This is a genomic window from Bacillus sp. N13C7, from assembly GCF_026790065.1.
Taxonomy (GTDB): domain Bacteria; phylum Bacillota; class Bacilli; order Bacillales; family Bacillaceae; genus Bacillus.
This window is the reverse complement of record NZ_JALAMO010000001.1, coordinates 115,344-173,014: the sequence shown is the minus strand read 5'-3', so window position 1 is coordinate 173,014 and position 57,671 is coordinate 115,344. Positions and strand designations below refer to the sequence as shown.

General features: G+C 44.4%; 63 protein-coding genes and 2 other annotated features (2 of these 65 cut by a window edge). Of the genes, 52 read left to right on the top strand and 11 right to left on the bottom strand.

All coding sequences use genetic code 11. The features are described 5' to 3' along the window. From tig to yihA, 5 genes are all read left to right on the top strand, one after another. Positions 1-28 carry the 3' end of a trigger factor gene (gene tig / locus MOB98_RS00910; protein WP_268367074.1) on the top strand. Its footprint begins 1,247 nt before the window's first position, so 28 of the gene's 1,275 nt are visible here — the last part of the coding sequence; its start codon lies off the left edge, out of view; it ends in the stop codon at positions 26-28. Positions 29-299: 271 nt separating this feature from the next. Then, positions 300-1,562: an ATP-dependent protease ATP-binding subunit ClpX gene (gene clpX, locus MOB98_RS00905; protein ID WP_268362585.1), complete on the top strand. Its 1,263-nt coding sequence runs from the start codon at positions 300-302 to the stop codon at positions 1,560-1,562. Between the two features lie 153 nt (positions 1,563-1,715). After that, positions 1,716-3,371 carry an ATP-dependent protease LonB gene (gene lonB, locus MOB98_RS00900; protein WP_268362583.1) on the top strand — a complete coding sequence of 552 codons (1,656 nt, stop codon included), beginning with the start codon at positions 1,716-1,718 and terminating at the stop codon, positions 3,369-3,371. Between the two features lie 179 nt (positions 3,372-3,550). Then, the gene (lon, locus tag MOB98_RS00895; RefSeq protein ID WP_268362582.1) at positions 3,551-5,875 is read left to right on the top strand and encodes an endopeptidase La; all 2,325 of its coding nucleotides are present in this window, start codon (positions 3,551-3,553) and stop codon (positions 5,873-5,875) included. Next, positions 5,872-6,459, top strand: coding sequence for a ribosome biogenesis GTP-binding protein YihA/YsxC (yihA, locus tag MOB98_RS00890; RefSeq protein ID WP_014114673.1), 588 nt, complete (start codon positions 5,872-5,874; stop codon positions 6,457-6,459). Before lon ends, yihA begins: the two co-directional genes overlap by 4 nt. A 23-nt stretch (positions 6,460-6,482) precedes the next feature. Here yihA and MOB98_RS00885 read toward each other — a convergent pair whose 3' ends face one another. Further along, the gene (locus tag MOB98_RS00885; RefSeq protein ID WP_268362580.1) at positions 6,483-6,980 is read right to left on the bottom strand and encodes a hypothetical protein; all 498 of its coding nucleotides are present in this window, start codon (positions 6,978-6,980) and stop codon (positions 6,483-6,485) included. 227 nt (positions 6,981-7,207) lie between these two features. Between MOB98_RS00885 and hemA the strand changes: the two genes are divergently transcribed. The 8 genes from hemA (at position 7,208) to cotN (ending at position 16,654) form a co-directional block, all read left to right on the top strand. Beyond that, a complete protein-coding gene (hemA, locus tag MOB98_RS00880) occupies positions 7,208-8,575 on the top strand; it encodes a glutamyl-tRNA reductase (RefSeq protein ID WP_268362578.1) in 1,368 nt (455 codons plus the stop codon). A gap of 7 nt (positions 8,576-8,582) precedes the next feature. Then, complete coding sequence (locus MOB98_RS00875) at positions 8,583-9,413, top strand: cytochrome c biogenesis protein (RefSeq protein ID WP_268362577.1); 831 nt, start codon at positions 8,583-8,585, stop codon at positions 9,411-9,413. A 33-nt stretch (positions 9,414-9,446) separates the two neighbouring features. Further along, a complete protein-coding gene (gene hemC, locus MOB98_RS00870; RefSeq protein ID WP_268362574.1) occupies positions 9,447-10,391 on the top strand; it encodes a hydroxymethylbilane synthase in 945 nt (314 codons plus the stop codon). Next, complete coding sequence (hemD, locus tag MOB98_RS00865; RefSeq protein ID WP_268362573.1) at positions 10,381-11,169, top strand: uroporphyrinogen-III synthase; 789 nt, start codon at positions 10,381-10,383, stop codon at positions 11,167-11,169. The genes hemC and hemD overlap by 11 nt, the downstream gene beginning before the upstream one ends. After that, positions 11,166-12,140, top strand: a complete 975-nt coding sequence (hemB, locus tag MOB98_RS00860) for a porphobilinogen synthase (RefSeq protein WP_268367075.1) — start codon at positions 11,166-11,168, stop codon at positions 12,138-12,140. The genes hemD and hemB overlap by 4 nt, the downstream gene beginning before the upstream one ends. Before the next feature lie 29 nt (positions 12,141-12,169). Beyond that, complete coding sequence (gene hemL, locus MOB98_RS00855) at positions 12,170-13,462, top strand: glutamate-1-semialdehyde 2,1-aminomutase (RefSeq protein WP_268359773.1); 1,293 nt, start codon at positions 12,170-12,172, stop codon at positions 13,460-13,462. Positions 13,463-13,595: 133 nt separating this feature from the next. Further along, positions 13,596-15,596, top strand: coding sequence for a LysM peptidoglycan-binding domain-containing protein (locus tag MOB98_RS00850; RefSeq protein ID WP_268359772.1), 2,001 nt, complete (start codon positions 13,596-13,598; stop codon positions 15,594-15,596). A 32-nt stretch (positions 15,597-15,628) separates the two neighbouring features. Beyond that, entirely contained in the window at positions 15,629-16,654 is a 1,026-nt protein-coding gene (gene cotN, locus MOB98_RS00845; protein WP_268359771.1) for a spore coat protein CotN, read from the top strand. An 18-nt stretch (positions 16,655-16,672) separates the two neighbouring features. Here the strand turns inward: cotN and MOB98_RS00840 are convergent, their stop codons facing one another. Then, entirely contained in the window at positions 16,673-16,864 is a 192-nt protein-coding gene (locus MOB98_RS00840; protein ID WP_010330262.1) for a hypothetical protein, read from the bottom strand. Positions 16,865-17,029: 165 nt separating this feature from the next. Further along, positions 17,030-17,252: a binding site (T-box leader), on the top strand. A 59-nt stretch (positions 17,253-17,311) separates the two neighbouring features. On the opposite strand from MOB98_RS00840, the gene valS reads away from it, so the two are divergent. The 16 genes from valS (at position 17,312) to rpmA (ending at position 31,739) form a co-directional block, all read left to right on the top strand. Continuing rightward, positions 17,312-19,954 (top strand): valine--tRNA ligase, encoded by a 2,643-nt coding sequence (gene valS / locus MOB98_RS00835; RefSeq protein WP_268359769.1) that lies wholly within the window; start codon positions 17,312-17,314, stop codon positions 19,952-19,954. Between the two features lie 59 nt (positions 19,955-20,013). Continuing rightward, on the top strand, positions 20,014-21,306 hold the full coding sequence (locus MOB98_RS00830; protein ID WP_268359768.1) for a bifunctional folylpolyglutamate synthase/dihydrofolate synthase: 1,293 nt from the start codon (positions 20,014-20,016) through the stop codon (positions 21,304-21,306). Positions 21,307-21,448: 142 nt separating this feature from the next. Continuing rightward, positions 21,449-22,195 carry a prepilin peptidase gene (locus MOB98_RS00825; RefSeq protein WP_268359766.1) on the top strand — a complete coding sequence of 249 codons (747 nt, stop codon included), beginning with the start codon at positions 21,449-21,451 and terminating at the stop codon, positions 22,193-22,195. A gap of 133 nt (positions 22,196-22,328) precedes the next feature. Next, positions 22,329-23,327, top strand: coding sequence for an SPOR domain-containing protein (locus MOB98_RS00820; RefSeq protein ID WP_268359764.1), 999 nt, complete (start codon positions 22,329-22,331; stop codon positions 23,325-23,327). Between the two features lie 152 nt (positions 23,328-23,479). Further along, the gene (locus MOB98_RS00815) at positions 23,480-24,049 is read left to right on the top strand and encodes a Maf family nucleotide pyrophosphatase (RefSeq protein ID WP_268359762.1); all 570 of its coding nucleotides are present in this window, start codon (positions 23,480-23,482) and stop codon (positions 24,047-24,049) included. Positions 24,050-24,085: 36 nt separating this feature from the next. Beyond that, a complete protein-coding gene (gene radC / locus MOB98_RS00810) occupies positions 24,086-24,781 on the top strand; it encodes a RadC family protein (protein WP_071577134.1) in 696 nt (231 codons plus the stop codon). Positions 24,782-24,872: 91 nt separating this feature from the next. Beyond that, positions 24,873-25,886: a cell shape-determining protein MreB gene (gene mreB, locus MOB98_RS00805; RefSeq protein ID WP_003222607.1), complete on the top strand. Its 1,014-nt coding sequence runs from the start codon at positions 24,873-24,875 to the stop codon at positions 25,884-25,886. Between the two features lie 30 nt (positions 25,887-25,916). Next, positions 25,917-26,789, top strand: coding sequence for a rod shape-determining protein MreC (gene mreC / locus MOB98_RS00800; protein WP_268359760.1), 873 nt, complete (start codon positions 25,917-25,919; stop codon positions 26,787-26,789). Further along, positions 26,786-27,304 (top strand): rod shape-determining protein MreD, encoded by a 519-nt coding sequence (gene mreD, locus MOB98_RS00795; RefSeq protein ID WP_077671543.1) that lies wholly within the window; start codon positions 26,786-26,788, stop codon positions 27,302-27,304. Before mreC ends, mreD begins: the two co-directional genes overlap by 4 nt. Before the next feature lie 52 nt (positions 27,305-27,356). Then, entirely contained in the window at positions 27,357-28,037 is a 681-nt protein-coding gene (gene minC / locus MOB98_RS00790; RefSeq protein WP_268359758.1) for a septum site-determining protein MinC, read from the top strand. 1 nt (position 28,038) lies between these two features. Continuing rightward, positions 28,039-28,845, top strand: coding sequence for a septum site-determining protein MinD (gene minD, locus MOB98_RS00785; RefSeq protein WP_268359756.1), 807 nt, complete (start codon positions 28,039-28,041; stop codon positions 28,843-28,845). Positions 28,846-28,992: 147 nt separating this feature from the next. Next, a complete protein-coding gene (spoIVFA, locus tag MOB98_RS00780; protein ID WP_268359754.1) occupies positions 28,993-29,787 on the top strand; it encodes a stage IV sporulation protein SpoIVFA in 795 nt (264 codons plus the stop codon). Continuing rightward, positions 29,780-30,646 carry a stage IV sporulation intramembrane metalloprotease SpoIVFB gene (spoIVFB, locus tag MOB98_RS00775; protein WP_268359752.1) on the top strand — a complete coding sequence of 289 codons (867 nt, stop codon included), beginning with the start codon at positions 29,780-29,782 and terminating at the stop codon, positions 30,644-30,646. Before spoIVFA ends, spoIVFB begins: the two co-directional genes overlap by 8 nt. 57 nt (positions 30,647-30,703) lie before the next feature. Continuing rightward, positions 30,704-30,779 (top strand) — a sequence feature (ribosomal protein L21 leader region). A 13-nt stretch (positions 30,780-30,792) separates the two neighbouring features. Further along, on the top strand, positions 30,793-31,101 hold the full coding sequence (gene rplU, locus MOB98_RS00770) for a 50S ribosomal protein L21 (RefSeq protein ID WP_003229668.1): 309 nt from the start codon (positions 30,793-30,795) through the stop codon (positions 31,099-31,101). A 2-nt stretch (positions 31,102-31,103) separates the two neighbouring features. Further along, the gene (locus MOB98_RS00765) at positions 31,104-31,442 is read left to right on the top strand and encodes a ribosomal-processing cysteine protease Prp (protein ID WP_268359751.1); all 339 of its coding nucleotides are present in this window, start codon (positions 31,104-31,106) and stop codon (positions 31,440-31,442) included. 12 nt (positions 31,443-31,454) lie between these two features. After that, a complete protein-coding gene (gene rpmA, locus MOB98_RS00760) occupies positions 31,455-31,739 on the top strand; it encodes a 50S ribosomal protein L27 (RefSeq protein ID WP_003222623.1) in 285 nt (94 codons plus the stop codon). Between the two features lie 119 nt (positions 31,740-31,858). On the opposite strand, the gene MOB98_RS00755 is transcribed toward rpmA, so the two are convergent. Next, on the bottom strand, positions 31,859-31,981 hold the full coding sequence (locus MOB98_RS00755) for a hypothetical protein (RefSeq protein WP_003229671.1): 123 nt from the start codon (positions 31,979-31,981) through the stop codon (positions 31,859-31,861). Positions 31,982-32,058: 77 nt separating this feature from the next. On the opposite strand from MOB98_RS00755, the gene spo0B reads away from it, so the two are divergent. From spo0B to pheA, 4 genes are read left to right on the top strand one after another with little or no spacing between them, the layout of a single operon-like run. After that, on the top strand, positions 32,059-32,637 hold the full coding sequence (spo0B, locus tag MOB98_RS00750; RefSeq protein ID WP_268359749.1) for a sporulation initiation phosphotransferase Sop0B: 579 nt from the start codon (positions 32,059-32,061) through the stop codon (positions 32,635-32,637). A gap of 33 nt (positions 32,638-32,670) precedes the next feature. Beyond that, a complete protein-coding gene (gene obgE, locus MOB98_RS00745; protein WP_268359748.1) occupies positions 32,671-33,957 on the top strand; it encodes a GTPase ObgE in 1,287 nt (428 codons plus the stop codon). Positions 33,958-34,014: 57 nt separating this feature from the next. Then, on the top strand, positions 34,015-34,458 hold the full coding sequence (thrR, locus tag MOB98_RS00740; RefSeq protein WP_003222630.1) for a transcriptional regulator ThrR: 444 nt from the start codon (positions 34,015-34,017) through the stop codon (positions 34,456-34,458). 16 nt (positions 34,459-34,474) lie between these two features. Next, entirely contained in the window at positions 34,475-35,329 is an 855-nt protein-coding gene (pheA, locus tag MOB98_RS00735; RefSeq protein ID WP_268359746.1) for a prephenate dehydratase, read from the top strand. A gap of 22 nt (positions 35,330-35,351) precedes the next feature. Here pheA and MOB98_RS00730 read toward each other — a convergent pair whose 3' ends face one another. After that, a complete protein-coding gene (locus tag MOB98_RS00730; protein ID WP_268359745.1) occupies positions 35,352-35,894 on the bottom strand; it encodes a transcription repressor NadR in 543 nt (180 codons plus the stop codon). Beyond that, complete coding sequence (locus MOB98_RS00725) at positions 35,854-37,041, bottom strand: IscS subfamily cysteine desulfurase (RefSeq protein ID WP_268359744.1); 1,188 nt, start codon at positions 37,039-37,041, stop codon at positions 35,854-35,856. The genes MOB98_RS00730 and MOB98_RS00725 overlap by 41 nt, the downstream gene beginning before the upstream one ends. A gap of 102 nt (positions 37,042-37,143) precedes the next feature. Here MOB98_RS00725 and nadB point away from each other — a divergent pair, with 102 nt between their 5' ends. The 6 genes from nadB (at position 37,144) to MOB98_RS00695 (ending at position 43,530) form a co-directional block, all read left to right on the top strand. Further along, positions 37,144-38,739: an L-aspartate oxidase gene (gene nadB / locus MOB98_RS00720; protein ID WP_268359742.1), complete on the top strand. Its 1,596-nt coding sequence runs from the start codon at positions 37,144-37,146 to the stop codon at positions 38,737-38,739. Next, on the top strand, positions 38,693-39,562 hold the full coding sequence (gene nadC, locus MOB98_RS00715; protein WP_268359740.1) for a carboxylating nicotinate-nucleotide diphosphorylase: 870 nt from the start codon (positions 38,693-38,695) through the stop codon (positions 39,560-39,562). Before nadB ends, nadC begins: the two co-directional genes overlap by 47 nt. Beyond that, positions 39,549-40,655: a quinolinate synthase NadA gene (gene nadA, locus MOB98_RS00710; protein WP_268359739.1), complete on the top strand. Its 1,107-nt coding sequence runs from the start codon at positions 39,549-39,551 to the stop codon at positions 40,653-40,655. Before nadC ends, nadA begins: the two co-directional genes overlap by 14 nt. 115 nt (positions 40,656-40,770) lie before the next feature. Continuing rightward, positions 40,771-41,952 carry a spore coat assembly protein SafA gene (gene safA, locus MOB98_RS00705; protein ID WP_268359737.1) on the top strand — a complete coding sequence of 394 codons (1,182 nt, stop codon included), beginning with the start codon at positions 40,771-40,773 and terminating at the stop codon, positions 41,950-41,952. A gap of 148 nt (positions 41,953-42,100) precedes the next feature. Continuing rightward, positions 42,101-42,703: a YhcN/YlaJ family sporulation lipoprotein gene (locus MOB98_RS00700; protein WP_268359735.1), complete on the top strand. Its 603-nt coding sequence runs from the start codon at positions 42,101-42,103 to the stop codon at positions 42,701-42,703. A gap of 104 nt (positions 42,704-42,807) precedes the next feature. Further along, positions 42,808-43,530, top strand: coding sequence for a YebC/PmpR family DNA-binding transcriptional regulator (locus MOB98_RS00695; RefSeq protein ID WP_268359734.1), 723 nt, complete (start codon positions 42,808-42,810; stop codon positions 43,528-43,530). Positions 43,531-43,572: 42 nt separating this feature from the next. Here MOB98_RS00695 and MOB98_RS00690 read toward each other — a convergent pair whose 3' ends face one another. The 3 genes from MOB98_RS00690 to MOB98_RS00680 all read right to left on the bottom strand — a co-directional run bounded on the left by MOB98_RS00690 (position 43,573) and on the right by MOB98_RS00680 (position 45,658). Further along, positions 43,573-45,027 carry an alanine/glycine:cation symporter family protein gene (locus MOB98_RS00690; RefSeq protein ID WP_268359733.1) on the bottom strand — a complete coding sequence of 485 codons (1,455 nt, stop codon included), beginning with the start codon at positions 45,025-45,027 and terminating at the stop codon, positions 43,573-43,575. 161 nt (positions 45,028-45,188) lie between these two features. Next, positions 45,189-45,326, bottom strand: a complete 138-nt coding sequence (locus MOB98_RS00685; protein ID WP_268359731.1) for a hypothetical protein — start codon at positions 45,324-45,326, stop codon at positions 45,189-45,191. 5 nt (positions 45,327-45,331) lie between these two features. Next, complete coding sequence (locus MOB98_RS00680) at positions 45,332-45,658, bottom strand: DUF5412 family protein (protein WP_268359778.1); 327 nt, start codon at positions 45,656-45,658, stop codon at positions 45,332-45,334. Between the two features lie 194 nt (positions 45,659-45,852). Here MOB98_RS00680 and MOB98_RS00675 point away from each other — a divergent pair, with 194 nt between their 5' ends. Next, positions 45,853-45,975 (top strand): hypothetical protein, encoded by a 123-nt coding sequence (locus MOB98_RS00675; RefSeq protein WP_268359730.1) that lies wholly within the window; start codon positions 45,853-45,855, stop codon positions 45,973-45,975. Positions 45,976-46,020: 45 nt separating this feature from the next. Here the strand turns inward: MOB98_RS00675 and MOB98_RS00670 are convergent, their stop codons facing one another. Beyond that, positions 46,021-46,668, bottom strand: a complete 648-nt coding sequence (locus MOB98_RS00670; RefSeq protein ID WP_268359729.1) for a phosphotransferase — start codon at positions 46,666-46,668, stop codon at positions 46,021-46,023. Positions 46,669-46,904: 236 nt separating this feature from the next. On the opposite strand from MOB98_RS00670, the gene iolG reads away from it, so the two are divergent. The 9 genes from iolG to yajC all read left to right on the top strand — a co-directional run bounded on the left by iolG (position 46,905) and on the right by yajC (position 54,356). Beyond that, entirely contained in the window at positions 46,905-47,930 is a 1,026-nt protein-coding gene (iolG, locus tag MOB98_RS00665) for an inositol 2-dehydrogenase (RefSeq protein ID WP_268359728.1), read from the top strand. 70 nt (positions 47,931-48,000) lie between these two features. Next, positions 48,001-49,308 (top strand): MFS transporter, encoded by a 1,308-nt coding sequence (locus tag MOB98_RS00660; protein WP_268359727.1) that lies wholly within the window; start codon positions 48,001-48,003, stop codon positions 49,306-49,308. A gap of 47 nt (positions 49,309-49,355) precedes the next feature. After that, positions 49,356-49,868 (top strand): sporulation cell-cell signaling protein BofC, encoded by a 513-nt coding sequence (gene bofC, locus MOB98_RS00655; protein ID WP_079288040.1) that lies wholly within the window; start codon positions 49,356-49,358, stop codon positions 49,866-49,868. A gap of 138 nt (positions 49,869-50,006) precedes the next feature. After that, the gene (ruvA, locus tag MOB98_RS00650) at positions 50,007-50,612 is read left to right on the top strand and encodes a Holliday junction branch migration protein RuvA (RefSeq protein WP_268359724.1); all 606 of its coding nucleotides are present in this window, start codon (positions 50,007-50,009) and stop codon (positions 50,610-50,612) included. 10 nt (positions 50,613-50,622) lie between these two features. Beyond that, complete coding sequence (gene ruvB / locus MOB98_RS00645; protein ID WP_268359721.1) at positions 50,623-51,627, top strand: Holliday junction branch migration DNA helicase RuvB; 1,005 nt, start codon at positions 50,623-50,625, stop codon at positions 51,625-51,627. Next, positions 51,620-51,820, top strand: a complete 201-nt coding sequence (locus tag MOB98_RS00640) for a DUF2905 domain-containing protein (RefSeq protein ID WP_010335134.1) — start codon at positions 51,620-51,622, stop codon at positions 51,818-51,820. The genes ruvB and MOB98_RS00640 overlap by 8 nt, the downstream gene beginning before the upstream one ends. Before the next feature lie 28 nt (positions 51,821-51,848). Continuing rightward, on the top strand, positions 51,849-52,877 hold the full coding sequence (queA, locus tag MOB98_RS00635; protein ID WP_268359719.1) for a tRNA preQ1(34) S-adenosylmethionine ribosyltransferase-isomerase QueA: 1,029 nt from the start codon (positions 51,849-51,851) through the stop codon (positions 52,875-52,877). Positions 52,878-52,904: 27 nt separating this feature from the next. After that, the gene (gene tgt / locus MOB98_RS00630; protein WP_129508044.1) at positions 52,905-54,050 is read left to right on the top strand and encodes a tRNA guanosine(34) transglycosylase Tgt; all 1,146 of its coding nucleotides are present in this window, start codon (positions 52,905-52,907) and stop codon (positions 54,048-54,050) included. Positions 54,051-54,089: 39 nt separating this feature from the next. Beyond that, complete coding sequence (gene yajC, locus MOB98_RS00625) at positions 54,090-54,356, top strand: preprotein translocase subunit YajC (RefSeq protein WP_004398708.1); 267 nt, start codon at positions 54,090-54,092, stop codon at positions 54,354-54,356. A 52-nt stretch (positions 54,357-54,408) separates the two neighbouring features. On the opposite strand, the gene MOB98_RS00620 is transcribed toward yajC, so the two are convergent. Continuing rightward, the gene (locus tag MOB98_RS00620) at positions 54,409-54,798 is read right to left on the bottom strand and encodes a TIGR04086 family membrane protein (protein WP_268359717.1); all 390 of its coding nucleotides are present in this window, start codon (positions 54,796-54,798) and stop codon (positions 54,409-54,411) included. A gap of 197 nt (positions 54,799-54,995) precedes the next feature. On the opposite strand from MOB98_RS00620, the gene MOB98_RS00615 reads away from it, so the two are divergent. Continuing rightward, on the top strand, positions 54,996-55,652 hold the full coding sequence (locus MOB98_RS00615) for a DUF421 domain-containing protein (RefSeq protein ID WP_268359776.1): 657 nt from the start codon (positions 54,996-54,998) through the stop codon (positions 55,650-55,652). Between the two features lie 3 nt (positions 55,653-55,655). Here the strand turns inward: MOB98_RS00615 and spoVB are convergent, their stop codons facing one another. Further along, positions 55,656-57,212 carry a stage V sporulation protein B gene (gene spoVB / locus MOB98_RS00610; RefSeq protein ID WP_268359715.1) on the bottom strand — a complete coding sequence of 519 codons (1,557 nt, stop codon included), beginning with the start codon at positions 57,210-57,212 and terminating at the stop codon, positions 55,656-55,658. A gap of 114 nt (positions 57,213-57,326) precedes the next feature. Between spoVB and comN the strand changes: the two genes are divergently transcribed. Then, positions 57,327-57,623, top strand: coding sequence for a post-transcriptional regulator ComN (comN, locus tag MOB98_RS00605; protein ID WP_268359712.1), 297 nt, complete (start codon positions 57,327-57,329; stop codon positions 57,621-57,623). 38 nt (positions 57,624-57,661) lie between these two features. After that, on the top strand, positions 57,662-57,671 hold the 5' end (the start) of the coding sequence (gene secDF / locus MOB98_RS00600) for a protein translocase subunit SecDF (RefSeq protein WP_268359709.1). Its footprint extends 2,204 nt past the window's final position; only the first 10 of its 2,214 coding nucleotides appear in the window; it begins with the start codon at positions 57,662-57,664; its stop codon lies beyond the right edge, outside the window.

Below are 57,671 nucleotides of genomic sequence, written 5' to 3'. Positions count from 1 at the left end.
AATTGATTTTCTTGTAGAAAACCGTTAATATGGTGCATAATAATAGTAATAATAAAACAGGGCGCGAATCATTCGTGCCTTGTTTTGTACAATTATGATATATCTCTTTTTCTTGGGGCAAGATAGTTAATGCAGGGCTGCTTTTTGTCATACATATAGAATGTGCTAGTCAGAAACACATTGTTACCGTCTTTTTGGAAAGTATGGTAAAATGCAATACATACTCGTTCGTTTCAAGAATCATTTTCTTTTGCTCTGCCGGTAAAAGAAAAAGTGAGACAAGATTAAGGGGTGAAAGAATGTTTAAATTTAACGAGGAAAAAGGACAATTAAAATGCTCGTTCTGCGGAAAAACACAAGATCAGGTTCGTAAGCTTGTAGCAGGACCTGGTGTATATATATGTGACGAATGTATCGAACTCTGCACTGAAATTGTGGAGGAAGAACTCGGAACTGAAGAAGAAGTTGAATTTAAAGACGTACCAAAGCCTCAGGAAATCCGCGAAATTCTGAATGAATATGTCATCGGCCAGGATCAAGCGAAAAAATCACTTGCTGTTGCTGTGTATAACCACTATAAGCGCATTAACTCCAACAGCAAAGTTGATGATGTTGAGCTTTCGAAAAGTAATATCTCATTAATCGGCCCTACAGGAAGCGGTAAAACCCTTCTGGCGCAAACATTGGCTCGCATTTTAAATGTGCCGTTTGCGATTGCAGACGCTACGTCTTTAACTGAAGCTGGATACGTGGGTGAAGATGTAGAGAATATTCTCTTGAAGCTCATCCAAGCTGCCGATTATGATGTGGAAAAAGCCGAAAAAGGCATTATCTATATTGATGAAATCGATAAAGTGGCAAGAAAATCAGAAAACCCGTCTATTACACGTGATGTGTCAGGTGAAGGTGTACAGCAGGCGCTGCTTAAAATTCTTGAGGGTACAGTGGCAAGCGTGCCGCCTCAAGGAGGACGTAAGCATCCTCATCAAGAATTCATTCAAATCGACACAACAAATATTTTGTTCATTTGCGGCGGTGCTTTCGATGGTATCGAACAAATCATCAAACGCCGTTTAGGCCAAAAAGTGATTGGATTCGGTGCGGACAATAAAGCTGCTGATCTTGAGAAAGAAGACCTTCTTTCAAAAGTGCTTCCTGAAGATTTGCTTCGCTTCGGGTTAATTCCTGAATTCATCGGACGTCTTCCGGTTATCGCAAGCCTTGAAAAACTTGACGAGGAAGCTTTAGTTGCGATCTTAACAAAACCGAAAAACGCTCTTGTTAAGCAATTCAAAAAAATGCTTGAGCTTGACAACGTTGAGCTTGAGTTTGAAGAAGAAGCGCTTTCTGAAATTGCTAAAAAAGCAATTGAACGCAAGACTGGCGCGCGCGGACTCCGTTCTATCATTGAAGGCATCATGCTTGATGTGATGTTTGAGCTGCCTTCTCGTGATGACATTGAAAAATGTGTAATTACCGGCGCAACGGTGACACATGGAGAGCCGCCTCGCCTCTTATTAAAAGACGGCACTGAGGCAAGCCAAGATAAAACATCTGCATAATGTTAAGCACGAACCTCCTGAATGGTGACATTCAGGAGGTTTTTTTGTCATGTAAACTCTTCCGGAAAAACGTTTATTCCCGTCTTCTGTGGGAGATACTAGCAATCAGAGGAATGAATTGGATACATAAATTGTTTTTCAGGAGGGACCATCATGAGTTGGACAGGGATCGCGTTATTTATTCAGCTGTTTTTTGGGATCATCATTGGGTTGTATTTTTGGAATTTGCTTAAAAATCAAAGGACACAAAAGGTCACGATAGATAAGGAATCAAAGAAGGAAATGGAGCAGCTTCGGAAAATGCGCGCTATTAGCTTGTCCGAACCATTATCTGAAAAAGTCCGCCCCAAAAGCTTTCAAGATATCGTCGGACAGGAAGACGGCATTAAAGCATTAAAGGCAGCTTTGTGCGGGCCGAATCCACAGCATGTCATTGTCTATGGACCTCCGGGCGTCGGAAAAACAGCTGCTGCACGGCTTGTATTAGAAGAAGCAAAAAAACATAAACAATCGCCGTTTAAGGAGCAGGCCGTTTTTGTGGAACTCGATGCAACAACTGCACGTTTTGATGAAAGAGGGATTGCCGACCCGCTCATCGGCTCTGTCCATGACCCTATATACCAAGGGGCCGGAGCAATGGGGCAGGCGGGGATCCCGCAGCCGAAGCAGGGCGCTGTCACCCATGCCCATGGCGGTGTGCTGTTTATTGATGAAATAGGAGAGCTGCATCCTATTCAAATGAATAAAATGCTGAAGGTGCTTGAAGACAGAAAAGTCTTTTTAGACAGTGCGTATTACAGTGAAGAAAACACACAAATTCCGAATCATATTCACGATATTTTTCAAAATGGGCTGCCGGCTGATTTTCGCCTGATTGGCGCGACGACAAGAATGCCGAACGAAATTCCGCCAGCCATCCGTTCCCGCTGTTTAGAGGTATTTTTCCGTGAGCTTGAAAAGGATGAGCTGAAAACCGTTGCCAAAACAGCGGCAGATAAAATTGAAAAAAACATTTCTGATGAAAGTCTGGATCTGCTGACCAGCTATACGCGGAACGGGCGGGAAGCTGTTAATATGATTCAAATTGCAGCAGGAATGGCAGTAACGGAGAATCGGAAAGACATTACGATTGAGGATATTGAATGGGTCATTCATTCCAGCCAGCTTACTCCGAAGCACGAGCAGAAAATCGGCGCAGAACCGCAAGTTGGCATCGTAAATGGGCTTGCCGTATATGGACCTAACAGCGGATCGCTTTTGGAAATTGAAGTGAGTGTAACCCCAGCTCAGGATAAAGGGTCTATTAATATCACAGGAATAGCTGAAGAAGAAAGCATCGGCAGCCAATCAAAATCAATCCGCCGAAAAAGCATGGCGAAGGGTTCGGTTGAAAACGTGTTAACCGTACTCCGCACGATGGGAATGAAGCCGTCTGATTATGATATTCACATCAATTTCCCAGGAGGGATTCCGATTGACGGGCCGTCAGCGGGCATCGCAATGGCAGCAGGTATTTTCTCGGCAATTCACAAAATCCCAATTGACAATACCATTGCCATGACAGGTGAAATCAGCCTGAACGGCCTTGTCAAACCCATTGGGGGCGTGATTCCGAAAATAAAAGCAGCCAAGCAGTCCGGTGCAAAAAAAGTGATTATCCCATATGAAAATCAGCAGTCGATCTTAAAGCAGATTGACGGAATCACCATTATTGCAGTAAAGACGTTCCAGGAAGTGCTTGATGAAATTTTAGTGAATCCGCCAACGGAACAAAAACCGTTTATTGAAATCAATAAAGAATCCGTTTAACCCTATTTTAAAAATAGGGTTTTTTTCATGAAGGACATCTTTTCCTTTTTCATATCAGAAAGAAAGGGTATACTACGAGGAGACTGTTTTATAGAAAATGGAACCATGCCGTTTATTGTACAAGGATGAAAAAGTTGTATTATAATGGTTCATACTAAAGTCACGGAGGTGTCAGTCACATGGCAGAAGAATTAAAACGCAGCATCCCGCTCCTCCCTTTAAGAGGTTTATTAGTGTACCCGACGATGGTTTTGCATTTAGATGTAGGACGTGACAAGTCGGTTCAGGCTCTTGAACAGGCAATGATGCATGATCATATGATATTTTTAGCCACTCAGCAGGATATTTCGATAGACGAACCTGGTGAAGACGAGATTTTTACTGTGGGCACCTATACGAAAATCAAGCAAATGCTGAAGCTTCCTAACGGTACGATTCGTGTGTTGGTTGAGGGCCTCAAGCGCGCCCAAATCGTTAAATACAATGAGCATGAGGATTTCACGTCGGTCGACATCCAACTCATTCATGAAGATGATTCAAAAGATACAGAAGACGAAGCATTGATGCGGACGTTGTTAGACCACTTTGATCAGTACATAAAAATTTCTAAAAAAATCTCGGCCGAAACGTACGCCGCAGTTACTGATATCGAAGAGCCGGGGAGAATGGCAGACATTGTTGCTTCTCATCTGCCCCTAAAACTAAAGGATAAGCAGGATATTTTAGAAACGGCTGATGTCAAAGAGAGGCTGAACAAGGTTATTGATTTTATTAATAATGAAAAAGAAGTGCTGGAGATCGAGAAAAAAATCGGCCAGCGCGTCAAACGTTCAATGGAGCGGACGCAAAAGGAATATTATTTGCGTGAACAAATGAAGGCGATCCAAAAAGAGCTTGGCGATAAAGAAGGAAAAACAGGCGAAGTTCAGACGCTGACGGAAAAAATCGAAGAAGCAGGCATGCCGGATCATGTGAAGGAAACCGCGCTCAAGGAATTGAACAGATACGAAAAAATTCCGTCGAGTTCCGCAGAAAGCTCTGTAATCCGCAACTATATTGACTGGTTGATTGCTCTCCCGTGGACGGATGAGACAGATGATAAGCTTGATTTGAAGGAAGCAGGACGTCTCTTGGACGAAGAGCATCACGGACTTGAAAAAGTAAAAGAACGCATTTTAGAATATTTAGCTGTCCAGAAGCTGACAAAATCCCTGAAAGGGCCTATTCTCTGCTTGGCAGGACCTCCAGGGGTCGGGAAAACGTCTTTAGCCAAATCAATTGCAAAAAGCTTGGGTCGGAAATTCGTCAGAATCTCACTCGGCGGAGTGCGTGACGAATCAGAAATCCGCGGACACAGACGGACCTATGTCGGAGCAATGCCTGGACGCATTATTCAAGGCATGAAAAAAGCCGGCAAGCTGAATCCGGTCTTCTTATTAGACGAAATTGACAAAATGTCATCTGATTTCAGAGGCGACCCGTCATCGGCTATGCTTGAAGTGCTTGATCCAGAGCAAAACAGCACTTTCAGTGATCACTATATTGAAGAAACCTTTGATTTATCAAAAGTGCTGTTTATCGCTACTGCGAACAATTTGGCAACGATCCCGGGCCCGCTCAGAGACAGAATGGAAATTATTAATATTGCGGGCTACACAGAAGTGGAAAAACTCGAAATCGTAAAAGATCACTTGCTTCCAAAACAGATTAAGGAACACGGGCTGAAGAAAAGCAACCTGCAGCTGCGTGACCAGGCGATTCTTGATATCATCCGCTACTATACGCGAGAAGCGGGAGTGAGAAGCCTTGAGCGCCAGCTTGCCGCGATTTGCCGGAAGGCGGCAAAAGCCATTGTAGCTGAAGAGCGAAAACGGATTACGGTCACTGAGAAGAACCTTCAGGACTTTATCGGAAAACGAATTTTCAGATACGGACAAGCTGAAACAGAAGATCAGGTAGGTGTAGTGACAGGGCTAGCCTATACAACGGTCGGCGGAGATACGCTGTCGATTGAAGTATCACTTTCTCCGGGGAAAGGAAAATTGATCCTGACAGGAAAGCTCGGAGATGTAATGAGAGAGTCAGCTCAGGCTGCCTTCAGCTATGTGCGTTCGAAAACAAAAGAACTTGGCATTGAACCTGACTTTCATGAGAAGTATGATATTCATATACATGTGCCTGAGGGTGCGGTGCCTAAAGATGGTCCGTCAGCCGGTATCACGATGGCGACAGCGCTTGTTTCTGCTTTAACGGGACGGGCGGTTTCTCGTGAAGTCGGAATGACTGGAGAAATCACGCTTCGCGGGCGCGTGCTGCCGATCGGAGGATTGAAGGAAAAAGCGCTTGGCGCGCATAGAGCGGGATTAACAACCATTATTGCGCCTAAAGAGAATGAAAAAGATATAGAGGATATTCCGGAAAGCGTCAGAGAGGGGCTGACATTTATATTGGCGTCCCACTTAGATGAAGTTTTGGAACATGCCTTAGTAGGAGAGAAGAAATGAAAGTCACAAAGTCAGAAATCGTGATCAGTGCCGTAAAGCCGGAACAGTACCCAGAGGGCGGGCTTCCGGAAATTGCACTGGCCGGAAGATCGAACGTAGGAAAATCGTCTTTTATCAATTCACTAATCAATCGCAAAAATCTAGCGAGAACATCATCAAAACCGGGAAAAACACAAACGCTGAATTTCTACATTATCAATGATGAGCTTCATTTTGTGGATGTACCGGGTTACGGTTTTGCCAAAGTGTCAAAGTCTGAGCGGGAAGCTTGGGGCAGAATGATCGAAACCTACATCACGACACGCGAGGAATTGAAAGCAGTGGTGCAGATTGTTGATTTGCGGCATGCGCCATCTAATGATGATGTGCAGATGTACGAATTCTTAAAGTATTACGGCATTCCTGTTATCATTATCGCTACAAAGGCTGATAAGATCCCGAAAGGAAAATGGGACAAACACGCGAAGGTTGTCCGACAGACATTAAATATTGATCCGGAAGACGAGCTGATTCTCTTCTCCTCAGAAACGAAAAAGGGGAAAGACGAAGCTTGGGGAGCGATCAAAAAAATGATAAACCGGTAGAGAAGACTCTCTGCCGGTTTTATTTATCGTATAGATTTTTTTCGTTTTATCAATAATAACAATAAACTGATTCCAATAAAGACAAACGGCCAATACTCTTTCAGAAGCGCTGTCGGAATATGTGCAGACTCAAGCCACGCCATAATTTGTTTGAAAAAGTACAGAAACAGGGAAAAACAAATCATCGACACAGCCTCATATACATATTCTTTTTTCTGAACGGTTGAAACGAAAAGTGAGAAGCCGATCATAAAGAGGAGCATTTCAAAATCATCCGGCCACCATGCCCATTTTGGTTTTGCGAAAAAGTGTAAACCAATCCCGAAAAGAAGCAAACCGATAAAGAAATGGGGTGTGACGGCTTCCTTTTTTCCTTGATATACAAAGGCAGCGCCTAACAGCATGAGGAGAACAGGCCATTGCCCCTGTCCAGAAAACAGTTCGGCTTGGCCGCTTTCAAGCCATGCATATACAGATGCGGCAAGGAGCAGACAAGGGAATAAAATTGATTTTTGTTTCATGCATATCACCTTCTTGTTCTTTAGAGCTGATGTGTAGTAAATTTCTGTTGTTTTTGGTATTGTCAATAGGAATGCTTCTTTTCCATGAAGCTTTTTCTAATATAGCATAAGAATTTTAAAATCTGTTCACATTTTGTGAAAGAAACTATGTTATAATTATTACAAATAATGAGTTCTATGTTAGAATAATTATAAATAAAGATTGGGTGTTGGGGGTGTAAAAAGCGATGCATATACTTGTTGTGGGAGTAGATTATAAATCCGCCCCTATTGAAATACGTGAAAAAGTAAGCTTTCAGCCGAATGAGCTGGCAGAAGCGATGGTGCAGCTGAAGGAAAAGAAAAGCATTCTTGAAAACATCATCGTTTCCACCTGCAACCGCACTGAAATTTATGCGGTAGTCGACCAGCTCCATACCGGCCGTTATTATATAAAAAAGTTTTTAGCTGATTGGTTTCAATTAAGCAAAGAAGAGCTGTCACCGTTCTTAACATTTTACGAGAGTGATGCGGCTGTTGAGCATTTATTCCGTGTAGCCTGCGGACTTGATTCTATGGTGATTGGTGAAACCCAGATTCTTGGCCAGGTGCGCGACAGCTTCAAAACAGCTCAGCAAGAAAAAACGATCGGGACTATTTTTAATGAGCTGTTTAAGCAGGCTGTTACAGTAGGCAAACGGACTCACGCTGAAACCGACATTGGCTCAAATGCAGTGTCAGTAAGCTATGCAGCAGTTGAACTTGCCAAGAAAATCTTCGGGAACCTTTCAAGCAAGCACATCTTGATTCTCGGTGCGGGAAAAATGGGCGAGCTTGCTGCGGAAAACCTGCACGGACAGGGAATCGGCAAGGTCACTGTCATTAACCGAACATACTTGAAAGCGAAGGAGCTTGCAGACCGTTTCTCCGGTGAAGCAAGAAGCTTGAATCAGCTGGAAAGCGCGCTTGCGGAGGCCGATATTTTAATTAGTTCAACTGGCGCAAGTGATTTTGTTGTGTCCAAAGAAATGATGGAAAACGCGAATAAGCTTCGCAAGGGACGTCCGCTGTTTATGGTGGACATTGCGGTTCCAAGAGACCTTGATCCCGCGCTGAATGATCTTGAAGGTGTCTTTCTGTATGATATCGATGATCTGGAAGGCATTGTAGAGGCGAACATGAAAGAGCGGAGAGAAACGGCTGAAAAAGTTGAACTGTTAATTGAAGAAACCATTGTGGAGTTTAAACAATGGCTGAATACACTTGGCGTTGTGCCGGTTATTTCCGCATTGCGGGAAAAGGCGCTTGCCATCCAGTCAGAAACAATGGACAGCATCGAGCGGAAGCTGCCTCACTTAAGCACTAGAGAGAAAAAACTGTTGAACAAACACACCAAAAGTATCATTAACCAAATGCTGCGCGATCCGATATTAAAGGTGAAAGAGCTTGCGGCAGATGCTGATTCTGAAGAGAAACTGGCCTTGTTTATGCAGATTTTTGATATTGAAGAAGCTGCGGGCCGTCAAATGATGAAAACTGTTGAAAGCAGCCAAAAGGTCCATTCTTTTAAGAAGGCTGAATCAAAAGCGGGCTTTGCCCCACTTGTAAGTGAGTGAAAGCTGAATGATTGATACTGCAATGGCAAGACTTAATGAGGGGACAATCGTCATTTACGCATTAAGTGTACTCTTTTATTTTATAGATTTTCTTCAACACAACCGGAAGGCTGGAAAAATGGCCTTCTGGTTGCTTTCTATTGTCTGGACTCTGCAAACCGTATACTTGGCCTACTTTATGTGGGTGACGGGGCGGTTTCCGGTATTAAATGTGACGGAGGCGCTTTATTTTTATGCCTGGGTGCTTGTCACGCTGTCACTTGTACTGACAAAGCTTCTACGAGTTGACTTTATTGTGTTTTTTACAAATGTAATAGGGTTTTCTATGATCGCCATTCATACATTTTCACCGACAGAGCAGCAGTCAGCCGCTTTTTCAGGGCAGCTTGTATCTGAGCTTTTGGTGATTCATATTACAATGGCGATTCTTTCATACGGCGCGTTTTCCCTTTCTTTCGTTTTTTCTGTGCTATATCTGTTTCAATATCATTTGCTGAAAAAGAAAAAATGGGGAAAATGGATGTTGAGAATAGAAGATTTGTCTAAGCTTGATTATATGGCATATGTTCTGAATGTCATCGGGGTCCCGATGCTGCTGCTGAGTTTGATTCTCGGCGTCATTTGGGCGTATGTCTCACTAGAAACGCTGTATTGGTTCGACGCCAAAGTGCTTGGTTCGTTTGTCGTTCTGCTGCTGTACAGCTATTATCTTTATATCAGGCTGATTAAAGAGCTGCAAGGAAAGGTCGCGGCACTGTGGAATACGGCTTGTTTTCTCGTGCTGATGATCAATTATTTCCTGCTTGGAAGCCTGTCGCAATTCCATTGGTTCAGTTAAATGACGTCCCAAGCAGATTCGGGAGGAAAGAAAATGATGAGAACGATTAAAGTAGGTTCCAGACGGAGCAAACTCGCTATGACTCAAACAAAATGGGTCATTCAAAAACTGAAGGAAATCAATCCTTCGTTTGCCTTTGAAATTAAAGAAATCGTGACAAAGGGCGACCGGATCGTCGATGTTACGCTTTCAAAGGTGGGCGGGAAAGGGCTGTTTGTCAAAGAGATTGAACAAGCGCTTTTAAACGAAGAGATTGATATGGCGGTACACAGCATGAAGGACATGCCTGCTGTTTTGCCTGAAGGCCTTATGATCGGCTGTATACCTGAACGGGAAGATCCTCGTGATGCCCTTATTTCAAAGAATCGCGTTAAGCTTTCAGAAATGAAGGAAGGCGCTGTCATCGGCACAAGCAGTTTAAGAAGAAGCGCACAACTTTTGATCGAGCGTCCTGACATTACAATTAAATGGATTAGAGGTAATATAGATACGAGACTTCAAAAGCTGGAAACTGAGGATTATGACGCAATTATTTTAGCTGCTGCCGGACTTTCCAGAATGGGGTGGAAGCAAGACGTCGTAACTGAATTCCTTGAACCTGAGCGCTGTTTGCCTGCTGTGGGTCAGGGAGCATTGGCGATTGAGTGCCGAGAATCGGATGATGAGCTACTGGCGTTGTTTTCTCAGTTTACGGATGAATATACAAAACGAACCGTGTTAGCGGAACGTGCTTATTTAAACGCGATGGAGGGCGGCTGCCAGGTTCCGATCGCAGGCTACGCAGTGTTAAACGGGCAGGATGAAATTGAACTGACAGGGCTTGTCGCTTCTCCTGACGGCAAGATCATTTTTAAAGAAACCGTAACAGGAAGCGATCCGGAGGAAGTCGGAAAGCGCTGTGCCGCTCTTATGGCTGACAAAGGAGCTAAAGAATTAATCGATCGTGTGAAACGGGAGCTTGATGAGGATGGAAAATGATGTTCCGCTGAAAGGAAAAACTGTGCTGGTCACCCGGAATAAGGCGCAGGCAAAGTCGTTTCGGCAAAAAGTGGAGGAGCTTGGCGGAAAAACGGTTTTGACCTCTTTGATTACGTTTCGCCCGGCTTTGCCGAATGATGTTGCGAAACAGGTGAAAGCGGATCTTGCTGCACCCGGCTGGCTTGTTTTCACAAGTGTGAATGGAGCGGACTTCTTTTTTTCTTATCTAAAGGAAAATCAGCTCATTCTTCCTGCGCATAAAAAAATTGCGGCTGTCGGTGAAAAAACGGCCCGCCGTTTGGAAACGTATAACGTATCGGTTGATGTCATGCCTAAGGACTATATTGCTGAACAATTGGCGGAGGCTCTTAAGCAGCATGCTGAACCGGCGGAACGGATTACAGTGGTGAAAGGCAATTTGTCACGTGATGTGATAAAACAAGAGCTTGTCCCGCTCGGTTTTGAAGTGAAGGAATGGGTTGTTTACGAAACGATTCCTGATGAAGAAGGCATCGAGGCACTGAAAGAGGCTGCGGGTCAATATTCATTTGACTATGTAACATTTACGAGTTCATCAACCGTACATACGTTTATGCATGTCGTGGGGGAAGAATTGAAAAAATGGAAGGCGAACGGGACGTCCTGTATCAGCATTGGACCTTTAACAAGGGACGCCCTGCTGACGTATGGCATCACCTCGCATACGCCTGATACATTTACAATAGATGGCATGCTTGAGTTAATGTGCAGCATGTCAAGAGAGGAAGAGAGAATATGAGTCAATCATTTAACAGACACCGCCGCCTGCGGTCATCAAAAGCAATGAGAGAGATGGTAAAGGAAACACGTTTACATCCATCAGATTTTATTTATCCGATTTTTGTCGTTGAAGGGCTGGAAGGCAAAAAAGCTGTTCCATCAATGCCTGATGTTTACCATGTATCATTAGATCTATTGAAGGAGGAAGTGGCGGAGCTGGTCAAACTGGGCATTCAATCTGTCATCGTGTTCGGCATCCCTGAAGAAAAAGATGATTGCGGAACGCAAGCGTACCACGATCACGGGATTGTCCAAAAAGCCATCACAGAGATTAAAAAACACTTCCCTGAAATGATTGTTGTCGCTGATACATGCTTATGCGAATACACAGACCACGGCCATTGCGGACTTGTCAAAGACGGGGTCATCCTCAATGATGAATCGCTGGAGCTTTTGGCGCAGACAGCAGTCAGCCAGGCGAAAGCAGGTGCGGATATCATTGCGCCGTCAAACATGATGGACGGATTTGTTACAGTGATCAGAGAAGCGCTTGATAAAGAAGGATTCGTCAATATTCCGATCATGTCTTACGCTGTGAAATATTCAAGTGAGTTTTACGGTCCGTTCCGTGATGCAGCAAACAGCACGCCGCAATTCGGGGACCGAAAAACATATCAGATGGACCCTGCTAACCGTATGGAAGCACTCCGCGAAGCACAATCAGATGTCGAGGAAGGCGCGGACTTTTTGATTGTCAAACCTTCGCTTTCATATATGGATATCATGCGTGACGTAAAAAATGAGTTTACTTTGCCGCTCGTCGCTTATAATGTAAGCGGAGAGTATTCAATGGTCAAGGCTGCAGCGCAGAACGGCTGGATCAAAGAAAAAGAAATCGTGTTAGAAATTTTGACAAGCATGAAGCGCGCAGGTGCAGACCTGATTATTACGTATCATGCGAAAGACGCAGCGAAATGGCTTGCGGAGTAATTTTATTCAGTTGACAGGAGTTGAGGCAGATGAGAAGCTATGAAAAATCAAAAGCAGCTTTTAATGAAGCGCAAAAACTCATGCCGGGCGGTGTGAACAGTCCCGTTCGCGCCTTTAAATCGGTTGATATGGACCCGATTTTTATGGAGCGCGGAAAAGGCTCAAAAATCTTTGATATTGACGGAAATGAATATATTGACTACGTCTTGTCATGGGGACCTTTAATTTTAGGGCATACAAATGACCGCGTCGTAGAAAGCCTCAAAAAAGTGGCTGAATACGGGACAAGCTTCGGTGCTCCGACTGAAGCAGAAAATGAACTGGCAAAACTCGTCATTGATCGTGTGCCATCTGTAGAAATTGTACGAATGGTCAGCTCCGGAACAGAGGCCACAATGAGTGCCCTCCGTTTGGCAAGAGGCTATACGGGCCGCAACAAGATTTTAAAATTTGAGGGCTGCTACCACGGACATGGCGATTCCCTCTTGATTAAAGCGGGTTCTGGTGTGGCGACTCTTGGTCTGCCTGACAGTCCCGGTGTGCCTGAAGGAATTGCAAAAAACACCATCACCGTTCCATACAACGATTTAGAAAGTGTCAAGCTTGCTTTCCAGCAATACGGTGAAGACATTGCGGGTGTTATTGTAGAGCCGGTTGCCGGAAATATGGGCGTTGTTCCGCCGCAAGAAGGCTTCCTGCAAGGGCTGCGTGATATCACTGAGCAATACGGTTCCCTGCTGATTTTTGATGAAGTAATGACAGGCTTCCGCGTCGATTATAATTGTGCTCAAGGATACTTCGGCGTAACGCCTGATCTGACTTGTTTAGGAAAAGTGATCGGGGGCGGGCTTCCTGTCGGTGCTTATGGCGGCAAGGCTGAAATCATGGAGCAGATCGCTCCGAGCGGTCCGATTTATCAGGCCGGCACATTGTCAGGCAACCCGCTTGCGATGACGGCTGGCTTAGAAACATTGAAGCAGCTGACACCTGAATCCTACAAGAATTTCATCAAAAAAGGCGACAGGCTGGAAGAAGGCATTTCAAAAGCCGCCGAGGCTCACGGCATTCCGCATACCTTTAACCGCGCAGGTTCAATGATCGGCTTCTTCTTTACAAACGAACCTGTCATCAATTATGAAACAGCCAAAGCCTCTGATTTGAAGCTGTTTGCTAACTACTATAAAGGCATGGCAAATGAAGGTGTATTCCTTCCGCCATCACAATTCGAAGGCCTTTTCCTTTCAACGGCCCATACTGATGAAGATATTGAAAACACAATCCAGGCAGCTGAGAAAGTATTCGCTGAGATCAGCCGCGGATAAGAGTATAAAACCGGTACAAGAACAACCTTGTACCGGTTTTTTTGTGTGCTCCCCCACTCATATTTTTCCTAGTTCATACATACACCTTTAGTGACATCTAATTTTAAGGATTAGATGAAAGGAGGATATGAACTTGCCGCAAAATCATCGATTGCAATTTTCTGTAGAAGAATCGATCTGTTTCCAAAAAGGACAGGAAGTTTCTGAACTTCTATCTATTTCATTAGATCCTGATATCAGGGTTCAGGAAGTAAATGATTATGTATCAATCAGAGGATCGCTTGAACTTACAGGTGAGTACAACATAGATCAAAACAAACATACTGAGGAGTTTTATACGGATAAGCGGTTTGTTGAAGAAGTCAGAAAGAGAGAGGATGGGAGCGCGGAACTGACTCACTGTTTTCCTGTGGATATTACCATTCCGAAAAATAAAGTGAGCCATTTACAGGATGTCTTCGTCTTTATTGATGCCTTCGACTATCAATTAACTGATTCTCGCATATTAACGATTCAGGCTGATTTAGCGATTGAAGGGCTTCTGGATGATGCGGCAGATAAAGAGCCGGAAATTCCATTATATGAAGCTCCTGCGGCATTCAGAGAGGAAGAACTTTCTGAGCCGCCAAGACGAAGTGGATTAGAACCGGATGCACCTCCGGCAGAGGAAGCGGTTTTCCAAGATGATACGCCAGCTGAAACGCCGGAGCTTTTTGTCTCGAAAGCGGGTCTCCGTGAAGAGCTTGAAACAGAAAAAGCAGAATCTGAGGCGCCGGAATCAGTTGCTTCGGAAGCAGAGGCACGAGAAGATGTGAAAGTGAAAGCCGAGCCGGAAGAATTTATCGCGCCGGAAGAAGAATTTCGTGAAGAAGCGGAAACAGAAGAAGTTGACCCAGAGCTTGAAACTTCAGAAGTGAAGAGTCAAGAGATCGTTAATGCAGAAAAAGAAACGCCAGAGCTAGCAGCAGCTTCAATAGCGGACGCTCGTGAAAAAGCGAACTCTTCAGCAGAGATTCGTGAAGATTCTGGCGCAGAAGAATCTCCTGTTTTGGAAGGAGAGACTGCGATCTCGGAGGAAAAAGCAGTGTCTCCTATACTTGAATATGCGATGCGCCAAGAGGCTCAAAATGAAGAAGTTGATCAATCCAAACAAGCGGAGTTCGCACTTCGCCAAGAAGCAGGAGAGGGAGATCGAACGGAAGAAGCCGAGCCTGTACTTCGTCAAGAAGCGGAAGAAGTGAATCGAACAGAAGAAGCCGAGCCCGCACTTCGCCAAGAAGCGGAAGAAGCAGATCGAATAGAAGAAGCCGAGCCCGCACTTTGCCAAGAAGCGGAAGAAGCAGATCGAATGGAAGAAGCCGAGCCCGCACTTCGCCAAGAAGTGGAAGAAGCAGATCGAACAGAAGAAAGAGAGCCTGTGCTTCGTCAGGAAACGAAAGAAGCGGATCGAACGGAAGAAACAGAGCCCGTGCTTCGTCAAGAAGCTGATGAAGCATCGAAGACTGTGTCTGAGGCTGTCCTTTCCAAAGAAGAAAGAGAGAGGGAACCAGCAACAGCTGCATATGTAAAGCGAGATGAAGCCGCTTTGCACTTTCAATTCACTCAAAAAGCAAGCTCGGAGGAGGCACCTCAAGAAGCAGAGCTTGAACCGGCATACCGTACATTCCTGCCCGAACAAGAAGAGGAGGATTCTTTTTATTCAGCGCCTAAGCTGCTGGAAAAGGAAGAACAAGAGGAGGAAAGCTTTGAAATTGAAGTGAGAAAAATACCTCCGGCTGAAGAGCCTGAGGAAGAAACTCCTTTTCAATCCTTCCAGCTGCCGGAAACCTCTGAGCCTGAAAGGAAGGAAGCTGATGCTGCTCCTATGGCTGCTCCTGCTGCTGAAACGAAGGAACCTCAAACAAAGGAAAGTGATAATTCTCTTTATTTAACAAAACTCTTTACGAGGGAAGAGGATGAGTTTTCGAGAATGAAAATATGCATTGTTCAGCAGGAAGACACGATCGAACGTTTATGCGAACGGTACGATATTACCTCCCAGCAGCTGATCAGAATGAATTCCTTAGCGTTGGACGATGAATTGAAAGCAGGACAGATCCTTTATATTCCTCAATATAACAACAGCCATGCGTAAGCCGTAAGCGATCGGAAAATGTGGTGAATGGAATGGAAGATACCCAATCGGTTCTTCAGGAATACGGGCTGACTGCTCAATTTATTGAGCCTGTCAGTCCTCTTGTGTGGAAAGTGTATACAGACTACGGCGTATTTGCCCTGAAAAAATTGAAATCGGCCCGCAGCAAACAGTTTACCGATCATATGGTGGCGATTGAGGAAAAAGGTTTCCGTTCATTTGTTCCCGTTTACAGAACAAATAACGGTGAATTTTTCTCAGGTGGCATACGATCAGGGGATTCCTATTATTTAATGCCTTGGCTCCAATTTGACCAGGAGGAAGAACGGGATCAGAAACATGCATATTTATTTAGAGAAACAGCCCGTCTTCACGAGAGAACCGCTCAGGAAATAAAGGTCAGACGAGATGACATTGAACGTTATTACGGACAAACGAAAAAAAAGTGGGAAGATGATAAAATTTTTTACGAACAGTTTGTAGACAGTGCAGAGAAGGAATGGTATCTATCCCCTTTTGAACTCCAGGCCGTAACCTATTTTTCAGAAACCATATCCGCTGTAAACTTTGCGCTGGAGCGGTTGGAGGACTGGTATGAGTCAGCTAAAGAACAAAGCGTTTCAAGGGTTGTGATGAACCACGGCAGCCTGTCTATCCACCATTTTCTGTATAATGATGCAGGAACCGGGTATTTCACGAATTTCGAAAGAGCGTCTGTCGGGCCGCCGCAAAACGACTTGCTCGGCTTTTATACAAAAATGTTCAAAGGCTTTCCGAAAGCTTGTCCTGAGTGTGTCGAATGGTTTTATGCATACACGAAATCATTTCCATTGCGTGAAGCGGAAGTCAGTCTTTTTCTCAGCTATATGGCATATCCTGCAGCCATGTACAAGGTGTTGAACCGTTATCAAACCGGGAAGAGACAGCATGAAAAAGATGAATGTACGCAATTATTAAAGGCTTACTGGCAAATGAAAAATATTGAGCCGTTTGTAATGAAAATTCATCAGATTGAACAAGAGAAAAAATTTCAGGCTGAAAACGAGTCCACGTCTTAATGGCGCGGACTTGTTTGTTTATATCCAGTCTAAATGAAGGGCGCAAGCTAACAAGATCAGGATTGCGAGCAGCAAAACATCAAAGGTTGTCGGAAAGAAAATGGTTCTGATCCCTTGAAAAATTGTAATGGGGATAATCACTTGCGCGGATACAAGCCGAATTTGCCTGACCCACGGCGGCAGGGAATAAGAGCTGAATCGTTTCTTCAAGGTGCATCCTCCTCTACGCATTTACAAGCATCATATGTAAACTTGGGCAATAGGTGCCTGCCCATCTGTATAGAAAGCGGTGTTTTTGGAAAAGATGATTGACGAATCAAAAACACTTTTACTATAATAAAGAACATAAATAATGTATATAATGAGCTGATAAATACACCTGCTTAGAACGGGAAGAGTACAAAAAAGACGCATGCAGAGAGAGAAGCCGTTTGCTGAAAGGCTTCTTATGTTGTCTGATTGGAAGGTCGCCCGGGAGCATAATTTCTTGAAAGAAGAGTAGAGAAATTCGGGAAACACCCGTTATCCGTTGTAAGTGCATGAACTGATAGAGTTCATGAAAAAAGGTGGTACCGCGAAAGAGCTTTTCGTCCTTTTACAGGGATGAAGAGCTCTTTTTTCGTTCTCAGCCATTTTTAAACATGCTGGAGGGTTATCATGGAAACGAATGAACAAACAATGCCGACGAAATACGATCCGGCAGCGGTTGAAAAAGACCGATATGATTTTTGGCTAAAAGGCAAATTTTTTGAAGCGGGCAGCGACCAGACAAAAGAGCCATATTCTGTTGTCATTCCGCCGCCAAACGTAACAGGAAGACTTCACCTTGGCCACGCGTGGGACACGACGCTGCAAGATATCGTAACAAGAATGAAACGCATGCAGGGTTATGACGTGCTGTGGCTTCCTGGTATGGACCACGCTGGAATTGCGACACAGGCGAAAGTGGAAGCGAAACTTCGTGAGGAAGGCAAATCCCGCTACGATCTGGGACGCGAGAAATTCCTCGAAGAAACGTGGAAGTGGAAGGAAGAATATGCTGACTTCATTCGCAGCCAGTGGGCGAAATTAGGGCTTGGCCTTGATTATTCCCGTGAACGCTTTACGCTGGATGAAGGCTTAAGCAAAGCGGTTCGCGAAGTTTTCGTAAAGCTTTATGAAAAAGGCCTGATCTACAGAGGCGAATATATTATTAACTGGGACCCTGCGACAAAAACAGCTCTATCCGACATTGAGGTTATTTATAAGGATGTTCAGGGCGCGTTTTATCATATGAGCTATCCGCTCGCTGACGGATCAGGCTCAATTGAAATAGCGACGACACGTCCTGAAACAATGCTCGGTGATACAGCCGTTGCCGTTCACCCTGAAGATGAGCGCTATAAGCACCTGATCGGAAAAACGGTAATCCTGCCGATTACAAATCGTGAAATTCCGATTGTCGGTGATGACTACGTTGATATGGAATTTGGCTCAGGTGCAGTGAAAATTACGCCTGCTCATGATCCGAACGACTTCGAGCTTGGCAACCGCCACAATTTAGAGCGCATTCTTGTCATGAATGAAGACGGAACGATGAATGAAAATGCCCTGCAATATCAAGGCATGGATCGTTTTGAATGCCGCAAAAAGCTAGTGAAAGATTTACAGGAGGCGGGAGTTCTCTTCAAAATCGAGGATCATATGCACTCCGTCGGCCATAGTGAGCGAAGCGGGGCTGTTGTTGAGCCTTACCTTTCTACACAATGGTTTGTGCGCATGCAGCCGCTTGCTGATGCAGCGATTGAGTTGCAAAAGAAAGAGGAAAAAGTCAACTTTGTGCCTGACCGTTTTGAAAAAACGTATTTACATTGGATGGAAAACATCCGCGACTGGTGTATTTCCCGTCAATTATGGTGGGGCCACCGCATTCCAGCCTGGTATCATAAAGAAACAGGCGAGTTATATGTCGGGCTTGAAGCGCCTGAGGACAGCGAAAATTGGGAGCAGGATACAGACGTGCTGGATACATGGTTCAGTTCTGCGCTCTGGCCGTTCTCCACTATGGGCTGGCCTGATGTAACAGCTGAAGACTTTAAACGCTACTATCCGACTGACGTTCTTGTTACAGGGTACGACATCATTTTCTTCTGGGTGTCACGCATGATTTTCCAAGGCATTGAATTTACAGATGAGCGCCCGTTCAAAGATGTTTTAATCCATGGCTTAATTCGTGACGAGCAGGGCCGGAAAATGAGTAAATCTCTTGGAAACGGTGTCGATCCGATGGACGTCATTGACAAGTACGGAGCTGATTCTCTTCGTTATTTCCTTGCGACTGGAAGCTCTCCCGGACAGGATTTGCGCTTCAGCTATGAAAAAGTGGAATCGACTTGGAATTTTGCCAATAAAATTTGGAATGCCTCCCGTTTTGCATTAATGAACATGGATGGCATGACATACGATGAGCTTGATCTGTCAGGCGAAAAATCAGTAGCTGACAAGTGGATTTTAACGCGATTAAATGAAACGATCGAGCATGTGACCCAGCTCGCTGACCGATATGAATTTGGTGAAGTCGGACGCCATTTATATAACTTTATTTGGGATGATTTCTGTGACTGGTATATTGAAATGGCGAAGCTTCCGCTTTACGGGGAAGACGAAGCGGCTAAGAAAACAACCCGTTCTATCCTTGCTTACGTACTGGATCAAACGATGCGCCTGCTCCACCCGTTTATGCCGTTCTTAACGGAAGAAATTTGGCAACACCTTCCTCACCAAGGGGAATCGATTACAGTAAGCCAATGGCCTGTTGTGGTGCCGGAGCATACTGATACTGAAGCGGCAGCTGACATGAAGCTTCTTGTTGAGCTGATCCGTTCCGTGCGTAATATCCGCAGTGAAGTCAATACGCCAATGAGCAAGCAGGTTGAACTGTATATTAAAACAAGCACAGATGAAATAGCAGCCCGCCTCGAAGCGAACCGTTCATATGTTGAACGCTTTACGAATCCGAGCGTGCTTAAAATCGGCACCGATATCGAGGCTGTTGATAAAGCGATGACAGCCGTTGTCTCAGGAGCAGAGGTTATTCTTCCGCTAGAAGGCTTAATCAATATTGATGAAGAAATTGCCCGTCTGCAAAAAGAATTCGATAAGCTGACGAAAGAAGTCGAGCGTGTTCAAAAGAAACTTGGAAATGAAGGATTTATGAAAAAAGCGCCTGCGCACGTAATTGATGAAGAACGTGAAAAAGAAAAAGATTATGTGGCAAAGCGTGACGCTGTTCAAAAACGAATGGCTGAGCTAAAGGGTTAATGAAAAGCCGGGGCGGTTTCTAGGGAAACCGCCTTGCCTTATAAAAGAGGGGATTATCATTGTTTACTGCATATGAAGAAGCGCGCAGCTGGATCCACGGCCGGCTGAAATTCGGAGTGAAGCCCGGTCTCGGCCGAATGGAGCAGCTGATGGCGCGGTTAGGCCATCCTGAAAAGAAAATCCGCGCGTTCCACGTAGCAGGAACAAACGGTAAAGGATCAACTGTTGCTTTTATTCGTACTATGCTGCAAGAAGCCGGATATACGGTTGGCACGTTTACGTCACCTTATATCATTACGTTTAATGAACGGATCAGCGTAAACGGGACACCGATTTCAGATGAAGAATGGACAACACTCGTCAATCAGGTTAAACCGCACGTTGAAGCGCTTGATCAAACGGACTGCGGCCAGCCGACAGAATTTGAGATAATGACGGCTTGTGCATTTTTATATTTTGCCGAGTTTCATAAGGTCGATTTTGTTATTTTTGAAACTGGTCTGGGTGGAAGATTTGACTCTACAAATGTAGTTGAACCGCTCTTAACAGTTATTACAAGCATCGGACACGACCATATGAACATTTTGGGTAATACCATTGAAGAAATTGCCGGGCAAAAGGCCGGAATTATAAAAGAAGGTATTCCTATCATTACAGCTGTTACCCAGCCGGAAGCCTTACAGGTCATTCGTCATGAAGCTGAACGACATGCTGCGCCGTTCCAGTCATTGCATGATACATGTGTGATTTTCAATGAAGAGGCTCTGCCTGCCGGAGAACAGTTTTCATTCAAAACGGGCGAGAAGTGCTATGAAGATATTCGGACATCTCTGATTGGCACACATCAAAGACAAAATGCGGCTTTATCCATTTTGGCTGCTGAATGGCTCAATAGGGAGAATATTGCCCGTATCAGTGATGAAGCGTTAAGAAGCGGGCTGGTAAAGGCTGCTTGGCCGGGACGGTTAGAGCTTGTTCAGGAACATCCGCTGGTATACTTAGATGGTGCGCATAACGAGGAAGGCGTTGAAAAGCTGGTGGAAACGATGAAGCAGCGTTTTCCTGATACCCGCATTTCTGTGGTGTTTAGTGCATTAAAGGACAAACCGTATCACGATATGATTAAGAAATTGGAAACCATATCGCATGCGATTCATTTTGCTTCTTTTGATTTTCCGCGTGCTGCTCTTGCAAAAGATCTCTATGAGGCAAGTGAAATCAGCAATAAAAGCTGGAGTGAAGGTCCTGATGATGTGATCGAATTCATAGAAAGCAAAAAAGGCTCAAATGACATTGTCCTTATTACCGGATCACTTTACTTTATTTCTGATATCCGCAAAAGATTACAATAAACGCGTCCAGCCCCGGCAGTATGAAAAATGAGATTCTGCCGGGGTTTTTATATGTAAAATGAAATAGTTTCGATTAGAGTTCAGGCCTCTCACTCTGCTACAATCCAAACCAGAATCTACAGTGAGTAAAGGTGTGTTGTGTATGCTTCCCGCTCTCTTTATCCTCGGGCTTATTCTTGGCTCATTTTATTATACGGCCGGGTGCCGTATCCCCTTACAGATATCCGTTGTCACACCCCGTTCGGCATGTTCGTTTTGCCGGCAGACATTAACCCCGGCAGAATTAATCCCCATCCTGTCATTCCTTCTCCAAAAAGGCAAATGTAAAAGCTGCGGGCACAGAATTTCTTTTATGTATCCTGCGGCAGAGTTTGTGACAGCGTGTCTATTTACAGCTGCCGGAATACGCTTTGGCACGTCTTCAGAACTATTTCCCGCCGTCGTGTTTATTTCTCTTCTCATTATAGTTACAGTGACAGATATTCATTTTATGCTGATTCCAAATCGAATATTGATCTTTTTTCTCCCCATTTTGGCCGCTGCAAGACTGATTTCTCCGCTTGATTCCTGGTATACAGGCCTGTTAGGTGCAGCCGCCGGATTTCTTTTTCTGGCCTTAATGGCTGCAATTACCCATGGCGGAATAGGGGGAGGAGATATTAAATTATTTGCGGTAATTGGTTTTATGCTCGGTGTGAAAATGCTGGCAGCTGCCTTCTTCTTTTCTGTTTTGATAGGTGCATTATATGGAGCTGCAGCTGTCCTGACCGGAAGGCTAGCCAAAAGTCAGCCGCTTCCCTTTGCCCCTGCAATTGCGGCAGGGAGCATTTTGGCCTATCTATACGGTGACTCTATCGTTTCTTTTTATATCAAACTGGCATTGGGCTGACTGCTGAAAAATTTGACGAACGTTTTTTGGACAAGACGACAAAAGTCTTGTTCTTTTTTTTTTCGCCTGTGCTAAAGTGTGTAGCATGAAAAGCCGACAAGAACGGTCAAACAAATGAAGGGAGGAAGCGGAATTGAAAAAAAGGAAGAATAAAAAAAACAGTAAAGCCGCAGAAAAAGCCCTCAAGGTGACGATTAATGGAAAAGAAGAGACGGTATACGAAAAGGAGACGCCTGAGACTGAGACGGATAAGAGCATGACATTTTCGAATTGGGAGGAAAAGAGAAAGGCTGAACAGGAGATTGCGGCATCCCATGAGCATCCTGACGAAGATGAATTTAATTGGGATTCCGAGGAGGACAAGGTGTTTAAAGAGGATCCAAAAGTCGTTCCGCCCTATCAAAAGAATAAAACAAATGTGTATTCAAAAGGAAAGTCCGGATCGGCCAAACCGGTAAAAAGGGTGGCGGCAACAATTGCCTTTGCGGCAGTCATCGGCACTGGATTAGGGTTATTCGCGTTGAATATCTCTGGCAATAAAGAAGCGTCTGCCCCGGCATCTTTAGATGATTCACTGGGCAGCCCAACAGCAAAAGCCGGAGATACATCTGCTGATAAACAAAGCTCAGGCGCAGAAAAACAGGCGGCACATACTGAAGGTACATATAAAACGTATGCTGTGCAGGCCGGAAAATTTTCAAATGAAAAGGGTGCTGAAACGTTAACAGAACAACTGACAGAAAAAGGTTATTCCGCCGTGTCACTGTCAAAGGATGACGGGTATACGTATGTCATCGCAGGCTTAGCCAGTGATAAGGACGTGTCACAGCAGTTAGGGCAGCTTTTAATCGACAGCGATTTTGAAGCATGGGGTGGCAAGGAGCTTTCCTTATCAATAGAGTCAGATATGACAGATTCCTTCAAGGAAACAGCGGAGCTTGCAGCAAAGGCGATTCTCGGAGAAGATATTACAAGAGCGAGTGTAGAGAAAATAGAAAAGTCACTCGGTAAAACAGAAGCGTCTGAAACAGGGGAGAAAAAAGCGATTTTACAGGCTTTAAAGGAATTAGAGGACCCAAGCGCTGAAGCCGGGTGGAAGGCTCAGCAGGAGCTGTTAGCCGTCGTTAAATAAGAGAAAGTGCCTGAGCCTTTGTCCTTTAGTGACAGGCTTTTTTTTATTTTGTCATGAAAAAGTTATTTTTCTGAAATTGTGACAAGCTTCGTGATTTGGTAGGATAAACGAGTATCTTTTTTTCTTAAGCAAACCCTGAAAGGATGACGGACATGAAAAAGCCGCTAATACTTGCATCACAATCTCCGCGCAGGAAAGAACTCCTCGATCTTCTCCAGCTGCCCTACTCCATTATTGTCAGTGAAGTAGAGGAAAAATTAAATCGAAACTTTTCACCTGAAGAAAACGTCCAATGGTTGGCAAAACAAAAAGCTAAGGCTGTAGCTGATCTGCATCCGCATGCAATCGTCATCGGCGCTGATACAATGGTATGCCTGGACGGCGAATGTCTTGGCAAACCGCAGGATCCAGAAGAAGCTGCTACCATGCTGCGGAGGCTTTCAGGCCGAAGTCACTCAGTAATAACCGCGGTCAGCATTCAAGCTGAAAATCACAGCGAGACTTTTTATGATAGAACAGAAGTTACGTTTTGGTCCCTCAGTGAAGAAGAGATTTGGACGTATATTGAAACAAAAGAGCCGATGGATAAAGCAGGTGCATACGGCATCCAAGGAAGAGGCGCGCTTTTTGTAAAGAAAATAGACGGAGATTATTATTCAGTCATGGGTCTTCCTATATCAAAAACGATGAGAGCTCTTCGCCATTTTGATATAAAGGCATGACGGTTCTATAAACGGGAAGGGAAAGAAAAGGAGTGCTTGGTCATACACGATCTGCCATTAAAACTCAGAGATTTCCCAACGAAAGAAAAGCCAAGAGAGCGGCTTTTGAAAGTCGGAGCCGAGAACTTGGCGAATCATGAGCTTTTGGCTATATTATTGCGGACAGGGACTAAACACGAATCTGTTTTGGACCTGTCAAACCGGCTGCTGCGCTCATTTGACGGGCTGCGTCTGCTCAAGGAAGCATCGGTTGAAGAGCTGTCAAGCATCCCGGGAATCGGCATGGTAAAAGCGATTCAAATACTGGCGGCAGTTGAGCTTGGAAGCCGGATTCATAAATTAGCCAACGAAGAACATTTCGTTATTCGCTCCCCGGAAGACGGCGCTAATCTTGTCATGGAGGATATGCGTTTTTTAACCCAGGAGCATTTTGTCTGTTTATACTTAAATACAAAAAACCAAGTCATCCATAAACGCACCGTATTTATCGGAAGCCTGAATTCATCTATTGTCCACCCGCGAGAGGTGTTTAAAGAAGCGTTTAAACGATCTGCCGCTTCCTTTATCTGTGTTCATAATCATCCTTCTGGAGATCCGACGCCGAGCAGGGAAGATATTGAAGTGACAAGACGGCTGTTTGAATGCGGAAATCTGATTGGCATCGAGCTGCTTGACCATTTGGTGATAGGCGACAAAAAATTTGTGAGTTTAAAGGAAAAAGGATATTTGTAACACTTTTTTTTTCGTCGAATTAAGCTATAATAGAGTTTATGAGTTTTTCCCTTTAGGGTATTTTTGCTTTAAGAAAGGAAGATACATACATATGTTTGGAATTGGTGCAAGAGACCTTGGTATAGATCTTGGAACTGCGAATACGCTTGTTTTTGTAAAAGGAAAAGGAATTGTTGTGAGAGAGCCGTCAGTTGTCGCTTTGCAAACGGATACGAAGTCGATTGTTGCTGTCGGAAATGATGCGAAAAATATGATCGGACGGACACCGGGTAACGTTGTCGCTCTTCGCCCGATGAAAGACGGCGTTATTGCTGATTATGAAACAACGGCTACGATGATGAAATATTACATCAATCAGGCCATAAAAAATAAAGGCATGTTTGCCAGAAAACCATATGTGATGGTATGTGTTCCATCAGGCATTACAGCTGTTGAGGAACGTGCTGTTATTGATGCGACAAGACAGGCCGGAGCGCGTGACGCGTATCCGATTGAAGAGCCGTTTGCCGCAGCAATCGGTGCCAATCTGCCAGTTTGGGAACCGACTGGAAGCATGGTTGTTGATATCGGGGGCGGAACGACAGAAGTTGCGATTATTTCCCTCGGAGGCATTGTAACGTCTCAATCAATCCGTGTAGCCGGTGATGAGATGGATGATGCGATTATCAACTACATCAGAAAAACGTACAACCTGATGATCGGCGACCGTACAGCTGAAGCGATTAAAATGGAGATCGGATCTGCAGAAGCGCCTGAAGAATCCGATAAAATGGAAATCCGCGGACGCGATTTACTGACAGGTCTGCCGAAAACCATCGAAATTACAGGAAAAGAAATATCTAATGCGCTGCGCGACACTGTATCTACAATTGTTGAAGCAGTGAAGAGCACACTTGAAAAAACACCGCCAGAGCTTGCAGCAGATATTATGGACAGAGGCATTGTGTTAACCGGCGGCGGAGCGCTTCTTCGCAATTTGGACAAAGTGATCAGTGAGGAAACAAAAATGCCGGTCCTTATCGCCGAAGACCCGCTTGATTGTGTAGCGATCGGAACAGGGAAAGCATTGGAGCACATCCATCTTTTCAAAGGTAAAACGAGATAATCGGGAGTTCAATAGAAGAGGTGTAACACGATGCCGAATAAACGGTTAATGCTATTACTTCTGTGTATTATCATATTGGTGGCTATGATTGGATTTTCGCTGAAGGGCGGCCGCAATACCACCTGGCCTGAGAAAGTGATCGGCGATACGACGGGAGTATTTCAAAATATTTTTCATACGCCTGCCGAATTTTTTGCAGGAATATTTGAGAACATTAATGATTTAAAAAACACATACAAAGAAAACGAGCGTCTGAGAGAGAAGCTTGACGGACAGACACAATATGAAGCCAAGCTTCAAGAACTTGAAGAAGAAAACAAATCCTTGCGTGACGAGCTTGGCCATGTCAAATCGATTAAAGATTACAAGCCGATTTTAGCGACAGTCATTGCCAGAAGCCCTGATAATTGGGCGAAACAGGTCACGATTAATAAGGGTTCTCAGCAAAACGTTGCGAAAGATATGGCTGTTACAAACGAAAAAGGCGCATTAATCGGAAAGATTAAAAGCTCCGGACTTAACAATTTTACGTCTACGGTTCAGCTTTTAAGCGATACTGACCGCAATAACCGAGTTGCGACGAAAATTTCCGGAAAAAAAGGCAGCAAAGGCTACGGCCTGATCGAAGGCTATGACAAAGACAAAAAGCGTCTTAAGATGACAATTATTGAGCGCAAGGATAAACAAGACGTGAAAAAGGGCGATCTTATTGAAACATCAGGCACAGGCGGGGTTTTCCCAGAGGGGCTGACAATCGGTGAAGTGACTGATATCGAGTCGGATTCCTATGGATTAACGAAAGTTGCTTACGTAAAACCTGCGGCTGACCTTACCGATTTAAATAATGTGATCGTGGTTAACCGTGATGTGCCGACTGTCGATACAGAGGAGGAAGGATCGTGAAACGTTTCCTTCTCCCTTTCGTTATGATGCTTGTTTTTTCTGCGGAAAGCATTTTTACAGATTTGGTGCATTTTCCGTTTGTTACAGATGATCAGGTGCTTGCCCCGCGTTTTCTGATGCTTGTACTGATATTTATGTCAGCGTTCATCAACCAAAAGCACGCGATGATTTACGGATTTATTTTTGGCTTTCTATATGACATGAACTATACAAGTCTATTAGGCGTTTATATGTTTGGTTTTGCCGGGTTATGCTATTTGGCTTCAAAAGCGTTTAAAGTGCTGCATACAAATGCTTTTGTGGTGATATTGATAGCTGTGCTCGCTGTCTGCCTGCTTGAATTTTACGTATTTGGCATTCAGTCGCTGATTCATAAAGACATCATGACGTTTAACGGATTTGTGCTTGACCGGTTTATACCGACAATTTTATTAAATATTGCAGCCGCTCTTATTCTGGTTCTGCCATTTAAATTATTTTTTATGAGTCTAAAGAAAGAATTGAGAGATGAGTAAAAAGGATTTTATCTTTTTTTGACGAAATGAGTATGTTGTTGAGGTGAGTATTGTGAAGACCAAAAAGCAGCAATATGTAACAATAAAAGGAACAAAAAATGGATTAACATTGCATCTTGATGATGCGTGTTCTTTTGATGAGCTTCTCGATGGTCTTCAGAATATGCTGTCAATTGAACAATATACGGATGGAAAAGGCCAGAAAATCAGCGTCCATGTTAAGCTGGGAAATCGCTTTTTATATAAGGAGCAAGAGGAACAGCTGACTGAATTGATTGCGTCAAAGAAAGATTTATTTGTTCATTCTATTGACAGTGAAGTCATTACTAAAAAAGAAGCACAGCGTATGAAAGAGGAAGGCGAAATCATTTCTGTTTCAAAAATTGTCCGTTCTGGCCAAGTGCTGCAGGTCAAAGGCGACTTACTCCTGATCGGTGACGTGAATCCCGGCGGAACAGTCAGGGCCGGGGGAAACATTTTTGTTCTGGGCTCACTGAAAGGAATTGCGCACGCCGGGTTTAATGGAAATAATCAAGCGGTCATCGCCGCCTCTGAAATGCTGCCGACACAATTAAGAATCAACCATGTGTTAAATCGCTCCCCAGACCACATTCAAAAAGGGAACGAAATGGAATGTGCTTATTTAGATACAGACGGAAATATGGTCATTGAACGCCTTCAACATTTGGCTCATTTAAGACCTGATCTAACAAGGCTTGAGGGAGGAATGTGAATTGGGTGAGGCTATCGTAATAACTTCGGGAAAAGGCGGAGTAGGTAAAACAACAACATCTGCGAACCTCGGTACCGCCTTAGCCATTTTAGGGAAGCGTGTATGCTTAGTAGATACTGATATAGGACTGCGCAACCTTGATGTTGTAATGGGTCTTGAAAATAGAATTATTTACGATCTTGTAGACGTTGTAGAAGGCAGATGCAAAATGCATCAGGCGCTCGTAAAAGACAAACGTTTCGATGATCTGCTCTATTTAATGCCCGCTGCACAAACGAGCGATAAAACAGCTGTTGCTCCTGAGCAAATTAAAAATATGGTACAAGAGCTCAAACAGGAATTTGACTATGTTATCATAGACTGCCCTGCCGGCATTGAGCAAGGTTACAAAAATGCCGTTTCCGGAGCAGACAAAGCGATTGTGGTCACAACCCCTGAAATCTCAGCTGTTCGTGATGCTGACCGTATTATAGGGCTGTTGGAGCAAGAGGAAAGTATTGAATCGCCGCGGCTCATTGTAAACAGAATCAGAAATCATCTGATGAAAAACGGTGACACGATGGATATCGACGAAATCGTACAGCATTTGTCGATCGATTTGCTCGGAATCGTGGCTGATGATGATGAAGTCATTAAAGCTTCCAACCACGGTGAACCGATTGCGATGGACCCGAAAAACCGAGCTTCCATTGCATACCGCAATATTGCCCGCCGTATCTTAGGTGAATCTGTTCCTTTGCAGGTGCTTGAAGAGCAAAACAAAGGAATGATGGCTAAGATTAAATCATTTTTCGGAGTAAGATCTTAATGTGATAGAATCAAAGAGAAGAATCTGACAAAGCGAATGCTGTGTCAGGTTTTTTTGTTTTTGTCTGCTTTGTGCTGAGTAAAACGAATATTTGCCATGGACAAGACATATGATGTACAAACCCAACGAATGCAAAGGATGATGGCAATGAGTCACAGAGCAGATGAAATCAGAAAACGATTAGAGAAAAGAAGAAAACAGCTTTCCGGCTCGAAACGTCTCTCTACTCAGACCGTTTCTGAAAAGCAAAAACCCCCGTCATGGGTGATGGTCACGGATCAGGAAAAGCATGGAACTCTGCCGGTCTATGAAGATAACATATCAACATTTAACGGAAAACACCCTTTGGTTAAAACAGATTCTATTATCCTGAAATGTCTTCTGTCGGCCTGTCTTGTCCTCGTTTCCGCCATAGCCTATAAAACAAACATCGGGCCCGTCAGCCAAATAAAACCCGCCGTTGCCAAAACCTTCGAAACTGAATTTCAATTTGCTTCAGCAAGCCATTGGTTTGAAACGAAATTTGGCAATCCACTCGCTTTTCTGGCTCCTGAACATAAAAATAAGGAACAGCAGGTTGAAGTGGGCCAAGACCTGGTTGCGCCTGCATCCGGGAAAGTGCAGCAGGATTTTCAGGACAACGGAGAAGGCATTAAAGTCGAAACCAGCAGCGATACAATTGATAGCATAAAGGAAGGCTATGTAGTCGAAGTCAGCAAAGACAGCCAGACGGGACTGACAGTTAAGGTGCAGCATGCTGACAATACTTATAGCATTTATGGCGAGCTTAAAGATGTGGATGTTGCTTTATATGATTTTGTGGATAAAGGCAAAAAGCTCGGTTCCATTAAACTTGATGATCATAATAAAGGGGTCTATTATTTTGCCATGAAAGACGGCGATAAATTTATTGATCCGATACAGGTGATTTCATTTGAATAAATGGATTGACCTTATCTTGAAGATTCATGTGCATCCTTTTCTTTGGATTATCGCGGCGCTGGGGCTGCTTACAGGCCATATAAAAGCATTATTATGTCTGCTCCTGATTGTACTGATCCATGAGCTGGGGCATGCTGCTCTAGCCGTGTTTTTTTCTTGGAGAATCAAGCGTGTTTTTTTGCTGCCGTTTGGAGGAACGGTTGAAGTGGAAGAGCACGGGAATCGGCCGTTAAAGGAAGAGTTTGCGGTGATTATTGCCGGCCCTCTTCAGCATATCTGGCTTCAGCTTGCTGCCTGGATGCTAGCAGAATTCTCAGTGATTCATCAGCATACCTTTGAACTCTTCACCTTTTATAATCTTTCTATTTTATTTGTGAACCTGCTGCCGATTTGGCCGCTTGATGGAGGAAAGCTATTATTTTTGTTGTTTTCCAAGCAGCTGCCTTTTCAAAAGGCACACCGGCTCAATTTAAAGACGTCGCTCTGCTTCTGCCTGCTGCTTGGGGGCTGGGTGTTATTTGTGATTCCTCTGCAAATCAGCGCATGGGTTTTGTTTGTCTTTCTGGCTGTTTCTCTGTTTGAGGAATACAGGCAGAGGCACTATGTCCATGTGAGATTCCTCCTTGAAAGGTATTACGGGAAAAACCGGGAGCTTGAAAAACTGCTGCCGCTGACAGTAAAGGCGGAGGATAAAGTCTATCATGTGATGGCCGAGTTCAAGCGCGGCTGTAAACATCCGATTATTATAGAGAAATCAGGGCAGAAACTCAGCCAGCTTGACGAAAATGAAGTGCTGCACGCCTACTTTGCCGATAAGCGGACGAATTCCTCTATGGAGGAACTGCTGCTGCCTTACTAAAATCAATTGACAAACGCCTTGTATTTTGGTATATTTTTTAATGTTATGGATGTAGCACCATTGCTACAACCGCTCAGTACAGGTGTTAAGAGCTTTTTTAGCCCCCTGGTATCTGGCGAGTCTTAGTCTAATAGGAGGTGCAGAGAATGTACGCAATCATTAAAACAGGCGGAAAACAAATCAAAGTTGAAGAAGGCCAAACTGTTTACATCGAGAAACTTGCTGCTGAAGCAGGTGAAACAGTTACTTTTGAAGACGTTTTGTTTGTTGGCGGAGACAACGTGAAAGTCGGCAACCCAACAGTTGAAGGCGCAACAGTAACGGCTAAAGTTGAAAAACAAGGCCGCGCGAAAAAAATCACTGTTTTCAGATACAAACCAAAGAAAAACGTTCATAAAAAACAAGGTCATCGTCAGCCTTACACTAAAGTGACGATTGAAAAAATCAACGCGTAAGCATGATTCAGGCAACAATCAGAAGGTCTCATGATAAGGGCATTTTGTCTTTTGAAATGACAGGCCATGCGAATTTTGCTGAACATGGACAAGATCTTGTTTGTGCCGGAGTGACAGCCGTTGTGTTTGGAGCCGTTAACGCGGTCATTGTGCTCGCAGGCTTCGAGCCGCTTCTTGATATAGGGGAGGACGGGGGTTATTTTTATTTTGAATTCCCTGAATCTCTTGATCCGGAGGCGCGCCAAAAAGCTCAGCTGCTGATTGAGGGCATGATTGTCTCGTTGGATACAATCGAACGGGATTACAAAGATCATTTGCGTGTGACCACAAACATAATATAGGAGGTGAGCTACATGCTTAGATTAGATCTTCAGTTTTTCGCTTCTAAAAAAGGAGTAGGTTCTACAAAGAACGGACGTGACTCTGAGGCTAAACGTTTAGGTGCTAAACGTGCTGACGGTCAATTCGTAACAGGCGGTTCTATCCTTTACCGTCAACGCGGAACAAAAATTTACCCAGGTGAAAACGTGGGCCGCGGCGGAGATGACACTCTATTTGCGAAAATCGACGGAACTGTTAAATTCGAACGTTTCGGTCGTGACCGCAAAAAAGTGAGCGTATATCCTGTAGCTCAATAATGATTCAAAAAACTCCGGTCGATGATGACTGGAGTTTTTTTGCAATATGCGGAGTAAACACCAAGAATGAAATGCAGAGTATGTGCGAGCAGACCCCGCCAAGAATGAGAATAAACATCTCAAACCCACTGGATATGTTCCCCAAGCAGTAATACATAAAATGTTCTGCCTGGCTGCAAATCAACCAAAGCCAGAAAAAAGGAACATGATATTTCTGGGAAAAACAATTGTTTTTCTAACAAAGCCTTCTCTGTTATAATTCATAATACACACTTATACAGACTCCTAAATAAGAAATTAAATGATTGGGAGTGCGAAAATGAAGGATGTTTCAAAAAATCAAGAAGAAAATATAAGCGACACGGCATTAACAAACGAACTGATTCATCTGCTGGGTCATTCCCGGCATGATTGGATGAATAAGCTGCAGCTGATTAAAGGAAACTTAAGCTTGCAGAAGTATGACCGCGTCTTTGAAATGATTGAAGAAATGGTTATAGACGCAAAGCACGAATCAAAGCTCTCAAACCTGAAAACACCGCATTTGGCGTTTGATTTTCTAACGTTCAATTGGAAGACCCATTATATGACGCTTGAATATGAAGTTCTTGGAGAAGTTAAGGATTTATCGCCTTATGATCAAAAGCTGGCGAAACTGATGAGAAAGCTGTTTGGTCTGTTTGATCAAGCAGTCAGCAGAGAGAGTGAAAATCATTTAACGGTTTCGCTCCAAACGGATCATCCTGACAGACAGCTGATTCTGTACCTTGATTTTCACGGCGCCTTTGCCGATCCATCTGCTTTTGATGATATTCGGCAAAATGGACATGAGGGCGTTGATATCATGCGTTTTGAGATCACAAGTCACGAATGTCTGATTGAAATTGGGTTGGACTAGCGGAGTTTTTAACGGTTTAGAACGGAGGACATTATGTTTGTAGATCAGGTGAAAGTATATGTAAAAGGCGGCGACGGCGGCAACGGGATGGTTGCGTTTCGCCGTGAAAAATATGTGCCGAAAGGCGGCCCTGCCGGCGGTGACGGAGGAAAGGGAGGAGACGTCGTTTTTGAAGTAGATGAAGGTCTCCGCACCTTGATGGATTTTAGGTACAAAAAACACTTTAAAGCGACTCGCGGCGAGCATGGTATGTCCAAAAACCAGCACGGGCGAAATGCTGATGATATGGTCATTAAAGTTCCGCCAGGCACCGTTGTGACAGATGATGATACAAAGCAGGTTATTGCTGATTTAACAGAGCACGGACAGCAGGCTGTCATTGCAAGGGGCGGTAGAGGCGGAAGAGGAAATACCCGCTTTGCCACACCGGCTAATCCCGCGCCTCAGCTTTCAGAAAACGGCGAACCGGGAAAAGAACGTTACGTTGTTCTTGAATTGAAAGTGCTTGCGGATGTCGGGCTTGTCGGGTTCCCGAGTGTGGGAAAATCCACTTTGCTGTCTGTTGTCTCATCTGCAAAACCGAAAATTGCGGATTATCACTTTACAACGCTTGTCCCGAATCTCGGCATGGTTGAAACAGATGACGGACGCAGCTTTGTTATGGCTGATTTACCGGGATTGATTGAAGGTGCACACCAGGGGGTCGGACTTGGACACCAGTTTTTGCGCCATATTGAACGGACAAGGGTTATCGTTCACGTCATTGATATGTCCGGCTTGGAAGGCCGCGATCCGTATGAGGATTATGTGACGATTAACGAGGAGCTGAGCGAGTACAACCTGCGTCTCACTGAGCGTCCGCAAATTATTGTTGCCAATAAAATGGACATGCCGCAGGCTGCGGAAAATCTTGAAGCCTTTAAAGAAAAGCTGACCGATGATTACCCGGTATTCCCGATCAGTGCGGTGACAAGAGAAGGTCTTCGTGAGCTTCTGTTTGAAGTGGCCAACCAGCTGGAGAACACACCAGAATTCCCGCTGTATGATGAGGAAGAGCTTACACAAAACCGTGTCATGTACACGATCGAGAATGAAGAAGTGCCATTTAACATTACACGCGATCCAGACGGTGTATTTGTCCTTTCAGGAGACAGTCTTGAGCGGTTATTCAAGATGACTGATTTCTCGCGTGATGAATCGGTTAAACGGTTTGCAAGACAGATGCGCGGCATGGGTGTCGATGAAGCGCTCAGAGAACGCGGAGCCAAGGATGGAGATATTATCAGGCTTCTGGAATTCGAATTTGAATTTATTGATTAATGATGGCTTTTAGGAGAGCCTGGTTAACAGGCTCTCTATTTTAAAGGGGGGATGCAAATGAAAGAGGAGACATTTTATCTTGTCCGTGAAGATGTATTGCCCGATGCGATGAGAAAAACATTGGAAGTCAAAAAGCTGCTTGATCGAAAAAAGGCAGATTCAGTGGCAGATGCCGTTCAAAAAGTCGATTTAAGCAGAAGTGCGTTTTATAAATACAGAGATGCTGTCTTTCCATTCTACACTATGGTTAAAGAACAAATTATCACACTTTTCTTTCATTTGGAGGATAGGTCAGGTGCGTTATCGCAGCTCCTGCAGGCAGTGGCTGATTCTGGAAGCAATGTACTTTCCATTCACCAGACCATCCCGCTTCAAGGCAGAGCAAATGTGACACTGTCGATCAGTACATCCGCAATGGAAGAAGACATTCATACGTTAATGAATAAGCTCAGGAAGTTTGATTTTGTAGAAAAGGTTGAAATATTAGGTTCAGGTGCATAAGGGAGAGAATATCGTCATGAAAGTCGGTTATTTAGGTCCAGCAGCAACATTCACACATTTAGCAGTCAGTTCTTGTTTTCAAAACGGCGCCGAACATGTTGCTTACCGCACCATACCGGAGTGTATAGATGCGGCAGTTTCAGGGGAAGTGGATTTCGCTTTTGTTCCTTTAGAGAATGCATTAGAAGGATCAGTAAACTTAACGATAGACTATTTAATCCATGAACAGCCCTTGCCAATTGTGGGTGAGATGACATTGCCGATTCATCAGCACTTGCTTGTCCATCCTTCCAGAGAGAATGCTTGGAAAGAGCTCGACAAAATTTATTCGCACTCTCATGCAATTGCGCAATGCCATAAATTTCTTCATCAACATTTTCCTTCCGTTCCATATGAATACGCCAACTCAACCGGGGCGGCAGCAAAATTTGTCAGTGACCATCCCGAACTGAATATCGGGGTCATTGCCAATGAAATGGCAGCTTCTACATATGAATTAAAAATCGTGAAACGAGATATACAGGATTATAGGGACAATCATACAAGATTTGTTATCCTGTCTCCTGATGAAAACATATCTTTTGAAGTGAATTCAAAATTGAGCTCAAGGCCTAAAACGACCCTGATGGTGATGCTTCCGGATGATCAATCCGGGGCGCTGCACAGAGTACTGTCCGCTTTTTCTTGGAGAAACTTAAACTTGTCAAAAATTGAATCACGTCCGACTAAAACCGGATTAGGCCATTATTTCTTTATTATTGATATTGAGAAGGCGTTTGATGAGGTATTGATTCCAGGTGCGATGCAGGAGCTTGAAGCGCTCGGCTGCCAAGTGAAGCTTCTTGGTGCATATCAGTCCTACCAATTATAAAAAAGCCCAAAAAGGGCTTTTTTTAGTCTTTAATTAAAATACCGGCTGCCTCGAGTGCTTGGCAGGCTTGGTCGATGCGGTATTCTTCGGGAGCTGTCAGTGTATGAAGATGCACGCCGTCCGTCAGCTGTGATAAATAGGCTGCATTCGTGGAATTGATTTTTTTTAAGAAATTGCTAACTTCTTTCCTGGTGCCTACTTGGATGGCTGCAGTTAAATCTCCGTAGACGGGGTGTTCGATTTTTACGTCTTTTACTGTAACACCTTCATCCACGATGAGCTGCAATTCCTCTTCTGTCCGTTCAGGGCCGTGGAGACAAGCTATGATTCTTTCTGCCTGCTGATGCTGCTGAGCGGCTGTATCCATGTATACATACCCTTGGCTTGTGGCGATAATCGGTTCATTTTTCGCTTTCAAGAGCGATATATCCTGAACAATTACCTGTCTTGAAACGTTCGCTTTTTTTGCGAGTTCTCCTCCTGTAAGCGGTGATTTGGATTCCTTCAGCCACAGAAGAAGCTGGTCACGCCTGTTGGCGCCCATAAGCTTTAATTCTTCGGTCAATATCAAATTCTCCTTTCTTTTGTTCCCAAAGCGCTGTAAACGTATGTAATAACTTATCCAGCTGTTCAGATGTTGTATGCCTTCCAAAAGAGATACGGATAAATTGCAGGGCTTCCTGTTCTGTTTTTCTTAGTGCTTTCATCGTTGCAGACGGACCGTGATAACCCGCAGAACAAGCGCTGCCCGTTGAAATGCAAATATTACTCCGATTACATTCTAACATAACATATTGTCCTTCAAATGAGTGAAAAAAACACCCTATAATATGCGGCAGATACTCTGTTTTTGCAGTATCTGCCGCAAGGGATACAGGGAGAGACCGGATGCTGATTTGGTCTAAAAAGTATGTTCTTAATGCCTTATTGCGGGATATTTGTTTATCCATTTCACTTATAATCAGCTCTGCAGCGGCAGTGAAGGCTCCGATCCCGGGAACATTCACGGTGCCGGCTCTGAATCCGTGTTCATGAGAGGTGAGCGGATAAACGGGTTTCCAAGGGACATTTGGCCGAATATAGACCGCGCCAACTCCTTTAGGGCCGTGGATTTTATGACTGGACACTGAGAGTGCATCCATTCCCAGTTCTTCTGTATTAATAGGAATTTTCCCGAATGTTTGAACAGCGTCGCAGTGAAGAAGAATACCTTTTTTGTGCAGGTATGAAGACAGCCTTTGAATAGGCTGAATGATCCCAGTTTCAGAGTTGGCATGCTGAATAGATACCACGCCTGTTTCCGGGCGGATATGAGCTGCTAATATTTCCTCGGTAATAAGTCCGTATTCATTCGGTTCAATGATCGTTACATCATATCCATGCTGTTTTAAAAAAGCAGCACAGTTATGAATAGACTGATGCTCCATCGCAGTCGTTATAAAATGTCTTTTCGTTTTTGGCAGGCCGTTTAGCAATGATTGAATGGCCAGAAAATTGGATTCTGTGCCCCCGCTTGTAAAATAGATGCCGCTTGCATCTCCGCTAATGATCTCAGCAACTTTCTCACGGCAGTACTCCAGTATGTGCTTTGCTTTTCCTCCCGCATCATGCAGGCTGCTGGCATTTCCGTACATATCCATACTGAGCTTTTGATAAACGTTAAGAGCTTCCTCGCAAATAGGTGTTGTCGCTGCATAATCTAAATAAATCATCCGGTTGTCCTCCATCCGTTCTCCATAAAAAACTCTTGAGTTTATTTTATCCTTGTGTAAATATAGGTGTCAAGACAGATGTAAACAACAGGAGGGTAGCATATGTCTAAAAAGACGATTGCAGTCATCGGTTCTGGGGCGGCGGCACTTTCTTTAGCGTCCGCTTTGCCGTCCTCATACGAAGTGACTGTCATCACAAAGAAAAGCATCAAAAACAGCAATTCTGTCTATGCGCAGGGCGGTATTGCAGCAGCTTATTCAAAAGGTGACTCAATTGAAGCTCATCTGAAGGATACGTTATATGCCGGGTGCGGACATAACGATCTGACGATTGCAGCAGACGTTTTACAAGATGGGAAAAATATGATTCAACACCTGCTGGAGAGCGAATTCCCTTTCGATCGCAATGAACAAGGCGATGTTTGTCTTGGCAGAGAAGGAGCCCACACATACAACCGGATTTTTCATGCAGGCGGGGATGCAACAGGCAGACTGCTGGTTGATTATTTGCTGAAACAGATCGACAGCAATATCGAGCTAATTGAGCATGAAACAGCAGCAGATTTGCTTATGGAGAATGGACGCTGTATCGGTGTCATCACAAAAGACAGCAAAGGGCGGATCAAAGTAAGACATGCGGATGCAGTTGTGCTGGCGGCCGGCGGATGCGGAAGCCTGTTTCTTCACCATACGAACGATCCATCTGTCACAGGTGACGGCCTTACTCTGGCTTATCGGGCCGGTGCGGAATTAACGGATTTAGAGTTTACCCAGTTTCACCCGACACTGCTTGTGAAAAATGGTGTTTCATATGGGCTTGTTTCAGAAGCTGTCAGAGGGGAAGGCGGAAGTCTGGTTGACGAAAACGGCCGCCGGATTCTGGCTGGACGGCATCCTTTAGGTGACTTGGCTCCAAGGGATATCGTTTCACGGATTATTCATGAAGAAATGGCAAAAGGAAACCGCGTTTATATCGACTGCAGTGCGATTTCTGATTTTAAAGCACGTTTCCCTACCATCACCGTTATTTGTGAAAAAGCAGGGGTTGATATCCGAAGCGGAAAAATACCTGTTGCCCCGGGAATGCACTTCTTAATGGGGGGTGTTTCAGTTAATTGCTGGGGGGAAACGACAGTGCCGGGGCTCTATGCAATAGGAGAGACTGCATGCACCGGTTTACACGGAGCCAATCGGCTTGCAAGCAATTCCTTATTGGAAGCGCTGGTGTTTGGAAAAAGAGCAGCAGAGCATATCATGCAAAATCCGGTTTATAACTTGCGATATCAATCTGCACCTAAAACCAGTGTAATCTATGAGGTGCCCCACACAGAGGTGTATGAACTGCAAAGCAGAATGACGAGCCACATGTCTATCTTGCGGGAACAAGGAAATTTGATTGAGCTGAGCAACTGGCTTCATAAGCTGCCATGTCAGGAAGTGAATGTGAAGGATATCACAATAACTCAGCTGGAGCTTTCTCATTTATGGCAGGCTGCAAAGCTGATGACATCTTCCGCGCTTTTGCGGGAGGAAAGCAGGGGAGCACACTTTCGCACCGATTTTCCTCAAGCTGATGTGCGCTGGCAAGGTAGGCAAATTGTCCATACGAAAAAGGGAACAAAGATTAGAAAAAACGAGGGGATTGGGAAAAATGAATCATTTACAGCTGAAAAAATTGCTGAATCACTTTTTTCTTGAGGATATAGGGACAGGTGATCTTACATCACAGTCTATCTTTGGAGAACAGAGCTGTGAAGCGGAGATTGTTGCAAAGTCAGACGGGATCTTTGCCGGGGCTGCGGTGATAAAAGAAGGCTTTGCTTTATTAGACAAACATGTGCAAACCATTTTACATAAAACGGATGGGGATATTTTGCGAAAAGGCGAAGTGATTGCGGTGTTGCGCGGTCCGGCGGCTGCACTTCTTTCAGGAGAGCGGGTCGTATTAAATCTTATTCAGAGGCTGTCAGGAATTGCGACGATGACAAGGGAGGCGGTTCGGCGGCTGGATGATGAACAGATTAAAATTTGTGACACGAGAAAAACAACACCGGGGTTGAGAATGCTGGAAAAATACGCAGTCAGAGCCGGGGGCGGGTATAATCATCGCTTCGGATTGTATGACGGTATCATGATTAAAGATAATCATATTGCAGCATGCGGCTCTATTTTAGAGGCATGCAAAAAAGCGCGTCAGGCTGCAGGTCATATGGTCAATATCGAGGTGGAAATTGAAACGGAGGAACAGCTAAAGGAAGCAATTGAGGCAGGAGCAGACGTTATTATGTTTGATAACTGCCCGCCTGATACAGTACGCCATTTTGCAAATCTCACTCCGAACCATATAAAAACAGAAGCTTCGGGCGGGATTACGTTACAATCTTTACCTGCTTTTAAGGGGACCGGCGTAAATTATATTTCATTAGGATTTTTGACCCATTCCGTTAAAAGTTTAGATATCAGCATGGATGTTGCGTTACCAAATAAATCTGTGGAGGAATGCCGTTATGTCAATTCTTGATGTAATCAAACAATCGAATGATATGATGCCAGAAGGCTATAAACAAATATCGAGAAAGGATATGGAAATGCGTGTTGCCGCCATCAAGAAAAAATTTGGCAGCAGGCTCTTTATACCAGGCCATCATTATCAAAAGGATGAAGTGCTACAATTTGCTGACCAAACAGGCGATTCCCTGCAGCTGGCCCACATTGCGGAAAAAAACAAAGAAGCGGATTATATCGTATTTTGCGGCGTGCATTTTATGGCAGAGACTGCTGATATGCTGACCGGCGAACAACAGACGGTCATCCTGCCTGATATGAGAGCAGGGTGTTCTATGGCTGACATGGCTGACATGCAGCAGACCAATAGGGCGTGGGAGAAACTTAAGCATACATTCGGAGATACGATCATACCATTAACTTATGTGAACTCCACGGCGGAGATCAAAGCTTTCGTCGGTAAGCATGGCGGAGCAACTGTAACTTCTTCGAATGCGAAAAAAGTGCTTGAGTGGGCGTTCACACAGAAAAAACGAATTTTATTTTTGCCTGATCAGCATTTAGGGAGAAATACGGCATATGATCTGGGTATCGCGCTTGAGGAAATGGCTGTGTGGGATCCGATGAAAGATGAATTAGTGACTGAATTTGATCATAAGAATGTGAAAGTGATTTTGTGGAAAGGGCATTGCTCTGTTCACGAAAAATTCACCGTAAAAAATATCCATGATGTGAGAGAGCGTGATCCGGAAATTCGGGTCATTGTCCATCCGGAATGCTCACATGAAGTCGTAACATTAAGTGACGATAGCGGATCAACGAAATATATTATCGATACAATCAATCAGGCACCGGCGGGAAGCAAGTGGGCAATTGGAACAGAAATGAATCTTGTGCAGCGGATCATTCACGAGCACCCTGATAAACAAATCGAATCACTCAATCCTGACATGTGCCCGTGTCTGACAATGAATCGAATCGATTTGCCGCATTTGCTGTGGTCTTTGGAGCAAATAGATAAAGGAGCACCTACAGGCGTGATCAAAGTGCCAAAAGCCATTCAGCAGGATGCCCTTCTTGCCTTGAATCGAATGCTTACAATCACGTAAATCAGAAATATTTCCCCTCCTGTACTCATAACTTCTTTTTTTCGGGCATATGTTGTGAAGAAACATATTGTAATCACAGCTGAACTGTTCACGTTTTGCATAGGAGGGGAAAACGTTGAAAATCCATATCGTTCAAAAAGGCGATTCGCTCTGGAAAATAGCTGAAAAGTACGGAGTTGATGTTGAGGAAGTGAAAAAACTCAATACGCAGCTCAGCAATCCAGACTTAATTATGCCTGGAATGAAAATAAAAGTGCCGTCTGAAGGGGTCTTGGTCAGAAAAGAGACAAAAGCAGGCAAAAGTCCGGCGGCGGGCGGGAGTGTGAAGCAAGACCATCCGTATGCGAAAGAAAAGCCTAAATCCGTTGTTGACGTAGAAGACACAAAGCCGAAAGAAAAAAAGTCTGTGCCATATGTCCCGCCGATGCCTAATTTACAGGAAAATGTGTATCCTGAAGCTGATGTGAACGATTATTATGATATGAAACAGCTTTTCCAGCCTTGGTCGCCTCCTAAACCGGAGGAGCCGAAAAAACATCATGACGGAAATGTAGATCATCTGCATCACATGCAAGATCAATTTCCACAACAGGAGGCTATGAGTAATATGGAAAATGCAAATTATCCGAATATGCCTAATATGCCAAAGGCGCCAGAGGTAGGCGGTATGGAAGAAGAAAACGTTCATCACACAGTTCCAAATATGCCGGCTGTTCAGCCCCATTTTCATTATCCTGCTCATTTTGTGCCGTGTCCGGTTCCTGTTTCACCGATTCTTCCGGGATCAGGATTATGCTACCCGTTCTTCCCGGCACAGCCTTATCCAATGTATCAGACTCATGGATATCAGCCAGGTTTTGTATCGCCTCAGTATCATCCGGGTGAATATGAAAACCAGCATCATGAAAACAGCCATCATGGACATTACGGTTCATTCGGGGCGCCTCAATTCGCATCTCCGGCTTATGGATCTCCGTATGGACATATGCCGTACGGCCCTCATTACGGTGCACCTCAAGTGATGGGAGCATACCAGCCGGGTGCAGCTCCAGGATTCATGCCGTACAAAGATCATGACGACTGCGGCTGTGACGATGATCATCAGCCATATTTCTCCGCACCTGGATATTCGGGATTAGGTGCTTATGGAAGCCCTAATTTGCCTTATGGCGCAGCTAACCCAAACCCAAATCCTAATCCTAATCAAAATCCATATGGCGCCGGTGTTTCTATGCCGATGACGAATCAGCCATCTGTAAACCAAATGTTTGGCCGGCCGGAAGAAGAAAATGAGTGATTGTTCGGAACGATGTAAATCGTTCCTTTTTTTGTTTTCAAGCAGATCACTGTCAAATGGACAGAACTGACACGCTTAACATGCCCCTCAGGCGCACATGATAAAAAAGAGCAAACATGCTCAAATTCGTCCACGGGGGGCTTTTCCATTGGGTAAAAAAATGACGATCGCGAGCTTGATTCTAATGACAGCCGGCTTAACAGCATGCGGAGCAAACGATAATGCTATGAATGATACGCGCAATAACGGCAATACCCGTCCAATCGGATATTATACAAATGAAAATGACGCTGACAGACAGGGAGAAGGAATTGTTGACAATGATGGTCCTGTTACTGAATTAATGGAGGACCAGAACGGCGGCAACGGAAACACCACGAATGTAAATGACCGCCGTGACCGTGTTACTGCTGATGACCGTGTTCCTTTGGCAACTGACGGAACATATAACAACACGAATAACAGAAACATGAATCGAAACGCGACGAACAACGGATACGACAACCAAGAAAACAGAAGACTGGCTGCCAAAATTGCCAATCGTGTGAAACAAGTGAAAAATGTCAACGACACACAAGTGATGGTAACAGATGACCGAGTCGTCGTTGCAGTCAGAAGTCATAGAGAATTCACTCAGTCTGACAGGGAAAATGTTGCAAAAGCAGCACGCAACTATGCGGATGGCCGTGACGTCCAAGTGTCCACAGATAAAGGACTGTTCACGAAACTGCATAAAATGAACAAGCGCTAGGACTGAAAGGCTGCCGGAAGTTCTATTCGGCAGCCTTTTTCTTTGCAACAACAAACAATACCCATTAAAGTGTACATAGAAAATCGTAAAAAGAAGGTGAACATATGGCAGGCCATTCCAAATGGAAAAACATACAAAAAAGAAAAAATGCGCAGGATGCAAAGCGCGGGAATATATTTATGAAGCTTGCGAAAGAAATCTATGTGGCAGCAAAAGAAGGCGGAGCTGATCCGGAAGCAAATTCAGCATTGCGTCTTGTCATTGAAAAAGCAAAAGGCGCCAATATGCCAAATGAAAATATAGACCGTGCCATTAAAAAAGCAGCGGGGAGCCAGGACGGAGGCAGCTATGAGGAAATCACCTATGAAGGTTACGGCCCATCAGGGATCGCCGTCATGGTTGAATGTGTAACAGATAACAAAAACCGAACGGCATCAAACGTGCGGACAGCATTTAATAAAAATGGCGGAAGTCTGGGAGAAAGCGGATGTGTAGCCTATTTATTTGAACGGAAGGGATACATTGCAATCGACCGGACAGAGCAGCAAATAGAAGAAGATGAGCTCATGCTTGATGTGCTGGAAGCTGGGGGAGAAGAGCTGCAGACAGAAGAAGACCAATATGAGGTATTAACAGAGCCCGAGCGTTTTGAAGAGGTAAAAACAGCTCTTGAATCGAAATATCCAATTTCTTCAGCGGAAGTGACCATGCTTCCGAAAACCTATGCAGATGCCGATGAACAGGCTGTTGAGAAGCTGGAAAAGCTGGTTGGCATCCTTGAAGATGACGATGACGTTCAAGAAGTGTATACCAATTACCGCTTATAAAAAAAACCGGCCGATGTGATATCGGGCCGGTTTTTTTCATGTTTAAGAAACACGCTCATTTTCTTGTGTGTATTCTTTCTCCCAGAAATCCGCATTTTTGATGCCCAGTGCCTTCGGATCAAAGACAGGATCTACCCCCTGCTTCTTTTGGCGTTCATAATCCTGTAAAGCGAGAAGCGCCGGTTTGGCAAGCAGTACAATGGCAATGACGTTCAGCCAGACCATTATGCCAAGCCCTGCATCGCCTAATGCCCAAGCCAGTGAAGCAGTTTTCACTGTTCCATAGAATGTCGCGGCTAAAATAATCAGTTTTAAGCCAAGCATTGCCCATTTGCTTTCTCTGCCTCGGGCTAAATAGGCGATATTTGTCTCCGCGATGTAGTAATACGCCATAATTGTTGTAAATGCGAAGAAGAATAAAGCGATGGCGACAAAGCCTGCACCGAATCCGGGAAGCACGCTGTCAATAGCCGCTTGAGTAAAGCCAGGCCCCGCCTCTACGCCTTTAAGATGTTGCACAATAAAGGAACCATCTGCAGCCTGAGTATTATACATACCAGTAAACAAGATCATGAATGCTGTTGCGGAACATACAAATAAGGTGTCGATGTAAACCGAAAATGCCTGAACCAGCCCCTGCTTGACCGGGTGGGAAACTTCTGCAGCGGCCGCTGGATGCGGGCCTGTTCCCTGGCCGGCTTCGTTTGAGTAAATGCCTCGTTTAACACCCCAGGAAATCGCCATGCCGATCAGGCCGCCAAAAGCGGAATCCAAAGCAAAAGCGCTTTTGAAAATCAATGAGATGACAGAAGGCAGTTCAGTAATATTCATGACAATAATGATCAAAGACAGCAGGATATATCCAATAGCCATAAATGGAACAATCATTTGAGCGGCATTGGCAATTCGTTTAACGCCGCCAAAAATAATAAACCCTAATAATAAAACGAGAACACAGCCTGTGATGGCAGGAGAGATGCCGAATGCATTTTGGACGCCGGCCGCTATGGAGTTCGACTGAACGCCCGGCATGAGAAGGGCCATTGCAATAAGGGCAGCAGCTGCAAATAAGACGGCAAACCATTTAATGCCTAAGCCTTTTTCTATATAATAAGCGGGGCCTCCTCTGTATTGGCCGCTTTGTTTCACCTTGTAAATTTGAGCAAGAGTTGATTCAACAAAGGCGCTCGCTGCGCCGATAAAGGCAATCGCCCACATCCAGAACACAGCACCAGGCCCGCCGAAGGCAATCGCTGTCGCCACACCCGCAATGTTTCCTGTTCCCACTCGGCCGGACAGCGCAATCGATAATGCTTGAAAGGAAGAAACACCGGCTTCAGAGCTCTTTCCCTGGAACATCAGCACAACCATTTCTTTCAAATGCCTGACTTGCAAAAAACGGGTCATGATAGAAAAGACAAATCCAATTCCCAATAAAATATAAATAACGGGCGTACTCCATAAGACCGCATTCAAACTAGCCACAAAATCTGCCATCAACCTTCCCCCTCACTTCATTTGGAATACATGTATAAAAAGGATTTTGGTCTAATCGAACTATTTCTACAATCGATTTGTCACATTATATGACTGGTAATATTCAATGAGAAGAGGAAGAAAAAAAGAAAACACGGCATATTGATGACGCCGCGTTTTTCTTACAGAGGCAAATTGATAGCAAGTGTGATAAAATCCTTTAGCAACAAATAGCCGAGCTCTGTTAATCCGTATATAAAAGGAAAAACAATCAGGAAGTGTTGAAATCGTTTTTCATTTGTTTTATTTAGCTCATTCATGTTTATCACCTTTTTGACGCCTGCGGCGGTTCTTCACGGATCCAATGATCATCCCTTCGCCAATCATACGTTTCATCAGTATCAAGATGTAGGGTCTGATTGCCGATTTTCACTGTATTGTGATTCATCCATTTAACAGCTGGGCTGCTGTCCGGATAATTCCAGTAAATTGTTTTTTTAACAAGTGTTTTTTCATTCACCAGTTCTCCTCTGGCTGCATCTAAGCTTAAGGTATTTTGGGATACATACGTGTTTAACGTATAATTGCCGTCCGGTGATTCAACCGATTGGACAAGACTGCCTTTTGGAACGTTTTTCAGTGAAAATAGCATCCAATAGACGGCGCCGCAAAAGAATATTAGAAGAAACATGATAAGCGCGATGTTGCTGCGTGTATTGATGTAACTCCCTCCTTTTTTTCATTTTACCATATAACGGGTTTATGCTATCTTTACATTTCCTTAAAATTCCCTCAATAAACTGCTGGTATGATGAAATCAAACAGATAAAGGGTGGGGGAACAGAAATGGAGAAAACATATTGTGATTCCGGCGAGAAGGGCTCAGAAGCGGTTTACTTAACTGTGAGAGGCTATCGAATTAAGCTGTCACCTGAACAAATGAAACTGATTTCTGCTGTCAGAAAGTAAATATAACTAGAAAAAGGCAGCCGCTTGAGCGGCTGCCTTTTTGAATTAAGAATACTTTCTCTTCCGTTGCGCGAAATGCTTTTGAAACCAATCTTTCTTATATAAAAATGCAATAATCTCAAGCCAAAAACCCGGAATCTTTTTGGGGAATATCGGTTTTTTATAGAGTGCATGATACGCTGATTTTAAGTCGTCCCACTGAGTGCAGGTTTTTGTCTGTTCAAACCTCGCAACATCAATTACCCGCACTGCTCCGGTTTCTGTCAGAATCAGATTCCGCAAATGAATGTCTGACGGGTTCAGACCGGCTGCCCGTGCGTCAGCGAGTGCGTCTTCAACTTGCTGAATCATGTCATCACTGATCGCAATGCCTTTTTTCAGACAGTTATAAAAGGTTTCACCTTTAATATATTCCATGAGAATAAATGAATCACCAGTTTCATAAATGTCAGGGTAGAATGCGGACCCGGCTAATTTTTCATAAATCGCGGCTTCTTTGACGGCTGTCGCTTGATATTCCGGAAAAAATACTTTCAGCGCCATTTTTCGATTGCCTTCTGTTAAGGCAAACACATAGGCGCTTCTTCCCTTGCCGATGAGGGTTAATTCCTCGGGTTTTTCTTTCACTTTATCAAATCTGCTGTTCTTGCGGTATATGACTGAATGGGCCAGTGCCTCTGCTTTTGTCAGCATTTCATTCACCTTCTTTGCTCTATTTTATGCAGTTGTTTATAGGAAAATCATAAACTGTTCAGGAAAAAGAGCCTATATCTAGTGTATCTGGTCTTGAAGAAGAAGGCTACCTATAAGCCTTGATTGTGATTAAAGAGATATAAAGCGGTCATTTCCCTTCTTGAAAAGCGCTTACAAATGGGATAGTATTAATTTTAAATAAAGCGCTTTCGTGAATATCCAAGGGGGAACAAGCTATGACCAAACAGATTGTGACAGGGATTATCGGCGCAGGGCGCATCGGGAAACTTCATGTTCAAAATATAAGCCGGATTCCTCATATGAAAATAAAGGCGGTCTCTGATATTCAGGCAAATCGTATAAAAAACTGGGCTGACAGTCATCAGATTGAATACATAACCTCTGACTATCGTGATTTATTGCATGACCCTGATATTGACGCTGTTTTTATTTGCTCCCCGACAGCTGTACATACGCAGATGATCAGAGAAGCGGCCGAGGCGAAAAAACACATTTTTTGTGAAAAGCCTATCAGTTTTTCTCTAGATGAAACAAAAGAAGCGCTTGCAGCAGTCCGAAAACACGGGGTTGCACTTCAAGTCGGTTTTAACCGCCGTTTTGACCCTCATTTTAAGAAGATCAAAACGATTGTTGAAAATGATGAAATTGGTACGCCCCATTTATTAAAAATTACTTCTAGGGACCCAGAACTCCCGAATATAGAGTATGTCCGTACTTCAGGCGGCTTGTTTATGGATATGTCGATCCATGATTTTGATATGGCCAGATATATTATGGGAAGCGAAGTGACGGAGGTGTATGCAAAGGGGGCGGCTTTGGTGAATCCTTCCTTTGCAGAGCTGGGGGATATTGACACGGCTGTCATTACACTGACTTTTGAAAACGGTGCCATGGCTGTGATTGACAACAGCCGCCAAGCTGTGTACGGATATGACCAGCGAGTTGAGATCTTCGGGACGAAAGGCTCGGCAGCGGCGGACAATAGCAGGCCGACGACGGTCGAAGTGTCAACCGCTGACTTTGTGATGAAGGATAAGCCGCATTTCTTTTTCCTTGAACGCTATAAGGATGCATATGAGGAAGAGATTCTTCGGTTTGCGGAAGCGATTGACACAAATCAGGAGACAGCCTGCACCGGCAATGACGGCTTTCAGGCGGAACGGATTGCCAGAGCGGCTCAGCAATCGCTCGCCATTGGCATGCCTGTCAGTATTGAGCATACTGAAAAAATTGTTTTTTAATCAAGCAGGATTACATTTCAGCAAGCTTGGGTATATACTCCATTGATACTTTAAGTAGGCGGTGGAGAAAATGAATACAGCACATGCTAAAGGAAATGTTTTGAACAAAATCGGAATTCCTTCTCACATGGTTTGGGGTTACATTGGCGTTGTCATCTTTATGGTTGGAGACGGCCTCGAACAAGGCTGGCTGTCTCCTTTTCTCGTTGATCATGGTCTCAGTATGCAGCAATCCGCATCGTTATTTACTATGTACGGCATTGCTGTCACCATCTCGGCTTGGCTTTCAGGCACGTTTGTCCAAACTTGGGGGCCAAGAAAAACAATGACTGTCGGCTTGCTTGCATTTATCCTCGGTTCGGCCGCTTTTATCGGCTGGGCGATTCCTCATATGTATTATCCGGCTCTCTTAGGAAGCTATGCGCTTAGAGGCTTGGGATATCCGCTGTTTGCATACTCTTTTCTTGTATGGGTGTCATACAGCACCTCTCAAAAGATTCTAGGAAAAGCCGTCGGCTGGTTTTGGTTTATGTTTACGTGCGGTCTTAATGTGCTCGGCCCGTTCTATTCAAGCTATGCGGTTCCGGCATTTGGGGAAATCAATACGCTTTGGAGCGCTTTACTGTTTGTAGCGGCAGGTGGATGTCTCGCCCTATTTTTTAACAAAGATAAATTTACACCTGTGCAAAAACAAGATCAGCCGAAATGGAAAGAGCTGTCGAAGGCTTTTACAATAATGTTTGAAAACCCTAAAGTTGGCATCGGCGGAGTGGTCAAAACAATTAATGCCATAGGACAATTTGGATTTGCCATCTTTCTTCCGACTTATTTAGCGCGTTACGGATATTCTGTTTCAGAATGGCTGCAAATATGGGGGACGCTGTTTTTTGTTAATATTCTGTTTAATATCATTTTCGGTGCAGTCGGAGATAAACTGGGCTGGCGGAATACCGTGATGTGGTTTGGCGGTGTGGGGTGCGGCATTTTTACGCTGGCGCTTTATTACACGCCTCAATTAATCGGGCATCAGTATTGGGTGCTGATGATTATCGCCTGCTGCTACGGTGCGGCATTGGCCGGCTACGTGCCATTAAGCGCACTTTTGCCGACACTTGCACCTGATAATAAGGGTGCTGCCATGTCAGTGCTGAACTTGGGGTCTGGTTTATGTGCGTTTATTGCACCGGGCATTGTCAGTCTTTTCATTGGACCGCTTGGCTCTGGCGGCGTCATTTGGATCTTTGCGGCATTATATTTTTTCAGTGCTTTTCTGACACAATTTTTGACGATTCCTGAGCAAAGCGCTGATGTATATACGGAAGAACGGCTGGTCAGGGAAAACGTGCAAACAAATTTCGAGAAAACGGTTAAGCAGTAGACTCTTTGGTCAAACTAGTCATAAACGTGTGCAAAGAGGTGTAGAGGGTGAAACGATTCAGCACGGCGTATCTATTGCTGGGCATTCTTTGCTCAGCCGCAGCATTTCTGATTGGTGCTCCTCCCCGCGCACTTGGGGCGGAAGTGGAGCACTATGAACCGCTGCAGGTGCATGTGCAGCTTGAAAAAGTGTATTTGGACGGCGATGTCAGCATTGAGCATAAGCGTGAAAAAGTGCTTTCTATGGATGACTTTTGGGCAGCTTATGCCGGCTGGACGCTAGTTGAACAAAAAAAGGGGTATGTACTCTTCCGGAAGCAAATGGACGATATTTCTCCGCTCAGCAAGGTGAACGGGTATATCGGTGTATCGGATAATGGAGTGATTTCCACTTTTCATGGACGCCCTGAGTCAGCTTCGGAACCGATTCAGTCTTTTTTCCAAATTGATTTAGAAAGGCTTGAGAGCCATATGCAAAAAAATCTGCTGAAAGGCATTCCATTTCGGACAAAAGCGGAGTTTGAGGACGTCATAGAACATATAAAGACATACAGCGGGTGATGTCCGCTGATAGAAGACATGTATTCATGTCTTTTTTTTCGTGGAAGAATGAGAGAGAAGCGAACGTATGTTAACTTTTCTATAAGACTTTGGCTGTTTTTATGGTACAATGAAGAACAGTCAAAGAGGTGAATTTGCGTGATCGAATTTGTTAAAGGGACGATTGATTATGTATCTCCCCAATATATTGTGATAGAGAACGGCGGCATTGGCTATCAGATATTCACGCCGAATCCGTTTATATATAAGGAGAGAAGTCAAGAAACAATTTTTACGTACCATCATATCAGAGAGGACGCTTTTTCGCTCTACGGTTTTTCAACAAGGGAGGAGAAAGCGCTCTTTACAAAGCTCTTAAACGTGACCGGAATCGGTCCTAAAGGTGCACTCGCCATCTTGGGCTCAGGTGATCCGGGAGCGGTTATCCAAGCAATTGAAAATGAGGATGAGGCCTTTTTGGTCAAGTTTCCTGGTGTAGGCAAGAAAACCGCGCGCCAGATTATTCTTGATTTGAAAGGAAAGCTCGCAGACGTTGTGCCTGAAATGATTGAAAATCTGTTTAATCATGAAGAAAGGCTTGATAAGCAAACAGCAGAAACGGCTCTCGAAGAAGCGCTTGAGGCCCTCAGGGTTCTCGGATATGCTGAAAAAGAAATCAAAAAGGTGCTTCCTCACTTAAAAGAAGATATTGGGCTGACAACAGACCAATATGTGAAAAAAGCATTACAAAAACTATTGAAGTAAGGTGATGTTCATGGATGAACGGCTCGTCTCAAGTGAAGCAGACAACCATGAATCAGTGATAGAGCAAAGCCTGAGGCCGCAAAATCTGGCGCAGTATATTGGGCAGCATAAGGTGAAAGAAAATTTGCGCGTATTTATAGATGCGGCAAAAATGAGACAGGAAACGCTGGATCATGTTCTTCTGTACGGGCCGCCAGGACTCGGGAAAACGACGCTTGCTTCCATTGTTGCCAATGAAATGGGAGTGGAATTGCGGACGACATCAGGACCTGCGATTGAAAGACCCGGTGATTTGGCTGCCATATTAACAGCGCTGGAGCCGGGAGATGTATTATTTATTGATGAAATACATAGGCTGCACAGATCAATTGAAGAGGTGCTTTATCCTGCGATGGAAGACTTTTGTCTCGATATCGTAATTGGCAAAGGCCCTTCTGCCCGCTCTGTCCGTCTCGACCTGCCGCCTTTTACGCTGGTAGGAGCGACGACAAGGGTAGGGCTTTTGACGGCGCCGTTAAGAGATCGATTCGGCGTAATGTCGCGCCTTGAGTACTATACACAAGCAGAGCTGGCGGATATTGTCACAAGAACTGCAGACGTATTTGAGGTTGAGATTGATAAACCGTCAGCTCTTGAAATCGCAAGGAGGTCTAGAGGTACGCCGCGCGTAGCGAATCGCCTGCTGAGAAGGGTCCGTGATTTTGCCCAGGTGCTGGGTGACAGCCGGATAACGGAAGAGATTTCTCAGGATGCGCTGGAGCGGCTTCAGGTTGACCGGCTTGGTTTGGATCATATTGATCACAAGCTGCTGATGGGCATGATCGAAAAGTTTAACGGCGGCCCGGTGGGTCTTGATACCATTTCAGCCACGATCGGCGAAGAACCGCATACGATTGAAGACGTATACGAACCGTATCTTCTGCAAATTGGATTTATCCAAAGAACGCCGCGTGGAAGGATCGTGACACCGGCCGTTTATCATCATTTCCAAATGGAGGCTCCCCGATATGACTGAATTCCCTAAGATCATTATGATTCTTGGCGCTGTTTTGCTTATCATCGGAGCAATTTTGCATTTTGTCGGCAAGATGCCGGGAGATATTTTTGTGAAAAAAGGAAATGTCACGTTTTTTTTCCCGGTTGTCACTTGTATCATCATAAGTGTGGTATTATCAATTTTGCTTAATCTTTTCGGCAGAATGAAATAACAAAAGACTAGAATAAAGGTGAAATATCATGAAAGTCGATTTATTTGATTTTGAACTACCGGAACGTTTAATTGCACAAGTGCCGTTGGAGCAGCGTGATGCTTCAAGGCTGATGGTGCTTGATAAACAAACAGGAGAGCTGACTGACAGCTCGTTTAAAAACATTATCAGTTTCTTTAAAGAAGGAGATTGTCTTGTGCTGAACAATACCCGTGTGCTGCCTGCCCGGTTATTCGGGACAAAAGAGGATACCGGCGCGAAAGTGGAACTTCTTTTGCTGAAACAGGAAGCCGGTGACAAGTGGGAAACACTTGCCAAACCGGCGAAACGGGTGAAAAAAGGAACCGTTGTTACATTTGGAGACGGAAGATTGAAGGCCATTTGCACGGAAGAGCTTGAGCACGGCGGCAGAAAAATGGAATTTCAATATGACGGTATTTTCTACGAGGTGCTGGAATCCCTTGGAGAAATGCCGCTCCCGCCATATATAAAAGAACAGCTTGATGACAGAGAGCGCTACCAGACCGTGTATTCTAAAGAAATTGGCTCTGCCGCTGCGCCTACAGCAGGCCTTCACTTCACGGAAGAAATCTTACAGCAATTGAAAGACAAAGGCGTGCAAATTGAGTTCATCACACTGCATGTAGGTCTTGGAACGTTTCGCCCTGTGAGTTCCGATAAAGTGGAAGAGCACAATATGCATGCAGAGTTTTATCAAATGTCAGAAGAAACGGCTGCAGCCTTAAACAAAGTAAGGGAAAATGGCGGCCGGATTATTTCTGTCGGCACGACATCGACACGCACGCTTGAAACGATTGCCGGGGAACATGATGGGCAATTTAAAGCATCAAGCGGCTGGACATCTATTTTTATTTATCCGGGCTATGAATTCAAAGCCATTGACGGAATGATTACAAACTTCCATTTGCCGAAATCGTCATTGATTATGCTGGTCAGTGCGCTTGCGGGAAGAGAAAACGTTCTGCGCGCTTATAACCATGCGGTGGAAGAGGAATACCGTTTCTTCAGCTTTGGAGACGCGATGCTGATTATATAATTTTGAGAACAGGAGGCCTCATGAAAAGTGGCTGAACAACCGATACGCTATGAATTTATAAAAGAATGTAAACAAACAGGGGCGCGGCTGGGCAAAGTGCACACGCCTCACGGCTCCTTTGAAACGCCGGTTTTTATGCCGGTCGGCACATTGGCGACAGTTAAAACAATGGCGCCTGAAGAGCTGAAAGCAATGGATGCAGGCATCATTTTAAGCAACACTTATCACCTTTGGCTCCGCCCGGGCCACGATATTGTCAAAGAAGCGGGCGGGCTCCACAAATTTATGAATTGGGATCGCGCAATTTTAACAGATTCAGGCGGTTTTCAGGTCTTTTCTTTAAGCAAGTTTCGTAATATAGAGGAAGAGGGCGTTCATTTCCGCAATCATTTAAATGGAGACAAGCTGTTTTTATCTCCGGAAAAAGCGATGGAAATCCAAAACGCACTCGGCTCTGATATTATGATGGCGTTTGACGAATGCCCGCCATATCCGGCGGAGTACGATTATATGAAGCGATCTGTTGAGCGGACGAGCCGCTGGGCGGAACGCTGTCTGAATGCCCACAGCCGCCAGGATGAACAAGGGCTGTTTGGCATTGTACAAGGCGGAGAATATGAAGATCTGCGTACACAAAGTGCGAAGGACTTGATTTCCCTTGATTTTCCGGGATATGCTATAGGCGGATTATCTGTCGGTGAACCGAAGGATGTCATGAACCGTGTCCTTGAGTTTACAACACCGCTCTTGCCGAAGGATAAACCGAGATATCTGATGGGAGTGGGTTCACCGGACGCGCTGATCGACGGAGCGATCCGCGGGGTTGACATGTTTGACTGTGTGCTGCCTACCCGGATTGCAAGAAACGGCACAGTGTTTACAGCTGAAGGCCGTCTCAATATGAAAAATGCGAAATTCGAAAGAGACTTCCGTCCGATAGATGAAGAATGTGATTGCTATACATGTAAAAATTACACTCGCGCGTATATCAGACACTTGATCCGCTGCAATGAAACATTTGGCCTTCGATTAACAACTTACCATAACCTTCATTTTCTGTTACACTTAATGGAGCAGGTAAGACAGGCTATTCGCGAGGATCGTCTGGGTGATTTCAGAGAAGAGTTCTTTGAGCGTTACGGCTACAACAAGCCAAATGCGAAAAGCTTCTAAATAAAATGAATGACAGGCTTACAGAAAGGGGTGAAAATTATGACAGGCACTTTAGGCACATTGGTTCCTATTATTTTAATGTTTGCAGTCCTTTACTTCTTGCTGATTCGTCCTCAGCAAAAACAGCAAAAGGCTGTACGCCAAATGCAAGAGGAACTGAAAAAAGGCGATTCAGTAGTGACAATCGGGGGATTGCATGGGACTGTTGACTCTATCGACGAAAGCAAAGTCGTCATTAAGACTGGTGATAACACACGTCTTACGTTCGACCGCCGCGCGATCAGAGAAGTTTCTGCTGCTGAATAACAGCAGGAGCGATACATAGTAAACAAAAAAGAGCGGGTGATCCCGCTCTTTTTTATGTGGAAGACCTGTTTCCCCTCATGTTCACGCCGAAAATCCCGCCCAGCATGCATACCCCTAAAAACCCCAGATGGTAGAGCAGCTGTTCTGCTGTAAATGTCTTTCCGAATCCTAAATACTGAAACAATAAAATAATCAGGGAAAAGCTTAAGGCAGTCAATGCCCCGATCATCCAGCCTCTTTCCTTCCCTTTCCCGCCTGAAATGAACCCGCCGATAAATAAAGAAAGAAATGAGATGGCGGTGATCAGCCAGTTGAATGATGATTCTTCCAGCGAGGTTGCGGTCAGTAATAGTGAAACGGCTAGACTCGTCAGGAGCATGGCTGAGAATATGGCGATTAAGCCGTAAAGAATGCCTTTTCCAACTTGTTTCGTTTCCTCCATGAATGTCTCCTCTCTGCCTGTATTAAAAGGCTTCTGTTCTTTTTGAACGAAGCCGTCAGACATGCTGACGGCTCGTCTTTGTAAAAATGTATTCCCTTATCCCATGAATTAGACGTAAAAGCTTTATGAAATACGTTCGGTTTTTCTTACATAAATTGTTCGTCTTGTTGCATCCTATGAGGAGTCGGAGGTGAATGATGGAAGAGCTTCTCACTATTGCGTTTCGCACAATCATATTGTATTTTGTGATATTGGTCATTTTTCGTTTTATGGGCAAACGGGAGATCGGGGAGCTTAGCATTTTAGACCTCGTTGTCTTTATCATGATGGCTGAAATTGCCGTTTTAGCCATAGAAAACGTAGATGATCATCTATTTCACACCATTTTGCCAATGCTTGTATTGATGATTATCCAAGTGACATTCGCATACTTATCTTTAAAAAACCGAAAAGTTCGCCAGCTTGTGGACGGTAAGCCAACCATTATTATCAAATATGGGAAAATTGATGAAGATGCTATGAAGTCACAGCGTTATAATTTTGATGATTTAATGGTTCAGCTCAGGGAAAATAGTATCGACAGAGTAGCCGATGTGTCATTTGCCATTTTAGAGCCGTCAGGCAAACTGACTGTTGTAAAGAAAGAAAACAGCGGAGAGCATCGGCAGCTCGAAATGCCGCTCATTATAGATGGCTCTATTCAAACAGAAAACCTGTCCAGAATCGGCAAAGACAAAAAGTGGCTGTGTGAAAAGTTACGAAAACACGGATATACCAATCCTTCAGTTATTTCATTTTGCTCGTTTACTGACGGAGAGTTATTTATTGATGAAAAAGATGGGCACCGCACGTAATCTTTATCGGATGATCAGACGTCCAATAATAGGAATGCGGCGAAGCTCATCTTTTTTAATTAAACGGAAAACGAGCAGAAGGATGATATAGATGGCAGCACTCATTGCAACCCATCCAGCGACATTCACAGCCTCAGATGCCCCAAAGCTTACAAATTGTTTGATGGCGGAGCTGATGAATCCGGAAATCACAATAACAGCGAAACTGAGTGCGTACTCCTTAATTTTGATACTGATCGGCAGCACCTTGCTTACTGTTGCGGCGTGTAAAAGCGTGACGAGCACCATGCCAGTCACAATGGCTAATGCTGCGCCCATAATCCCGAGAGACGGTCTGGTGGCAAGGACGAAAATAAGGCCTGTTTTCACAAGCGCTCCAATTAAGCTGTTCATCATCGCGGCTCCGGCCAAATTAAGCGCCTGCAGCACAGCCTGAAGAGGGCCTTGGAAATAATAAAGCAGAAAAAACGGTGCCATGACTTTTATAAAGACAGCTGCTCCTGAGGAACCGTACATCACCCTCATCAGCTCATCCGCAAATACGAATAGAATGACAACTGAAATGCCCCCGCTAAGCAGGCAGAGCCGCATGGCTTGTTCTAAGCGATATTCCACCACCTGCAATTTTTTCTGCTCCATTCCTTCACTGATCGCAGGAACAAGCGCGGTCGACAAAGAATATGTAATAAAGCTGGGCAGAGTCAGCAGTGTCATGGCAAAGCCGGTCAATTCCCCGTATTGCTTTGTTGCAGCAACTGTCGCTACGCCGGCGATAGCAAGGCTTTGGGCGACGACAATCGGCTCAAAAAACCAAGAGAGATTGCCGATAAAGCGGCTCCCGGTCGTTGGAAGAGATACGCTCATTAACTGGGAAAACGTTTGTTTTCCGTTTTTTATTGACTGGAAAAAGTGCTTTCTGATTTTGATTGTCTTTTTATACTTAAAGCAAATGAATAAATAAAGGAGTGACGCCAATTCCCCTGCGACTGAGGAGATCATTGCCCCCGCTGCAGCGTATTCAATTCCGTAAGGGAGAAAAATCGTCGTGCACACAGCGACCAGTGAAATGCGGACGACCTGTTCAAGGACTTGAGACACGGCAAGCGGGTTCATATTCTGTTTTCCTTGAAAGTATCCCCTCAGCACACTTGATATGGCGATAATCGGCACTACCGGCGTAATGGCCAGGAGCGGATACAATGTTCTCTTATCTGTCAGCATTGTTTCAGCCATAACCGGGGCGAAAAACAGAAACAGCGGCGTAAAAATCAGGCTGAGCACGCCTGTAATCGTCAGAGACATGACTAAAATATTTTTCGTTTTTTGGTGATCGCCGCGTGCACTTGCTTCAGCCACAAGCTTGCTGATCGCGACCGGCAGACCGAATTGAGTTAATGTAGTGGCTAAGAAAAAGGTAGGCGCCGCCATCATGTAAAGCCCGACTCCTTCTTCACCGATAAAACGGGCGATAACCACCCGGTTGACAAACCCGAGCATTCTTGTAACCATTCCTGCTGCGATTAGGATAAGAGTGCCCCTTAAAAACGTCTGTTTCGCCATTTTTACCCCCTGCCTTCTCAAACTACCTGTAATCATATACAATAAAGATATGCGTATATGTCGTCCAAGCATGACAAGTCTTCTTGAAAAACAACAAAAAGGAGCGTGGAATTCATGGAGAAGCATCCCGCCGATCTATATAAAGACCACGTCAGGCCGTTTCTTTACAGCAAACTGGAAGAGTTTAAGATTCTCGGGTATGATGATGTTGAACTTGAAAGTTTGTGGTCATACTTAACAGATAAGAAGTGGAAAAAGAAAACGGAACTGCACATTTATGAAATGACGAGCGATATTTTATCAGTGAAAATTGGCGAATTTATGAACTATGCAACCGTTGAGTCATTTAAATCGTCTAATTGGCTGGGAAGTGAAGAAGGCCAGGAAGCATTGGAAGAACTGCTGAGATAGCAGGTTGATTCGCACAGGTTTAAGGGAGGATATACATAATGAAAAAAG

Coding starts and splice junctions, on each gene's coding strand:
- clpX (WP_268362585.1), top strand. CDS start 300: ATGTTTAAATTTAACGAGGAAAAAGGACAATTAAAATGCTCGTTCTGC.
- lonB (WP_268362583.1), top strand. CDS start 1,716: ATGAGTTGGACAGGGATCGCGTTATTTATTCAGCTGTTTTTTGGGATC.
- lon (WP_268362582.1), top strand. CDS start 3,551: ATGGCAGAAGAATTAAAACGCAGCATCCCGCTCCTCCCTTTAAGAGGT.
- yihA (WP_014114673.1), top strand. CDS start 5,872: ATGAAAGTCACAAAGTCAGAAATCGTGATCAGTGCCGTAAAGCCGGAA.
- MOB98_RS00885 (WP_268362580.1), bottom strand. CDS start 6,980: ATGAAACAAAAATCAATTTTATTCCCTTGTCTGCTCCTTGCCGCATCT.
- hemA (WP_268362578.1), top strand. CDS start 7,208: ATGCATATACTTGTTGTGGGAGTAGATTATAAATCCGCCCCTATTGAA.
- MOB98_RS00875 (WP_268362577.1), top strand. CDS start 8,583: ATGATTGATACTGCAATGGCAAGACTTAATGAGGGGACAATCGTCATT.
- hemC (WP_268362574.1), top strand. CDS start 9,447: ATGATGAGAACGATTAAAGTAGGTTCCAGACGGAGCAAACTCGCTATG.
- hemD (WP_268362573.1), top strand. CDS start 10,381: ATGGAAAATGATGTTCCGCTGAAAGGAAAAACTGTGCTGGTCACCCGG.
- hemB (WP_268367075.1), top strand. CDS start 11,166: ATGAGTCAATCATTTAACAGACACCGCCGCCTGCGGTCATCAAAAGCA.
- hemL (WP_268359773.1), top strand. CDS start 12,170: ATGAGAAGCTATGAAAAATCAAAAGCAGCTTTTAATGAAGCGCAAAAA.
- cotN (WP_268359771.1), top strand. CDS start 15,629: ATGGAAGATACCCAATCGGTTCTTCAGGAATACGGGCTGACTGCTCAA.
- valS (WP_268359769.1), top strand. CDS start 17,312: ATGGAAACGAATGAACAAACAATGCCGACGAAATACGATCCGGCAGCG.
- MOB98_RS00825 (WP_268359766.1), top strand. CDS start 21,449: ATGCTTCCCGCTCTCTTTATCCTCGGGCTTATTCTTGGCTCATTTTAT.
- MOB98_RS00815 (WP_268359762.1), top strand. CDS start 23,480: ATGAAAAAGCCGCTAATACTTGCATCACAATCTCCGCGCAGGAAAGAA.
- mreB (WP_003222607.1), top strand. CDS start 24,873: ATGTTTGGAATTGGTGCAAGAGACCTTGGTATAGATCTTGGAACTGCG.
- mreC (WP_268359760.1), top strand. CDS start 25,917: ATGCCGAATAAACGGTTAATGCTATTACTTCTGTGTATTATCATATTG.
- spoIVFA (WP_268359754.1), top strand. CDS start 28,993: ATGAGTCACAGAGCAGATGAAATCAGAAAACGATTAGAGAAAAGAAGA.
- rplU (WP_003229668.1), top strand. CDS start 30,793: ATGTACGCAATCATTAAAACAGGCGGAAAACAAATCAAAGTTGAAGAA.
- MOB98_RS00765 (WP_268359751.1), top strand. CDS start 31,104: ATGATTCAGGCAACAATCAGAAGGTCTCATGATAAGGGCATTTTGTCT.
- rpmA (WP_003222623.1), top strand. CDS start 31,455: ATGCTTAGATTAGATCTTCAGTTTTTCGCTTCTAAAAAAGGAGTAGGT.
- spo0B (WP_268359749.1), top strand. CDS start 32,059: ATGAAGGATGTTTCAAAAAATCAAGAAGAAAATATAAGCGACACGGCA.
- obgE (WP_268359748.1), top strand. CDS start 32,671: ATGTTTGTAGATCAGGTGAAAGTATATGTAAAAGGCGGCGACGGCGGC.
- thrR (WP_003222630.1), top strand. CDS start 34,015: ATGAAAGAGGAGACATTTTATCTTGTCCGTGAAGATGTATTGCCCGAT.
- pheA (WP_268359746.1), top strand. CDS start 34,475: ATGAAAGTCGGTTATTTAGGTCCAGCAGCAACATTCACACATTTAGCA.
- MOB98_RS00725 (WP_268359744.1), bottom strand. CDS start 37,041: ATGATTTATTTAGATTATGCAGCGACAACACCTATTTGCGAGGAAGCT.
- nadB (WP_268359742.1), top strand. CDS start 37,144: ATGTCTAAAAAGACGATTGCAGTCATCGGTTCTGGGGCGGCGGCACTT.
- nadC (WP_268359740.1), top strand. CDS start 38,693: ATGAATCATTTACAGCTGAAAAAATTGCTGAATCACTTTTTTCTTGAG.
- nadA (WP_268359739.1), top strand. CDS start 39,549: ATGTCAATTCTTGATGTAATCAAACAATCGAATGATATGATGCCAGAA.
- MOB98_RS00695 (WP_268359734.1), top strand. CDS start 42,808: ATGGCAGGCCATTCCAAATGGAAAAACATACAAAAAAGAAAAAATGCG.
- MOB98_RS00690 (WP_268359733.1), bottom strand. CDS start 45,027: ATGGCAGATTTTGTGGCTAGTTTGAATGCGGTCTTATGGAGTACGCCC.
- MOB98_RS00685 (WP_268359731.1), bottom strand. CDS start 45,326: ATGAATGAGCTAAATAAAACAAATGAAAAACGATTTCAACACTTCCTG.
- MOB98_RS00680 (WP_268359778.1), bottom strand. CDS start 45,658: ATGCTATTTTCACTGAAAAACGTTCCAAAAGGCAGTCTTGTCCAATCG.
- MOB98_RS00675 (WP_268359730.1), top strand. CDS start 45,853: ATGGAGAAAACATATTGTGATTCCGGCGAGAAGGGCTCAGAAGCGGTT.
- MOB98_RS00670 (WP_268359729.1), bottom strand. CDS start 46,668: ATGCTGACAAAAGCAGAGGCACTGGCCCATTCAGTCATATACCGCAAG.
- iolG (WP_268359728.1), top strand. CDS start 46,905: ATGACCAAACAGATTGTGACAGGGATTATCGGCGCAGGGCGCATCGGG.
- MOB98_RS00660 (WP_268359727.1), top strand. CDS start 48,001: ATGAATACAGCACATGCTAAAGGAAATGTTTTGAACAAAATCGGAATT.
- ruvB (WP_268359721.1), top strand. CDS start 50,623: ATGGATGAACGGCTCGTCTCAAGTGAAGCAGACAACCATGAATCAGTG.
- MOB98_RS00640 (WP_010335134.1), top strand. CDS start 51,620: ATGACTGAATTCCCTAAGATCATTATGATTCTTGGCGCTGTTTTGCTT.
- queA (WP_268359719.1), top strand. CDS start 51,849: ATGAAAGTCGATTTATTTGATTTTGAACTACCGGAACGTTTAATTGCA.
- yajC (WP_004398708.1), top strand. CDS start 54,090: ATGACAGGCACTTTAGGCACATTGGTTCCTATTATTTTAATGTTTGCA.
- MOB98_RS00620 (WP_268359717.1), bottom strand. CDS start 54,798: ATGGAGGAAACGAAACAAGTTGGAAAAGGCATTCTTTACGGCTTAATC.
- MOB98_RS00615 (WP_268359776.1), top strand. CDS start 54,996: ATGGAAGAGCTTCTCACTATTGCGTTTCGCACAATCATATTGTATTTT.
- spoVB (WP_268359715.1), bottom strand. CDS start 57,212: ATGGCGAAACAGACGTTTTTAAGGGGCACTCTTATCCTAATCGCAGCA.
- comN (WP_268359712.1), top strand. CDS start 57,327: ATGGAGAAGCATCCCGCCGATCTATATAAAGACCACGTCAGGCCGTTT.